Consider the following 55,741-nt stretch of genomic DNA (forward strand, 5'->3'; position numbering starts at 1 on the left):
CGGGACGAGCTGCTGCTGATGGGGAAGCCCTGGAACAAACCGGCGGCGAGGTTCGCGACGCCGAGGCCCACCATTTCCTGATTCGGGTTGACGTAGGTGCGGGTCCGCGCCGCATAAACGCGGGAGAGCACGCTGGTGTCGGCGAACGAGACGAGGGCGACAGCGCAACCGCCAATCAGCACCGGGACGATGTCGGCGCGGGTGATCCAGGGGATGGCGAACCCGGGCAAGCCTTGCGGAAGTGAGCCGAGGACCGACACACCGGCGCGTGTCGCCAGGTCGAGCACGCCCACGGCGACGGTTGCGCCAACCACGGCGATCAGGATGCCCGGCAGTCGCGGCCAGCGTTTGAGTAGCAGGATGACCGCGAGGGTAAGACCGCCCACCACGAAGGTGGTCCAGTTGGTTTTTCCGTCCATCACCGCTGTAACGATGGCCCAGATGTTTCTCAATGGGCCGTCGGAGTCAATCGAGAAACCGAACATTTTCGGCATTTGGCTGATCAATACGGTCAGCGCGATGCCGTTCATGTAGCCATAGCGGATCGGTTTGGAGAGCAGCTCGGTGATGAATCCCAGACGCGCCAGACCGGCCAGGATGCACACCGCTCCCGAGACCAGCGCCATCATGCCCGCCAACGCGACGGCGCGCTGCGGGTCGCCCCCGGAGAGTGGAATGATGACCGCCAGGATGACCGCCACCAGGGAGGAGTCCGGCCCCATCACCAGAATACGACTGGGCCCGAACAAGGCGTAGGCCAGCAGTGGAACGATGGTCGCGTACAGGCCATAAATGCCGGGCACGCCCGAGGCCACCGCATAGGCAATGCCGACGGGCACCAGCATCGTGGTCAGCACCAGACCGGCCACGATGTCGTAACGCAACCAACTCAATTGGTATTCGCGCAGCATGATCAGCCCCGGCAGCCAACGGCGCCAACCGGTCTGTTCATCCCTGCGGGCTATCCGGCCCGGTTCCGGGAGTGGAGGCGAATCATCTGTCTGGCTCATGGTTTCGCCCTTAATAATCAGTGTGTCATGCCGCAACCGTGCACAGCGGCGGCGAAATGACCTGAGTGTAGCTATTGCCCGGAACGCGCCATAAGCTGATCACTTAAAGGACAAAGAACCCCACCATGAAATTCGACCTCGCCTACTGCCTCAGCCTCAACGACAAGCTGTCGATCTATGACGTACGTGATCTGAATTTTGACGAAACGGTGGCGTTCGACTCGGCCAAGGAACACTTCCAGTGCCCCAATGATACCTGTCGCTCAGCCTTCGATGCGGCGAATACGTTGGGGACGTTCAACGCCAAAAATGTGAATTACGTGCGCACGCCACACTTCAAGAACCTGCCGAGTACGCGGCATGTCGAGGGCTGTCCTTATGTCAGCCTGAAGGCGCCGGCGTCGGGTGTGGAGGCGGAAACGGATGACAGTCGCGAGGAACATTTCCCGTCGGAATTGTTACTGACTCGGCGTGAATATGTACGTAAGCCGTCCAGTCCGGTGGAAGGTGCAGACGCTCAACGGGATAAGCCAGTGGTTCCTTCGGCGATCAGCAACGCCGATCAGCCAAGCCGCGACTCAGCCCCCGACAAGACCAGCGTCTTCGCCCACCCGGTGGAATGCTTCGTGTCGAATTTCGAAGACAAGGAACTGCTCAAGCGCATGCCGCTGAAGATTGGCGAGCACACCGCGCCCTATGCCTCGTTCTTCAAGAAAATCGAGTATCTGCAAGACAACAAGGGCCTGATTTACTGGGGCAAGATCAAGCAGATCAAGGACTACACCCAGAGCTTTCGCATCGATTTCGAGAAGAAGGTCTGGTTCGAGAAGAAGCCCTATTCGGTCAATGTTTACCTGAGCAAGAAGTTGATCGACACCTACCGCAAGCGCAAGGCGTTCCTCGAGGAGATCAAGCACGCGATCGAGAGCGGGCAGGCGTTGTATTGCTTTTTCTATGGGGTGACGCCGGAGTTGAAGCAGGTGCCGAGCAAGAAAAACCCCGAGCAGACGTTCGGGGTGTTCAGCGCCAATATCGAGAATCTGGATCACTTTATCGTGCGGGAGGCGCTGGGGTTGGCGGACAAATAAGCGCCGTGCCGTTTGTCTGACTGAAAAGACAAATCAAAAATTGCATTTGATTCGGGCTCAAAACAACTGTACAAAAACACAGTATATTTTGAATCAACACTCTCGAGCCCGGAGAACACCATGGCCTCTCAAGCGATGAAAATCACCCTGGAACGTATCGCCCTCTTCCAATTCACCCCGGCCCACTGCGCCCAGGCCCGAGCAATGCTGGGCTGGAGCGTGGAAACGTTGTCGCGGGAAGCCGGGGTTTCGGCGGATGCGATTGAGCGTTTCGAGGCGCGTCAGGACGTGCTGGATGTCACGCGGTTGACGCTGGCCTATCGGTTTGAATCGGAGGGTTTGGTGTTCTTCCCGGGGTTTGCACCGGGGCGCGGGATGAATGTGAGAGGGTCTACGCCGAACCCGGTTGGGCGGGCGGATTTTGCGATGGTGGAGTAAAAAAAGCATCGATTGACGATTATTCCTATTTGGGTATATTTTCGCATGAGTACAAGGAAGCCACTCCTGTGGGTTAGCAGCAGCAAAAAAGACCTCAAGCAGATGCCCGCAGATGTACAGGACGTTTTTGGCCACGCTCTCGATCTGGCGCAAAGCGGTAAAAAGCACCCGGATGCCAAGCCTCTGAAGGGCTTTGGCGGTGCCGGAGTCCTGGAATTGATTGAGGACTTCGATACCAATACTTACCGCGCCGTTTACACCGTCAGTATTGGTAGCTCCATTTATGTTCTGCACTGTTTTCAGAAGAAGTCGACAGCAGGTATCAAGACTGCACAGTGCGATATCGATCTGATCAGGAAAAGACTGCAAGCCGCGCAGGACCACGCGAAAGGATCAGGAAATGGTTGAAATCGAAGAAAGCAGCGGGAACGTCTACCACGACCTCGGGACACCCGATGCCAATGAGATGCGGGTCAAATCCCAATTGGCTGCAAAAATTGGAGAAATCATCAAGGCTCGCCATTTGACCCAGGTTCAGGCATCAGAAATTTTGGGCCTGTCGCAGCCCAAACTTTCTGAGATGTTGCGAGGAAAGTTTCGCGGGATCAGTGAAGCCAAGATGATGGAATGTCTTTTGTTGCTCGGGCGCGACGTGCAGATCGTAGTCAAACCGGCCCCGCGCTCACGCAAAGCGGGCCGAATTGAAGTGGTTTTTTGCTGAGGCAAACAATTCACCTAACCCTTTACGTGTTCTGCACCACCACCCGTTCACTCTCCTCTTCCATCGCTAACCACCAAGCCTCACCACGCTTTGGATGCATCAGGTTGAACGCCTCGCCCATCTGCGGTGTGGTGATTGATACGTTGCGTTCCCAGGCCAAAGCCAGGATGCGGTCGAAGGGTTCGTACCAGGCGTGGGTCGACAGGTCGAACGTGCCGTTGTGGATCGGAAACAGCCAGCGGCCCTTGAGGTCGAGGTGGGCTTGCAGGGTTTGTTCGGGTTGCATGTGCACGTGCGGCCAGTCGACGTTGTAGGCGCCGGTTTCCATCAGGGTCAGGTCGAACGGGCCGTACTGTTCGCCGATGCGTTTGAAGCCATCGAAATAGCCGCTGTCGCCGCTGAAGAAAATACGCGTGTCGTCGTCGATCATTACCCACGACGCCCAGAGGGTGCTGTTGCCATCGAACAGGCCACGGCCGGAAAAGTGTTGTGACGGCGTGGCGATGAATTGGATGCCATCGATTTCTGTGCCTTGCCACCAATCGAATTGACGGACTTTGCTGGCGTCGATGCCCCATTTGATCAAGGTGTCGCCCACGCCCAGCGGTGTCAGGAAGTGTTGGGTCTTGTCCGCCAGTTTCAACACGGCCGCATGATCCAGGTGATCGTAGTGGTCGTGGGACAGGATCACCGCTTCGATCGGTGGTAAGTCTTCCAGGCTGATGGGCGGCTGGTGGAAACGCTTGGGGCCGGCCCATTGAATCGGTGAGGCGCGCTCAGCGAAGACCGGGTCGGTGATCCAGAACTTGTCGCGCAACTTGAGCAATACCGTGGAATGGCCGAGTCGGTAGACGCTGTGGTTTGGCGCAGCGATCAGTGCCGCTTGAGTCAGGGGTTGTACCGGCACCGGCGCGCTCGGGCGAGTGTTGCGCGGTTTATTGAAAATGGCGTTCCACAGGATGTTGATGGTTTTGCCGAAACTCAAACGCCGAATCGGCGTGTGGTTTTGGTACTGCCCTTGAGCCTGTCGAGAGGCTTCTGGTGGGGAGGCGTTTTCCGCCGGGGACGTTGAATTGGCCATGACTGAATGACTCCAGAAAAACCGCACGCAACACGATTTTCCGTTTGGGACGATAAATGGCCAAAGCACGCACGCATCAGCCGAACACTCTATTTTTGCTGGGCTGGATTAACAAAACATTACACTGCCCAGTGTAGTTTCAAGGTTGCATCAAAGCCGATGCCAAGTAAACTTCCGAGTGTAATTTTCATGTTCCTCCTGCCGAAGCGTATTTATGACAGCTCCACAGCGCCTCACTGACCGAAAACGCGAAGCCATCATTCAGGCGGCGATTGTCGAGTTCCGCGACAACGGTTTCGAAACCACCAGCATGGACAAGATTGCTGCCACGGCCGGTGTGTCGAAGCGCACGGTGTACAACCATTTCCCCAGCAAGGAAGAATTGTTCGCCGAAATTCTCAATCAGTTATGGACGCGGGTGACAGCAAAACAGGAGACGTCCTACCGCCCGGACGTGCCACTGCGCGACCAGTTACGCCAACGGCTGATGGAAAAGTTGCAGATGTTGAGCGACGACAACTTTCTCGATCTGGCACGGGTAGCGATCGCGGCGACGATCCATTCCCCTGAACGTGCCCAGAACATGGTGGCGCGCATGGGCGAGCGGGAAGAAGGCCTGACCGTATGGATTCGCGCCGCCCAAGCCGATGGGCGCTTGAAAGCGATTGCCCCCGAATTTGCTGCGCAGCAAGTTCAGGGGCTGCTCAAATCCTTTGCATTCTGGCCACAGATTTCTATGGGCATGCCCAGCTTGTCGGCTGAGATGCAAAGCACGGTGGTGGAGTCGGCGCTGGATATGTTTCTGGCCTGTTACCAGCAGTGATAAATGACAAGTTCGGCTGCTGAATAAAGCGGCCGTGACTCTCAAGTTTACCGTTGCAATGTATTTCAGAGCGGGCCGCCATCGCTCGCAAGTAGCTTCCACTGGGGATTTATGAGCGCCACAGATCCAGTGTGGGAGCTAGCCTGCTAGCGATGAGGCCCGTCCAATCACCACAAAACCTCAGCCCCGCACCAAACTCCGCACCGCTGAAATCTCCGGCACATCCCGACGATTCATGTACACGCGCAACGGTTCGGTGATGTTGATCCGGTCATCGATGTTCTGGTCCAGCAGCAGTTGAATCAAATCGCGTTTGAGGGTCATCGACTGCGACGGGCCGGCAGCCCAGACAAATTCGCTGGTGGGGATGATGCCGTCATCCGCCACGTCCATGCCGAACGAATCTTCGCTGAAGCGCACGATGTAATGGCCGGTCTTGCGGTTGAGGCCGACGAAACCTTTGAGCTCGTCGGCAGCCTGGCAGATGAGCTGGGAAGTGATGCGCATGGTAAACCTCACTGGGGTGATCGTTGGTTTACACGCAGAGCAGGCATGGCGATGTCCCTCTGCCGGGGACGTTGCGCACAAGCGTACTGCAAACAAGCACACAAAAGCGCTGACGAAAATCAGCTTTAAGCACGTTTATGTCGGTCTCGCGATAGCGCCCGCAACACTCAGTTGTTAAAAGGGACGTCTTTGAAAATCATCGCGAAAGGATCTCGACCATGTCTGCAACCTTCACTAAAAGCGCCCTGCTCCTGGGTTTGCTGCTTGGCCTCAGTCAGGCTCAGGCGGCCAGCGAACCAAGCCCTACGGCTCTGGCCTCTGGTTTGGGCATCCCGCACCCGGCGGTGATCGCCCACCGTGGCGCGTCTTTCGATGCACCGGAATCCACCGCCGCCGCATACAAACTCGCCCGCGACCTGGGTGCCGATTACCTGGAACTGGACCTGCAACGCAGCAAGGACGGCGTGCTGTTCGCCCTGCACGATAACAACCTGCAGCGCACCACCGACGTTGCCAGCAAATTCCCCGAGCGCAAGGACAGCCCGGCCAACGCGTTTACCATGGCCGAGCTGAAAACCCTCGATGCCGGCAGCTGGTTCAACACCGCGCACCCGGATCGCGCTCGCCCGTCCTACGCCGGCCTGAAAATTCTGACCCTCGATGAAATTATCGACATCGCCCAAGGCAACTCGCAGCACAAGCCCGGCCTGTACATCGAAACCAAGGAGCCCAAGCAATTTCCCGGCATCGAACATGATCTGAAACAGAAACTGCAAACCCGTGGCTGGCTCAGCCCGGCAGGTTCGAAGCTGGCGAAAAGCGAGCTCGCAGTCGGTCAAGGCAAAGGCAAGGTGATCCTGCAAACCTTCGAGAAAAACAGCCTCGAACTGCTGCAAAAGGAAATGCCGCAAGTGCCGAAAATCCTGTTGTTGTGGGTCGGCGAAGGCAGCATCGAACCGCAATCGACGGTCTCGTTTGCCCAGTCCGGCGAGAAAGACAAAGCCGCCTACTACGCCAAACAGCAACCCAAGGACAAAGCCGAGTTCCAGCGTTGGGTCGACTACGCCAAGACCCAGGGCGCTATCGGCACCGGCCCGTCCGCTGCGCTCACCCAAGGTGGCGATCAGAGTTACTCGGACCTGGTGCAACCGTGGATGAACCAGTACACCCACGATCAGGGCCTGCTGGTGCACGTCTACACCATCGACGAGGTGGTTGATTATCAGAAAGTCATGGACGCTGGTGTCGACGGCATCTTCACCAACCGCGCCAGCGAACTGCTGAAGTTCTACAAACGCCCGGCCCCCGCCAGCGTGGCGCAAGTCCTGCAGAACAACGGCTATTAAAAGGACGACGCAAAACCTGTAGGAGCGTGGCTTGCCCGCGATAGCGCAATGTCAGTCAACATTGATGTTGGAGCTGACGGCCTCTTTGCGGGCAGCCACGTTCCCACAGAAGTTGATGCAAGACATGTAGAAGAATTTAAGGGTGGATTAAGTTACACCGGCTAACCTGATTTCACTTAAACAGCTCAACAAGGAAAGACATCATGAAGACTCTGACTGCCCTGTTCACCGCCGCTGCCCTGACCCTCACCGCTGGTTTGGCCCAGGCCGATGTTCCTGTCGACCAGATTCCTCAGTTGGTCAAGGACGGCAAGATCAAGCCGCTGGAAGAGCTGAACCAGATCGTCCTGAAGCTGCACCCGGGCGCCACCATTGCCGACAGCGACCTGGACAACCACTTCAACGGTTTCGAGTACGAAGTCGAACTCAAAGACGCCAAAGGCGTTGAATGGGACGTTGATCTGAACGCCGCGACCGGCGAAGTTCTGAAGAACAAAAAAGACGACTGATGCACACCGCTTTGTAGGAGCCGGCTTGCTGGCGATGAACGATGACGCGATCAACTTGATGACCGCGTTGCCTGGATCGCCAGCAAGCCGGCTCCTACAAGGCCCGGGAAGATGTGATTTTGTCACACAACAAAAAGCCGCACGATTTTCGGATCTTGCGGCTTTTTTGCGCCTGCGTGATCGTTCAAGTCATCACGCGCTCAGTCGTGCCGTCACTTCATTCAACTGCCCCGACAAGCCATGCAGTGCGCTGCACGTTGTCCAGGTTGGTGCTGGCGATGCTGCCAAAGCGGTTCTTGAGGAAAAGCGACAGTCCCTACCGCAACCGTTCGCAGTTATTTTTCAGTCACAAAAACGTCATCCTCGCTTGCGATGATGCCGCTCACGTGAACCTGTAAATCCTGCGACAGGCGTTTCCCTTTGCGAGCTCTCATGAACCACAGCATCGATCAAAGCCATCGCGACCCGGATCTGTTCGGCCTGCTTTACGGGTTCAGTTTTCGCCCCGGCGAACGCGGCCGGGAGATCGATTCGGCCGAGGCGTTGCGATGCCTGCAACATCCGGAAGACGACGAGCAATTTCTGTGGCTGCACCTGAACCTCGCCCACGCCGCGTGCGAGCGCTGGATGAAAAGTCATCTGGAGTTACCCAATGAGTTTTTCGAAGCGCTGCATGAGGGCTCGCGTTCGACGCGCATCGAGCACGTCGACTCGACGCTGCTGGCGGTGGTCAACGACGTGGTGTTCAACCTCAGCAGCATGGTCTCCTCCGACGTCTCGACGTTGTGGGTGTGCGCCCGTCGTCGGCTGATCATCAGCGCCCGCCTGCAACCGCTGCACTCGGTGGACAAATTGCGCTCGTCGGTGAAGGCAGGTGAACGCTTTCGTTCGCCGCTGGAATTGCTGGTGCATCTGCTGCGCGACCAGGGCGAGGTGCTGACCCAGATCGTGCGCAAGACCAGCCTGAGCGTGGATCAGATCGAAGACGAATTGCTGTCCTCGCGACTGTCGAACAACCGCGCAGAGCTAGGCGCCAATCGACGGGTGTTGGTGCGCCTGCAACGCCTGCTGGCGCTGGAGCCGGGCTCGTTGCTGCGCCTGCTCAACCGTCCACCGCAATGGCTGCAAAAAGAGGACGTGAAGGAGTTGCGCAAATCTACCGAGGAGTTTGCGCTGATCATCAACGACCTCACGGCGCTGGGTGAGCGGATCAAGCTGTTGCAGGAAGAAATCGCCGCCAACCTCAACGAACAAAGTAACCGCACACTGTTTACCCTGACAGTGGTGACGGTGCTGGCCTTGCCGATTAACATCATCGCCGGTTTCTTCGGCATGAACGTCGGCGGCGTACCGCTTTCCCAGGATCCGGAAGGCTTCTGGATTCTGGTGGCGCTGGTGGCGACGTTCACCGTGATTGCCGGACGCTGGGCATTTCGCAAGCGACAGGATTACTAAACGCCGGAGTATTCTGTAGGAGCGAGCTTGCTCCCATAGGGCTCCATGTCACACGGCAGATCTAATCACCTCCCCCAACCAAACCATGAACACCCTTACCCGCAGCGGCAAATGCCGTTGCCGGGCATAAAGCAACGACACCCCCAATGACGGTGCGTTGAACTGCGGCAACACCTCCACCAACTCACCGCGGCGCAAATACTTTTGCATGCCCATCCTCGGCGCCTGGATCAAACCGAATCCCCCCAGACACGCTGACTCATAGGCATCGGTGCTGTTGACCGTGACGCTGCCAATCATCGGCACTCGCTGCACCTGGCTTTCGTCCACGTAGACAAAACCTTCCGAGCGCGAGCCCAGCACGCCGACGTAATGCACCAGTCGATGCTGCGCCAGGTCTTCAAGTCGTTGCGGCATGCCATGACGCCGCAAGTATTCCGGGCTGGCGCAATTGATCATGCCCAAGTCACACAGATGCCGCGCCACCACCGATTGATCCTGTTGCGCACCGATCCGCAGCACGCAATCAAACCCTTCGGCGAGCAAGTCGACCCGGCGATCGGTGCTGCTGATTTCCAGCTCAAGCAGCGGATGACGCTCCATGAATTCCGGCAGGCGCGGCATCACCAAACGACGGGCCAGAATATTCGGCAGGTCGATACGAATCCGACCAACCAGCGACGCCTCGTCCTGACGAAACAGGCCCTCGATTTCATCCATGTGCGACAGCAGATCCTTGCTGCGCTCGTACAACACCAGACCATCCTGCGTCGCCTGGACCTTGCGCGTGGTGCGTTGCAGCAGACGGGCACCGAGCAACGCTTCCAGCGCCTGCACATGCTCTGAGACCGTTGACCGGGGCAAGCCAAGACTTTCTCCAGCCAACGTGAAACTCGACATTTCGCTGACCCGGACAAAGGTGCGCAACAGTTCCAGTTTGTTCATGGTTCGCCCTGCAATTGTTCGGATTATCCGACCAGTGATTCCGATTTCACCCTGTTTATCACCCCTCAGCGGATAAATAAACTTCCTCACATCAACCGCCCACTGCAAAAGAGGAAGCCCCATGAACCGTAAAATCGCACTGATCACCGGCGCCAGCCGCGGCCTCGGCAAGAATGCCGCCCTGCACCTGGTCACCCAGGGCATCGACATCATCGGCACCTACAACAGCCGTGCCGATGAAGCACGGGCGCTGGTGGCGGAAGTTGAAAGCCTTGGTGGTCGCGCCGTGATGCTGCAACTGGATGTCGGCCAGAGTGAAAGCTTCGCGGCCTTCAGCAGCGAGGTCGCGCAGGTCTTGCGCAATCATTTCGACCGCGAGCACTTCGATTTCCTGATCAACAACGCCGGGATCGGACTGCATGCGAACTTCGTCGACACCACCGTCGAACAGTTCGATTTGCTGGTGAACATCCAATTCAAGGGACCGTTCTTCCTCACGCAAAATTTGTTGCCATTGATCAATGACGGTGGACGCATCATCAACATTTCCAGCGGCCTCGCCCGTTTCAGCCTGCCGGGTCATAGCGCCTATGCAGCGATGAAGGGTGCGATGGAAGTGCTGACGCGTTACCAGGCCAAGGAACTGGGTGCCCGCAACATCACGGCGAACATCCTGGCACCCGGTGCGATCGAAACGGATTTCGGTGGTGGAGCGGTTCGGGACAACTCCGCGCTGAACACCCTCGTGGCGAACAACACCGCGCTGGGTCGCGCCGGTTTGCCGGATGACATTGGTGCCGCGATTGCGCTGCTGTTGGCGCCGGGAAGCCAGTGGATCAATGGGCAGCGCGTGGAAGCGTCAGGCGGGATGTTTTTGTAAACATGAACACTGCATAAAACCCTGTGGCGAGGGAGCTTGCTCCCGCTGGAGCGCAAAGCGGTCCCTTTTTCCGATTACTTTGCAATCGAACGGGAGCAAGCTCCCTCGCCACAAACATACAACTCAGCAAACTTCGCGAACCACCAACATCCGCTCCCGCACCACGTCATACACCCAGTGATAGATGTAGGTGTACGGCAGGAAGAACAGCAACACGCCGATGTCCAGCAAAAATGCCTGCCACAGGCTGACACTCAGCCACCAGGCAATCAGCGGCACACCCATCGCCACCAAGCCGCCTTCAAACAGCAACGCATGCACAACGCGGGTCCAGGCGTTATGGGCAATGGCAAAGCGTTTGAGCGCACGGTCGAACATCCCGTTGAACACCACGTTCCAGCCCAGGGCCAGGGCGGCAATGAGGACGGTCACCATGCCCATTTCCAGCATGGGTTTGTCCATGATCCACGCCAGCAACGGCGTACAAATGAGGATGGCCAGCAGTTCGAAGCCGATGGCCTGGAAAATTCGTTCGGTGATGGATTTGTTGGCGCTCATGGCCTGACTCCTTGAACAACTTGATGACTGACTGTGGTTGTCATGATCCGTCATCACACCGATACTTCATAACCAATAACCATCGATCAAGGCGATAGTTCATGGCCTCCCACGAAGTACTGATGGCGTTTGTCGAAGCCGCGACCCAAGGCTCGTTCTCCGCTGCGGCGCGCAAACTGGGCCGCAGTCAGTCGACCATCAGCGCGGCAGTTGCCAGCCTGGAGATCGATCTGAACCTGACCCTGTTCGACCGCAGCAGCCGCAAGCCCAGCCTGACACCGGCCGGGCACGTCATGTTGCAACGGGCCGAAGAGATTCTTGCGGCCACCAGCCGGCTGGAAATGACCGCCAGCCAACTGTCCCAAGGGGTCGAGCCCAAATTGACCGTGGCACTTTCCGACACCTATCAGTCGGACCGCTTCGAAGACGCGCTCAGTGCTTTCGAGCAGCGTTACCCGGACCTTGAACTCGAATGCCTGATCGCTGAATGCGAGGACCTTGTGGCCCTTGTGCAAAGCGGCCGGGCGCACGTGGCATTCGCCGAAATGCAGGACAGTTATCCACCGGACCTGGTCAGCTCGACGGTAGACGAGCGCACTGAATTTGCCTTGTTCGCGTCTCCCCGGCACCCGCTGGCGACGCAGAAAAACATCAATCAGGACCTGCTGTATCAGCACCGCGAGTTGCGTCTGGCGACCATCGTCAATCCGTATGAAAGTCGGGCGAAGGGCCGCGTCTGGTCGGCGCCAAGTTATCTGATGCTGCTGGAAATGGCCCAGGGCGGGTTCGGCTGGGCGCCATTGCCGCGCTGGCTGGTGGAGCGCTTCGGCCCGGGCACGTTGCAGGAACTGGACGTCCGCGGCTGGCCGAAAACGGTGTCGGTGGGGGCGCTGTGGTCGCGCTTGAACCCGCCAGGCCCGGCGGGGAGCTGGTTGCTCGGCAAGATGCTGGAATAACGCTGCAGCCAATCGCGGGTTATCATGCCCGCCTCCGTCCCGCCGCGATTCCAGACCATGACTTACAGCGTTTCCCCCATCGGCTTCGTGCACTCCTGCTTCAAGGAAAAGTTTGCGATTCCGCGCCAGCCGCAACTGGCACCGGCCGCACGTGGCGTCCTGGAATTGGTGGCGCCTTTTGATCAGGGGGATGCAGTGCAGGGGCTGGAACAGGTCAGCCATGTCTGGCTGTTGTTTCTGTTCCATCAGGCCCTGGAAGAAAAGCCACGTTTGAAGGTGCGCCCGCCTCGCCTCGGCGGCAACAAATCCATGGGTGTGTTCGCCACGCGCGCGACGCATCGCCCCAATGGCATCGGGCAGTCTGTGGTCAAACTGGACAAAGTCGAAGCCAATCGTCTGTGGATTTCCGGGATCGACCTGTTGGACGGCACTCCCGTGCTCGACATCAAACCCTACGTGCCCTACGCCGACATCATCGATTCGGCCTCCAACAGCATCGCCAGCGCGGCACCGCAGTTGATTACCGTGCATTGGGCAGACTCAGCGCTGCAACAGGCTCACGGACACGCTCAGCGTCTTGGTGAACCATTGGTTGAGCTGATTGAACAATGCCTGGCGCAAGACCCGCGGCCGGCGTACCAGACACCCGCACCGGAAAGAGAATACGGCGCGCAGTTCTGGGACGTGGATGTGCGGTGGCATTACCCGACACCGGAATTGATTCGGGTGCTTGAGGTCATCCCCGCAAACGCATAATCCGCAAAAACGAAAAAGCCCGCGCTGCCTTCTCAGGCTGCGCGGGCTTTCTTGTTGTGTCCTGTAGGAGCGCGATAACGGTCTGATTTCAGCACCGATGTCGACGGAACGAACGCCATCGCTGGCAAGCCAGCGCCTACAGGTGACCTTCGGTCACTTCTCGACGAACGCACGCTCGATCAGGTAATCACCCGGCTCGCGCATCCGCGGCGAGACTTTCAGACCGAAGCTGTTCAGTACTTCGCTGGTCTCGTCGAGCATGCTCGGGCTGCCGCACAACATGGCGCGGTCGTCCTGCGGGTTGATCGGCGGCAGGCCGATGTCGCTGAACAGCTTGCCACTGCGCATCAGGTCGGTCAGGCGACCTTCGTTCTCGAACGGCTCGCGGGTAACGGTCGGGTAGTAGATCAACTTGTCACGCAGCGCATCACCGAAGAACTCGTTCTGCGGCAGGTGCTCGGTGATGAACTCGCGGTAGGCGACTTCGTTGACGTAACGCACGCCGTGGCACAGGATCACTTTTTCGAAACGCTCGTAGGTTTCCGGATCCTGGATGACGCTCATGAACGGCGCCAGACCGGTACCGGTGCTGAGCAGGTACAAGTGTTTGCCAGGCTTCAAGTCATCCAGCACCAGCGTGCCGGTAGGCTTCTTGCTGATGATGATCTCGTCGCCTTCCTTCAGGTGCTGCAACTGGGAAGTCAGCGGACCATCCGGCACCTTGATGCTGAAGAATTCGAGATGCTCTTCCCAGTTCGGGCTGGCAATCGAATAAGCGCGCATAAGCGGGCGGCCGTTGGGCTGTTGCAGGCCGATCATCACGAACTGACCGTTCTCGAAGCGCAGGCCCGGATCGCGGGTGCACTTGAAGCTGAACAGAGTGTCGTTCCAGTGATGAACACTGAGGACACGCTCGTGGTTCATGTTGCTCATGTACGTGGGACTCCTGGAGATTAGGTCTGCGCTAGCTCATTCGGACGAGCGCTGCGGCGCGCAATTGCATCGCATTCTAATAGCGACGACAATATCTGTTAACTGGATTATTAAGATAAGGGTTATCGGTTATATCGATATGCGATTTACTCTTCGTCAACTACAAGTCTTCGTCGCCGTCGCCCAGCAGGAGAGCGTATCCCGTGCTGCGGGCCTGCTCAACCTCTCGCAATCGGCGGCGAGCACCTCGATCACCGAACTGGAGCGCCAATGCAGCTGCCAGTTGTTCGACCGTGCCGGCAAACGACTGAGCCTCAACGCGCTGGGCAGGCAATTGCTGCCGCAAGCTGTCGCCCTGCTGGACCAGGCCAAGGAAATCGAGGACCTGCTCAATGGCAAATCGGGTTTCGGCTCACTGGCGGTGGGCGCGACGCTGACCATCGGCAACTACCTGGCGACCCTGCTGATCGGCAGCTTCATGCAGCGCCATCCGGAAAGCCAGGTAAAGCTGCACGTGCAGAACACTGCCAATATCGTGCAACAAGTGGCTCACTATGAAATTGATCTGGGTCTAATCGAAGGCGATTGCAGCCACCCGGACATCGAAGTACAGAGCTGGGTCGAAGACGAATTGGTGGTGTTTTGCGCCCCGCAGCATCCGCTGGCCAAGCGTGGCACGGCGACCATGGACGAACTGAGCCACGAAGCATGGATTTTGCGAGAGCAAGGTTCGGGCACGCGGCTGACTTTCGACCAAGCCATGCGCCACCATCGCAGCGCGTTGAATGTCCGCCTGGAGCTGGAGCACACCGAAGCGATCAAGCGCGCGGTGGAGTCTGGTTTGGGGATTGGCTGTATTTCGCGGCTGGCGTTACGCGATGCATTCCGCCGCGGCAGTCTCGTCGCGGTGGAAACGCCGGATCTGGACCTGTCGCGGCAGTTCTACTTCATCTGGCACAAACAGAAATACCAGACTTCGGCGATGCGCGAGTTCCTCGATCTGTGCCGCGCCTTCACCGCCGGGGTCCAGCGCAGCGACGAGATCGTGTTGCCGACCATCGCTTAAAGCAGAATAACGGCCCACACCAGCGCGATCATGCTCAACGCCACGAATTGGGCGGCACTGCCCATGTCCTTGGCATTCTTGGACAGCGGGTGCAATTCAAGGGAAATACGGTCGATGGCCGCTTCCACTGCCGAATTAAGCAACTCGACGATCAACGCCAGCAGACAGACAGCAATCAGCAACGCCTGCTCCACTCGACTGACGTTCAGGAAGAACGACAACGGAATCAGGATGGCATTGAGCAACACCAGTTGCCGAAAAGCGGCTTCACCGGTGAAAGCTGCGCGCAGGCCGTCCAGCGAGTAGCCGGAAGCGTTGAGAATACGTTTAAGGCCGGTCTGGCCTTTGAAAGGTGACATAGAGTAGGCAACTGACTTAGAGAAGTGGGAAAGCTAGATTAACCAAAGTCAAAAAAGCGTGAAGCCGCCAACCATCAATGGCTGGAAATTGACTCAAGTTGTTGCAAGAGCAGCGCGGCCTGGGTACGGGTCCGCACATTCAGCTTACGGAAAATCGCAGTCACGTGCGCCTTGATGGTCGCCTCGGAAACACTCAATTCATAAGCAATCTGTTTGTTCAGCAAGCCTTCGCAAACCATGGTCAGCACCCGGAATTGCTGGGGTGTCAGGCTGGCAAGCCCTTCACTGGCAGCCTTGGCTTCATCGGAAACGCTGACCGCTTCGAACGCCTGCGGAGGCCAGAAAACGTCGCCGTCGAGTACGGCACGCACGGCTTTCTGAATGACCCCAAGATCGCTGGATTTTGGAATAAAGCCGCTGGCGCCGAACTCACGGGATTTGACCATGATGGTCGCCTCTTCCTGAGCCGAGACCATGACCACCGGAATCTGTGGGTACTGACCACGCAACAGGACCAGCCCGGAAAAACCGTAGGCGCCCGGCATGTTCAGGTCCAGCAGCACCAGATCCCAATCGGCTTTTTCGGTGAGGCGGGTTTCCAGTTCGGCAATGCTCGCCACTTCCACCAGACGGACATCCGGCCCAAGGCCCAACGTCAGCGCTTGATGCAAGGCACTTCGAAAAAGTGGGTGGTCATCGGCAATCAGGATTTCGTATGTGGCCATTATTCAAATGATCCTGTTTTTCATGGAAAGCCCGATGCATTCGGGCCTCGCCAAAGCAACGCCAGGCACAGCCACGCAGCTGCACTGACAAGGCACGCTCAACGCCAAAAACGGCGTTGAAAACTCTGGTCGTACCTAATCGGCGCCAAGCATGCCCAGCGAAGCCGGGGTGGTCAAGCAGCATGGCCACTACACTTTATTGCAGTATGCGCGACAATCAGTCCAGCACTGGGGTTGTCGACTGAACATAGGGCATCAACTCGGCATGGGCCGGGGTCGAGACGTTCATTTCAAGCTGATGCTTGGCATCGAGATAATGCTGGCTGAACACGTCGAAATAGGCGTCCAGCGCTGAAGCCGCGTCCGTATCGCCGGCAAGATCAAGGCACAACGCCGCGACTTCCGCCGTACACAGGTGCTCGCTTCGCGTGGACCGGCGCAACCGGTAGCGGGACAGTTTTTCGGGCAGCAGACTGAGTATCGGCAATCCATCGAAATACGGACTTTTTCGGAAAATCTTCCGTGCTTCAGTCCAGGTCGCATCCAACAGGATGAAGAGCGGGCGTTTATCACTGTCGACATCGACGCTGTTGGTCACGCGCTCCGGCGCAACATACTCACCCGGGAACACCAGATAAGGCTGCCATTGCGGATCGGACAACAACGCCAGCAATTGCGGATCGATTTCGGTGCGAGACCAGATGAACGCATGGTTGTCAGCGACCACATCAGCGATCAGCCAACCGGTATTGCTCGGCTTGAACACTTCCTTGTTGGTCATGATCAGGCAAACCCCGGAGCGAGACTGGACCTTGGGGCGCCAGGCACACAAGCAGTGGCTCTGAATGACCCGACAGTCGTGGCAACGCGGTGCCCGCCAGCCACGGGCCTGAATCGGCTTGATCCCTTCTTCTTCGCGCTGGTCACGCAGGCGGGCTACGGCGTTGGGGGCATGACTCATCGCAGGCAACACCGGCGGGGAAGGAAAATCGACACGAAAAACACTCGGCAGGGCAAATAGAGTGGGCAGTTTACCAGACCGTTTAGCGCAAGCCTGTACCGTCCGGGCCTGCTCTCCTATAATTCGCCGCCACTGAACGCACAGTCACGTGATAGGTCAAACCACCCATCACCGCCCCAGGAGAGTTTCATGCTGCGCCTTATCGTTCCCACCGCTGCCATTCTGCTGGCGTCGTCCTTCAACGCTCAGGCCGCATCCTTGAGTGAGCAGAATCTGAACAGAGAGCTGCGAAACGTTGCCGCACAAAGCAGCGTCGGCACTCCACGGGCCATCAATGAAGACATTCTCGATCAGGGCTACACCGTCGAAGGCAACACATTGATCAACCACTTGAGCGTACAAAGCAGCCACGCCGACAAGATGCGCGCCGACCCGAAGGCCGTGTACTTCCAGCTTGGCGCTTCTGTCTGCAACAACCCGTCCTACCGCAAGTTGATGGCCAAGGGCGCGGTTATGCGTTACGACTTCACCGAGGTCAAGACCAACCGTGCGATCGGCTCGGCCAGCTACCAGGAATCGGATTGCCCGAAAGCGGCGCCGAAGAAAAAGTAGTCAATTGGAATTGGCGCGTCGCTGTTCATCCTCGGCGCGCAGTTCTGCCAGCAATGCCTGCAAGTAATGCGATCGATGCTCACTGCGCTGCAAACGTCGGCAGCACTCCTCTTCGAGGCTCAAATGATGGGTCTCGGCTGATGACTTCAGCAATTGATACAGCTGTGTATCAATTTCCAGAATGACTCTGGTCATGGCTTCCCGCCTCCCTGCACGTTCACTCGTATCGAGCGATAAATCCTTGAACCACTTGTGTCGTGCGCCCTGCCGTTGACGCAAAGTTGTCGCGTGCCCCTTGTAACTTAGTAAACCAGAGTCGCCGACACTCGGCGCGGGTTCAGACGAGCGGTGAAACCACGTTGCAAATGGTCATTAAGCGGTTGCCAGGAAAGACTTTGTGGCGCAATGATCAAGGCAGCGAAAATCACTGCAAGGGTCTAGATTTCAGAGTGTCCCGTTCACTTTTCGAGACCGGAAAGAGTCCCCCTAACGCAACATGTTGTGCGAACGTTTCTTTCATTCCAGGGAATAACAGAGCCTGTATGGATGACCCGACGTGCCATTCGGGTCGAGTGGATCGCCCAGGCATGGGCCTGGGCAGACAGCGACACATGAAGTGTCGTGGCATCGACGCAGCTTGTCGGGGCCAAAGGTTCTGTGCAGAAGGAGAAGTTGAATGCCTTACCAACCAAATGACCTCCTGAGCCGTCATTTCGAAGAAAGCGGCCACGACCTCATCAGCAAGGTTGAAGAGCAACTCAACCTTGTTTCACCCAACAGCCCGAACATTCCGATTTACCGCGACATGATCCTGACCGTGCTGCGCATGGCCCAGGAAGACCATAACCGCTGGAACGCCAAGATCACCCTGCAAGCCCTGCGCGAACTGGAGCATGCGTTTCGTGTACTCGAACAGTTCAGGGGGCGACGCAAAGTGACTGTTTTCGGTTCGGCCCGCACCCCGGTCGAACATCCGTTGTACGCGATGGCCCGAGAGCTTGGCGCCGCCCTGGCACGCTCCGATCTGATGGTCATTACCGGTGCCGGTGGCGGCATCATGGCCGCAGCACATGAAGGGGCCGGCCTGACCCACAGTTTGGGATTCAACATCACCCTGCCGTTCGAACAACACGCCAACCCGACCGTCAACGGCACGACCAACCTGCTGCCCTTCCACTTCTTCTTTACCCGCAAGCTGTTCTTCGTCAAGGAAGCCGATGCGCTGGTGCTGTGCCCCGGAGGTTTCGGTACGCTGGATGAAGCGCTGGAAGTGCTGACACTGATCCAGACCGGCAAGAGCCCGCTGGTGCCGGTGGTTTTGCTGGACGCACCCGGCGGCAAATTCTGGCAAGGGGCGCTGGACTTCATTCACCAGCAACTGGAGGAAAACAGTTACATCCTGCCAACCGACATGAAGCTGGTCAGACTGGTCTACAGCGTGGAAGAAGCGGTTGATCACATCAATCAGTTCTACAGTAACTTCCACTCCAGCCGCTGGCTCAAGCATCAGTACTTGATTCGCATGAACCATACACTCAGCGAGCGCGCACTCGAACACATGCAGGAAGCGTTTGCCGACCTGTGCCTGAGCGAGCATTTCCATCAGCATGCCTACAACGGCGAAGAACACGACGAAGCGCAGTTCAGTCACCTGGTGCGCCTGGCCTTCAACTTCAATGCTCGTAACCATGGTCGACTGCGTGAACTGGTGGACTACATCAACCTGCCGGAAAACTGGGCACAAACCAAACCCCAGGGGCAAGAACGTACACGGGAGTCATCGAAAGTTACGTGAAGGCATAAAAAAACGGCCCGCTATCAAGTAGCGAGCCGTTTCATTCAATCGTCCATCCCTCGGCCGCTGAGTAGGCGGCTGATCATTTCCATGGAATATCCCCGATACGCCAGGAACCTGCCTTGCTTGGCGCGTTCTCGCACGTCTACCGGTATTTCACCGGAAAACTTGCGTCGCCAGGTATCCGCCAGTTGCGCCTGCCAGTCGATTCCGCTTTCGCGCAAGGCGAGTTCGATGTCGCTACGTTGCAGGCCGCGCTGGCTCAACTCTTCACGAATACGCAAAGGGCCGTAACCAGAACGGGCGCGGTAGGAAACGAAGCTTTCGAGATAACGGGTTTCGGACAACAGGCCCTCTTCCGTCAAGCGGTCGAGTGCTGTTTCGATCATTTCAGGGAGGGCGCCGCGCTGACGCAGTTTACGCGTCAGCTCGACTCGACCGTGCTCGCGTCGCGCGAGCAGGTCCATTGCGGTTCGCCGCACCGCGACGAGTGTATCCAGTACGGCGGTCATCGCTTCGATCAGATATCAGCGTCAGCCAGATCGACTTCGGTCTCTTTGACCGCAGAGGCTTTAGCGTCTGCTACCGACGAAGGGGACAGCAGCTTGTCACGCAGTTGCTTCTCGAGGGTGGCCGCGATATCCGGGTTATCCGCCAGGTACTTGGCCGAGTTGGCCTTGCCCTGACCGATCTTGGTGCCGTTGTAGGCATACCAGGCACCGGACTTCTCGACGAAACCGTGCAGAACACCCAGGTCGATCATCTCACCGTTGAGATAGATACCCTTGCCGTAAAGAATCTGGAACTCGGCCTGACGGAACGGCGAAGCCACCTTGTTCTTAACGACTTTGACGCGGGTTTCACTACCGACGACTTCATCACCTTCTTTCACCGCGCCAGTGCGGCGGATGTCCAGACGAACCGATGCGTAGAACTTCAGCGCGTTACCACCGGTGGTGGTTTCCGGGCTGCCGAACATCACGCCGATTTTCATACGGATCTGGTTGATGAAGATCACCAGGCAGTTGGCGTTCTTGATGTTACCGGTGATTTTACGCAGCGCCTGGGACATCAGACGGGCTTGCAGGCCCACGTGCATGTCACCCATTTCGCCTTCGATTTCAGCCTTTGGCACCAGGGCGGCCACGGAGTCGACGATGATCACGTCGACCGCGTTGGAACGCACCAGCATGTCGGTGATTTCGAGGGCCTGTTCGCCGGTGTCCGGCTGGGACACCAGCAGGTCGTCGACGTTGACGCCCAGCTTGCCGGCGTATTCAGGGTCGAGGGCGTGTTCGGCGTCGACGAATGCGCAAGTCGCGCCGGCTTTTTGAGCCTGGGCGATCACGGACAAGGTCAGTGTGGTTTTACCGGAAGATTCAGGACCGTAGATTTCAACAATACGGCCTTTTGGCAGACCGCCGATGCCGAGAGCAATGTCCAGACCCAGAGAGCCAGTGGAAATGGCCGGGATCGCCTGACGGTCCTGATCGCCCATACGCATTACGGCACCCTTGCCGAATTGACGTTCGATCTGACCCAGGGCCGCAGCCAAGGCTTTCTTCTTGTTGTCGTCCATTAAAGTCCTCACGTAATCAATAAGGCCTTACGGCCAACACCTGTATAAGTAGCCAGTATTATTCCACAGCGATTCGGTATCGCCTACCCCTGATTTGAGATTTCTGCCGCGGCATAGCGAAGCAACCCCTCTAGCGCGGCCTTCACCGTTTGTCGGCGGACATCATCACGGTTACCGGGGAAGTGCTGTCTCTCGCTGAACACCTCATCCCCCACGCCCCAGGCCAGCCACACCGTGCCGACCGGCTTGTTCGCCGTTCCACCATCCGGCCCGGCGATGCCACTGACGGCCACGGAAAAATACGCGCTGTTTTTTTTCTGCGCGCCCCGGACCATGGCCTCGACCACTTCACGACTGACCGCCCCGACCGTGGTGAACAATTCCACCGGGACATCGAGTTGCAGGGTTTTCTGTCGGTTGGAGTAGGTGACATAACCGGCCTCGAACCATGCCGAACTCCCCGGTATACGGGTGATTGCCTCAGCAATGCCGCCACCGGTGCAAGACTCGGCCGTGGTGACGTGAGCATTGAGAACCTGCAGGTGTCGGCCGAGTTCAGCGGCCAGTTGGGTGATCTCTTTCACAGTCATCTCCTGATCGGGCGGAATGAGGTTAACCGTACACGAGCAAACCGCACTTGCAAGCTGCAGGGTCAATCAAAATGTGAGGAATCGGAGGCTCTGGCAAAAGGTCTCGCGGGGGATCAATCCGCCGTGTCACGGGATGAACGATCAGGAACACCTATACGCTTGGCGGTCCAACGCTCATAAAGCCCGATAACGACGTCCGTTCCGGCCATCGCGGTCAGACAGCCGCCCGCACAAACGGCCCAGATCGAGACATTCGCGGCGTGCAGCAACATGATCGCAGACACGCCGCAAATCATGCTGGAGCCCGACCGCAAGGTCAGGCGACGGACAAGGGGCCAACCCCTCACACCGTCTTTATCGGCACGCCACATTTCACCGGCGACGCCACCAAGAAGTGGCAGAGTGATGACCAGCCAAAGAGGCATATCCAACAACGCATACTGCTCTGCGGTCATTTCGAGCCTCCCTGGATAACCGGTGAAAAATCAGATCTGTCGTCGCCAACTCTCGCCAGACAGACGACAAGAGTATGCATTGATGCATATTCAGTCAATGCACAAGCGCATACAACCGATAAGCCAATGTTTTCCCCAGACGAAAAAAAACCGCACAAGCGGCGGTTTTATCCAAGCATCTGCACAGGCTAGCGGGCGTACATACCCCACCAGAAAACGTGGCCGAGGATGACGATTGGCTCCTCCTGGATATCCTGAAACGTGTAATCCTCGTCGGGATGCTCATCCCGATTGAAGCTGCGCAGTCGAATCCCGGTCGGCAGGCGGTACAGCTGTTTCACCCGCAATTGACCATTGTGATTGATCGCATACAGGTCGCCGTCAACGATATCGCCAATGCCACACTTGCCGGCATTCACACCGACCGTGGCGCCATCGCGCAGGACAGGCAGCATGCTGTTACCGCGCACCGTCACGCATTTGGCCTGATCGAACTGCACACCGTTATGACGCAGGCTGCGCTTGCCGAAACGCAGACTAGAGCGCTCGCTCTCTTCAATGACGAAGCGTCCGGACCCTGCGGCCAATTCAACCTCACGAAGAAAGGGCACCGATACCTCGTCGTCATCGACCGGGGTGTCGTCGTCCCACAGGCTTATGTCCTTGAGCTCCGAGTGCAACTGACCGCGCCCGGCAGTGTTGGCCGCCGTGATATCCACCCGCCCCCGCAATTGGTCGGTGCTCACACAAAAATACTCGGCGATCTTCGAGATGTGTTTATCCGACGGATCGACAATCTTCCCGCCGAGAATCCGCGAGAGCGTGGATTGAGGCACGCCGGTGCGACGGTGAAGCTCCGTGGGGGAGATCCCGTGCTGATCGAGCAGCGCTCTCAGGACAGTAGAAACATTGCGTTTTTGCATAAACGAATAGTGCGTGTTCTCTTCAGAGAAGACAAATGCTCAATTGCATAACAATGCATAAAGCCGTTGAAACACACCACAGGGCGTTCGCGCCTGCGTCCGGCAGACTGCCCATGGTAATCTTGCGTCCATTGCGCAAAAGCCGGGCCGATGTCCCTCCTTTGCCCTACACCTTTCAACGAGTTTTCCAGATTACCAATGAATAAAGCCCTCTCCGACCTGTCCAGCCACACCCCGATGATGCAGCAGTACTGGCGCCTGAAGAACCAGCACCCGGACCAGCTGATGTTCTACCGCATGGGTGACTTCTACGAGATCTTCTACGAGGACGCGAAGAAGGCCGCCAAGTTGCTGGACATCACCCTGACCGCCCGTGGGCAGTCGGCAGGTCAGGCGATTCCGATGTGCGGGATTCCTTATCACGCCGCCGAAGGCTACCTGGCGAAACTGGTGAAGCTCGGTGAGTCGGTGGTGATCTGCGAACAAGTCGGCGACCCGGCCACCAGTAAAGGGCCGGTCGAGCGGCAGGTCGTGCGGATCATCACACCGGGGACAGTGAGTGACGAAGCGCTGCTGGATGAACGCCGGGACAACCTGATCGCCGCGGTACTGGGCGATGAGCGCCTGTTCGGTCTGGCAGTGCTGGACATCACCAGCGGCAACTTCAGCGTGCTGGAAATCAAGGGCTGGGAAAACCTGCTGGCAGAGCTGGAGCGGGTCAACCCGGTTGAGTTGTTGATCCCGGACGATTGGCCGAAGGATCTACCAGCGGAAAAACGCCGTGGGGTTCGTCGCCGTGCGCCGTGGGATTTTGAGCGCGATTCGGCGCTGAAAAGTCTTTGTCAGCAATTCTCCACCCAGGACCTCAAAGGTTTTGGCTGCGAAAACCTGACCCTGGCCATCGGTGCCGCCGGTTGCCTGCTGGCTTATGCGAAGGAAACCCAGCGCACCGCCCTGCCGCACTTGCGCAGCCTGCGCCATGAGCGCCTGGACGATACGGTGGTGCTGGACGGCGCCAGCCGTCGTAACCTGGAACTCGATACCAACCTGGCGGGCGGTCGCGACAACACGCTGCAATCGGTGGTTGATCGTTGCCAGACGGCCATGGGCAGCCGCCTGCTGACCCGCTGGTTGAATCGCCCACTGCGAGACTTGACCGTTCTGCTGGCACGTCAGACCTCAATCACCTGTCTGCTCGACCGCTATCGCTTCGAGCAACTGCAACCCCAGCTCAAGGAAATCGGCGATATCGAGCGGATTCTCGCGCGAATCGGCCTGCGCAATGCACGTCCGCGCGACCTTGCACGCCTGCGCGATGCCCTCGGCGCCCTGCCACAACTGCAAGTGGCAATGACCGAGCTCGAGGCGCCACACCTCCAGCAATTGGCAACCACCACCAGCACCTACCCGGAACTGGCGGCGCTGCTGGAAAAAGCCATCGTCGACAATCCACCGGCGGTCATCCGTGACGGCGGCGTGCTGAAGACCGGTTACGACAGCGAACTCGATGAACTGCAATCGCTCAGCGAAAACGCCGGGCAATTCCTGATCGACCTCGAAGCACGGGAGAAGGCCCGCACTGGCCTGTCCCATCTGAAGGTCGGTTACAACCGCATCCACGGTTACTTCATCGAATTGCCAAGCAAGCAGGCCGAATCAGCACCGGCCGACTATATCCGCCGTCAGACCCTCAAGGGTGCCGAGCGCTTTATCACCCCGGAACTCAAGGCGTTCGAAGACAAGGCGCTGTCCGCCAAGAGCCGTGCCCTGGCCCGCGAAAAGATGCTATACGAGGCATTGCTCGAAGACTTGATCAGCCAACTGCCACCGCTGCAAGACACGGCTGGCGCGCTGGCTGAGCTGGACGTGCTGAGCAACCTGGCCGAACGCGCGCTGAACCTCGACCTGAACTGCCCGCGCTTCGTCAGCGAGCCGTGCATGCGCATCAGTCAAGGTCGTCACCCAGTGGTTGAGCAGGTATTGACCACGCCGTTCGTGGCCAACGACCTGAGCCTGGACGACAACACGCGCATGCTGGTCATTACCGGTCCGAACATGGGCGGTAAATCCACCTACATGCGCCAGACTGCGCTGATCGTGTTGTTGGCACATATCGGCAGCTTTGTACCGGCCGCCAGTTGCGAACTGTCGCTGGTCGACCGGATCTTCACCCGCATCGGCTCCAGCGATGACCTGGCCGGTGGGCGATCGACCTTCATGGTCGAGATGAGCGAAACCGCGAACATTCTGCACAACGCCACCGAGCGCAGCCTGGTGCTGATGGACGAAGTCGGTCGCGGCACCAGCACCTTCGACGGCCTCTCCCTGGCGTGGGCTGCCGCCGAACGCCTGGCGTATCTGCGCGCTTACACGCTGTTCGCCACCCACTACTTCGAACTGACCGTGTTGCCTGAGGCTCAACCGCTGGTGGCCAACGTGCATCTCAATGCCACCGAGCACAACGAACGCATCGTGTTCCTCCACCACGTATTGCCGGGGCCGGCCAGTCAGAGCTACGGCCTGGCCGTTGCCCAGCTGGCTGGCGTGCCAACTGAAGTGATTGCGCGCGCCCGTGAGCATTTGAGCCGCCTGGAAGATACCGCCCTGCCCCACGAAGCGCCCCAGCCAGCCAAAGGCAAACCGGCCGCGCCGCAGCAAAGCGATCTGTTCGCCAGCCTGCCGCATCCGGTGCTGGACGATCTCGCCAAGCTGGATCTGGACGATATGACACCCCGTCGTGCTCTCGAAATGCTCTATACACTAAAGACACGGATCTAACGCACACGCTTGCAAGCTGTTAGAATCTCGCGCGGTTTGGGATGCTGTGGGCTATTAGCCTGACCTGCAGACTATCGCTCCCAAACCTGGCGACCCCTACGTGAAGGGGCGCAGCAAGCCGCGCCTGAGGAGAAAATTAGAAATGACCTTCGTCGTCACCGACAACTGCATCAAGTGCAAGTACACCGACTGCGTAGAAGTGTGTCCGGTGGACTGCTTTTACGAAGGCCCGAATTTCCTGGTGATTCACCCGGATGAGTGCATCGACTGCGCACTGTGCGAACCTGAATGCCCGGCTGTGGCCATCTTCTCCGAAGATGAAGTGCCTGCTGGAATGGAACACTTCATTGCGTTGAACACGGAGTTGGCCGAGATCTGGCCGAACATCACTGAACGCAAAGATCCACTGCCAGACTCCGAAGAGTGGGATGGCAAGAAAGACAAGCTCGAACACCTCGAACGCTGATTACCCCCGCGTTCTCTGAAAAGGCCCCACAAGGGCCTTTTTGCTTTTCTGCAGGCAAAAAAAGGGGCGGTTTGACCCGCCCACATTTTTTCCCTATTCCCTGTGTTCCTTTTCATCGTCCTGATGAATCGCATCCTGCGATATCCCTTTCCCTCATCCTTGAAGGACGTGCCTGTCCGTCGGCACACGCTGAATACTAGAGCTTTCTTCACCTGGATCAATCGACCCACTAATGGCGGCGACGACTGTTACATGCAGTTAGCTTTTATTTTTATTCTTATAAATCAAGCAGATAAAAATACAACCTACTCAAAATAGTCGCCTGACCAGGTTAAAAAATACGAACACTTACGCAAGAGTAAGCCAGGGCTTACAACGCAAAACAAAAAACCGAAATCAGACTTCGTCAAAAAGCGGGCAATAAAAACCCCGAGCCAGTCGGGGTTTTTTAACGCCATCGCAACGAATGCCTTATTGAAACAGCGATTCGCTCGACAGGCCGTTTTTCTCCAGGATTTCGCGTAGTCGCTTCAATCCTTCCACCTGAATCTGTCTGACCCGTTCCCGGGTCAGGCCAATTTCCAGGCCTACGTCTTCGAGGGTACTGCTTTCATGACCGCGCAGGCCGAAGCGGCGAATGACCACCTCGCGTTGCTTGTCGGTCAGCTCCGAGAGCCATTGATCGATGCTTTGCGACAGGTCATCGTCCTGCAGCAGCTCGCATGGATCGGTAGGTCGGTCGTCGGTAAGGGTGTCCAGCAGGGTTTTATCCGAATCCGGCCCCAGCGAGACATCGACTGAAGATACCCGCTCGTTCAGGCCGAGCATGCGCTTGACCTCTCCCACCGGTTTTTCCAGCAGGTTGGCGATTTCTTCGGGTGAGGGTTCGTGGTCGAGTTTTTGCGTCAGCTCCCGTGCGGCCCTCAGGTACACGTTCAGCTCTTTGACCACATGAATCGGCAACCGGATGGTGCGGGTCTGATTCATGATTGCGCGTTCGATGGTCTGACGAATCCACCAGGTCGCGTAGGTCGAAAAGCGGAAACCGCGCTCGGGGTCGAACTTCTCCACTGCCCGGATCAAGCCGAGGTTGCCCTCTTCAATCAGATCGAGCAGCGACAAGCCACGATTGACATAGCGCCGGGCGATTTTCACCACCAGCCGCAGGTTGCTTTCAATCATGCGTTTGCGCCCGGCCGGATCGCCACTTTGCGACAAGCGCGCAAAATGAACTTCTTCTTCGGGGGATAACAGGGGGGAAAAGCCGATTTCATTGAGATACAGCTGCGTGGCATCAAGCGCCCGCGTGTAGTCAATGTACTTGTGTTGCTTCAACGAAGCGGAGTGTTTGGATTTCGCGCGAACGGAAGGTGGAGCCGCCCCTTCATCATTCGACATCGAATCCGTATCGATAACGGCCTCCATAAGGAGAACCTCATCGTCGATGTCAAACTCCGGCACTTCTTTACTGAGAGCCATTGTTATAGTCCTTTGGTGAGTTCGACCTCAAGCTCAAGCGACGCCTTTATCCTTGGCAACGCTGGAGCCTGTCCCCTCTACGCGACGGAACAGGCTGGTAGCGATCAACGGCGTGGCAGGAATTGCAGCGGATCTACTGGTTTACCTTGGCGGCGAATCTCAAAATGCAGTTTCACCCGGTCTGTCCCCGTTGACCCCATTTCCGCAATTGTCTGTCCGACCTTGACCTGCTGCCCCTCCCGGACCAACAGCCTGCGGTTATGTCCGTAGGCACTGACGTAGGTTTCGCTGTGTTTGATGATGACTAATTCGCCGTAGCCCCTTAAGCCACTCCCGGCGTATACCACCGTCCCATCAGACGCAGCTAAAACAGGCTGTCCCAAATCTCCGGCGATATCAATTCCTTTATTCAAACTGCCGTTTGAAGAGAATTTTCCAATAAGAATGCCATTAGAAGGCCATCCCCAGCCGGTCGGGGCTGGGCCTGCTGGAGGCATCGGCGCGGGGGCTGGTTTGCTCGCGACGGACGGTACAGCCGTCGTTGTGGTCGTGGTCGAACCGTTTGCCGCTCGACGTACAACCGTGGTTTTGCTCGACGACGAAGGCGATGAACCGGACGAAGTTGCCACGTTTGTCGATGTTGAACCGGTGCGCCCATCGAAGCGAATCGTCTGACCCGGCCGGATCGTGTAAGGCGCTGGAATGTTGTTTCGTGCCGCGAGGGCCTTGTAGTCCCAGCCGTAGCGAAAAGCGATGGAGAACAGGGTGTCTTTTGGCCGAACGACGTATTGCCCCGTTGTCACTGCCGGGCGCTGCGCGGCGGCATTTCGGTCAACAACACGTGCGTCGCTGGATTTGTTGCTGGAGCAACCGACCAGCAAGGTGCTCAAGACAAGGCCAGTCACCAGGCGCTGAAAGCTCGTTTTACCCATACGCTGCGCAATGACTGTGAGACTCACCCGCCGCTCCCTCTGTGGTGGCTGAAAATGTGAAATACCGGATTCCGGCGCGAAATGTCGCAAGTATAACGGGCCGTGCAGGCTTTACCCTTAATGAAGCGAAATAGCTTGGCGCACACGTTTGCGGTCTGGCAAAACAACCCGTTTAACCATTCGATGCCGCTGTAAGACAGAGGCAATCGAAGAGAATTCAGCGGACTGAAACAAATGCTCAGGCCAGTGGCCCATTGAGCAGTGGAACGAAGCGCACATTGCCCAGAACACGCCGGGAAAACCCTTGCTCTTCACGGATGATCAACATCAATTGCTGGACTTCACCGGCGCCGACCGGAATCACCAGACGCCCGCCTGGCGCCAGCTGATCCAGCAATGCCTGTGGCACATCTGTCGCCACGGCGGTCACGATGATGCCGTTGTACGGAGCCAGTGCAGGCCAGCCTTCCCAGCCATCACCCCAGCGGAACACCACGTTGCGCAGGTTGAGTTCGACCAGGCGTTCCTTGGCCCGATCCTGCAAGACCTTGATGCGCTCGACCGAAAATACCCGCTCGACCAGTTGCGACAGCACCGCCGTTTGATAGCCCGAGCCGGTGCCGATCTCCATCACTTTGTCCAGCGGCCCTGCTTCCAGCAGCAACTCGCTCATGCGAGCCACCATATACGGCTGGGAGATGGTCTGGTTGTTCCCGATCGGCAACGCGGTGTCTTCGTAGGCACGGTGTGCCAGCGCCTCATCGACAAACAGGTGTCGCGGTGTACGGCGAATGACTTCCAGCACCTTGGCGTTGGAGATGCCTTCTTCATACAGGCGCTGAATGAGGCGTTCGCGGGTGCGTTGAGAAGTCATTCCGATGCCGCGACGCAGCATATCGTCTTGTTCACGCCCCATTAGCGCAGACCCTCCAGCCAGCCATCGAGACTTGCGAAGGCATCGTTGAAGGTACGATCCAGTTGCAACGGAGTGATCGAAACATAACCTTGCATCACCGCATGAAAATCGGTGCCCGGGCCGCCGTCCTCGGCATCCCCCGCCGCCGCAATCCAGTATCCGGACTTGCCTCGTGGATCTACCACCTTCACCGGCGCAGCCGCGCGGGCGCGATGACCGAGACGGGTCAGTTGGATACCGCGGATGCGGTCAAGCGGCAGATTGGGAATGTTCACGTTCAGCACCGTACGCGGTGGCAAGTCGAGACCGGCGTGCGCCTCGACCAGCTTGCGTGCGAAATAGGCTGCTGTAGGAAGATTCTCGACCTGTCGAGAGACCAACGAAAAAGCAAACGAAGGACACTTCAGGAAACGCCCTTCAAGGGCTGCCGCCACCGTGCCGGAATACAAAACATCGTCCCCCAGGTTCGCGCCCAGGTTGATGCCGGAAACCACCATGTCCACTTCATGCTCCAGCAAGCCGTTAAGGCCCAGGTGCACGCAATCGGTGGGCGTGCCATTGATGCTGATAAAGCCATTGGCAAGGGTTTGCGGGTGCAACGGACGGTCGAGCGTCAGCGAACTGCTGGCGCCGCTTTTGTCCTGGTCCGGGGCGATAACCACGCATTCGGTGTAATCCGCCAGCGCAGCATAAAGCGCGGCAAGACCGGGTGCGGTTACCCCATCATCGTTCGAAATCAGAATACGCATGGGCTGTCCGTCTGCCCCACCGGCACCAGATCAACAAGCTCGCGCACTAATACAGTGGCAAAGCATCCGGCCGGCAGGACGAATTCCAGTTGCAGAATGTCAGGCTCGGGATAATGCCACGTCAACCCGCCAATGGGCAGCCGCAGGATGCGACGTTCGTGGCTCATTCCGGCGTTAATCAACCAATCGCGCAAATCTGCTTCGCGCGCGGCGATTGCCTGCTCCAGTTCATGGACTGCGCCCGCGGTCGGCGAGTCACCTTCGCCCCACTGCGGCCCGGTCGGGTGCAGATCAAGAATCGCCAGACGCGGGTCGCTGCACTCGGCCTCACCGGCTGGAAAGAAACTGCGGCTGTCAGTGAACGCGAGCAAATCACCGACCTGGGCACGTTGCCAGGTGCCATCGGCAACCCGCGATGCCAGCACCTGGTTGAACAGAAAACTGCGGGCCGTGGAAAGCAGGCGCGAACGCACGTTGCGCTGCTCCGGCAGAGCCTTGCGTGCGGCCCAGGCGCGGGCGTCGATCACGTTGCCGCCGTCATGCCCGAAACGCTGGGTACCGAAGTAATTCGGAATGCCTTGTTTAACGATCCGCTGCAGGCGTTCGTCGATGGCGGCCTTGTCACCCGCGAATTGCGTCAGGCGCAAAGTGAACCCGTTGGCCGAGTGGGCACCGCGTTGCAGCTTGCGCTTGTGACGGCTGGTCTTGAGGATTTTCAGCGTGTCGTTTTCTGCGGCCGACAGATCCGGATCGGCCTTGCCCGGCAGTTGCACGCTGAACCACTGACGCGTCAACGCCTGACGGTCCTTGAGCCCGGCATAACTGACGGTACGCAAGGGGACGCCTGCCGCTTTGGCGATTCGCCGTGCCGCTTCTTCCGTGTTCAAGCCACGCTTTTCCACCCAGATCCACAGGTGCTCGCCGTCGCCACTGAGGGGAATATCCAGGACTTCATCGACCTGAAAATCTTCCGCGATGGCTTTCAGTACCGCGCAGCCCAGGGGCTCGCCGTATGCACGGGGGCCAAGCAATTGCAGTTCGTTCATGCGCGCAACAACAAGGCAACGGAATGCACGGCGATGCCTTCTTCGCGACCGACAAAGCCAAGCTTTTCGGTGGTGGTAGCTTTAACGTTCACTTGATCCAACTCAACTTGAAGATCCGCGGCAATCAGCGCGCGCATCGATTCGATATGCGGGGCCATTTTCGGCGCCTGGGCGACGATGGTGTTGTCGACGTTGCCGACCTTCCAGCCTTTGGCATGGATCAGGGCAACGACATGACGCAACAGCACACGGCTGTCGGCGCCTTTGAATTGTGGATCGGTATCCGGAAAATGCTTGCCGATATCACCCAGCGCAGCAGCGCCGAGCAAGGCATCGCTCAAGGCGTGCAGCAGGACGTCACCGTCGGAATGAGCGAGCAGCCCGAAGCTGTGTGCGATACGCACGCCGCCCAGAGTAATGAAATCGCCTTCAGCGAAACGGTGCACATCATAGCCGTGGCCAATACGCATAAAAAAACGCCCCGATTTTTGTCAGGGCGTGATTCTACCTGCATTAGGCACCTAGAGCATGCGCGTGATGCCGCAAGTGGTCCTCGATGAAACTGGCGATGAAGAAATAGCTGTGGTCGTAGCCCGGTTGCAGGCGCAACGTCAGCGGATGACCGGCCAGTTTGCTGGCCTGTTGCAAGGCTTGCGGTTTGAGCTGGGTGGCAAGGAAGTCATCGCGATCGCCTTGATCGACCAGTAACGGCAACTTCTCGTCAGCCTCTGCGATCAACGCACAGGCATCCCATTCACGCCATTTCGAACGGTCTTCTCCCAGGTAACGAGAGAAAGCCTTATGCCCCCATGGGCAATCCATCGGATTGTTGATCGGCGAGAACGCCGACACCGAGCGATAACGCCCCGGATTGCGCAGCGCACAGACCAATGCACCGTGACCGCCCATGGAATGTCCGCTGATGCCGCGCTTGTCCGATGCGGGGAAATGGGCTTCGACCAATGCCGGCAATTCCTGCACGACATAGTCATGCATCCGATAATGCCGCGACCAGGGTTCCTGAGTGGCATTCAAATAGAAACCGGCGCCGAGACCGAAGTCCCAGGCACCCTCCGGATCACCCGGCACATCAGGACCGCGCGGGCTGGTGTCCGGCGCGACGATGATCAGCCCCAGTTCGGCGGCCATGCGCAGGGCACCGGCCTTGTGCATGAAGTTCTCGTCGGTGCAGGTCAGGCCGGACAGCCAGTACAGCACCGGCAACGTGCCACCCTGCTCCGCTTGCGGCGGCAGGTACACGGCGAACACCATGTCGCAGCCGAGCACTTCGGACCGATGACGGTAGCGTTTGTGCCAGCCGCCGAAGCTTTTCTGGCAGGAGATGTTTTCCAGGCTCATGGCGGACCTCAGAAATGGATGACGGAGCGGATGCTTTTTCCTTCGTGCATCAGGTCAAACGCCTTGTTGATATCTTCCAGGCCCATGGTGTGGGTGATGAAAGTATCCAGCGGGATTTCGCCGGTCTCGGCCATTTCCACATAGCTTGGCAACTCGGTACGGCCGCGCACGCCACCGAACGCCGAACCGCGCCAGACGCGACCGGTGACCAGCTGGAACGGACGGGTCGAGATTTCCTGGCCGGCACCGGCAACGCCGATAATGACCGACTCGCCCCAACCCTTGTGGCAGCATTCCAGCGCCGCGCGCATCAGTTGCACGTTACCGATGCACTCGAAGGAAAAGTCGACGCCGCCATCGGTCATGTCGACGATGACTTCCTGGATCGGGCGATCGAAGTCTTTCGGGTTCACACAATCGGTTGCACCCAGTTGCTTGGCGATCTCGAATTTGGCCGGGTTGATGTCGATGGCAATGATGCGCGCAGCCTTGGCTTTCACCGCGCCGATGACCGCGGACAAACCGATGCCGCCGAGGCCGAAAATGGCCACGGTGTCACCCGGTTTTACCTTGGCAGTGTTAAGCACCGCACCGATGCCGGTGGTGACACCGCAGCCCAGCAGGCAGACTTTTTCCAGCGGTGCTTCTTTGGCAATTTTGGCGACGGAGATTTCCGGCAACACGGTGTACTCGGAGAACGTCGAGGTCCCCATGTAGTGGAAAATCGGTTGGCCTTTGTAGGAAAAACGCGAAGTGCCGTCAGGCATCAGGCCTTTACCCTGGGTCGCACGAATCGCCTGACACAGGTTGGTCTTGCCCGACAGGCAGAATTTGCACTGGCGGCATTCCGGGGTGTACAGCGGGATTACATGATCACCGACCGCAACAGACGTCACGCCCTCGCCAATTGCCTCGACAATCGCCCCGCCTTCGTGACCGAGAATCGACGGGAAGATGCCTTCCGGGTCGGCGCCCGACAGGGTGTAGGCATCGGTATGGCAGACACCGGAAGCCACCACGCGCAACAACACTTCACCGGCCTTGGGCATGGCGACATCGACTTCAACGATCTCCAGAGGCTTCTTGGCCTCGAAGGCAACGGCGGCGCGCGACTTGATCATGGTGACTCTCCAGTGAATTAAAACGAGACCGTGAGTGTAATACAGCGCCACACAGTGAATAATCCGGACAAAAGCAAAACATTATTGCCATGCAGGGATAATCATCGATGTCCGACAATCGCTGGGAAGGCATTGACGAGTTCGTCGCCGTTGCCGAATGCAGCCAGTTCACCGCGGCGGCGGAGCGACTGGGGGTTTCTTCCTCCCATGTCAGTCGACAAATCGTACGCCTTGAAGAACGTTTGCAGACTCGTCTGCTCTACCGCAGTACCCGCCGGGTCACGCTGACCGAAGCCGGGCAAACCTTCCTGCAACATTGCCAGCGCTTGCAGGATGGCCGGGAAGAAGCGCTGCGTGCAGTCGGCGACTTGACCAGCGAACCCAAGGGCATGCTGCGCATGACCTGCGCCGTGGCCTACGGCGAGCGCTTCATCGTGCCGCTGGTGACCCGTTTCATGGGGCTGTATCCGCAACTGCGCATCGACATCGAACTGACCAATCGCCAACTCGACCTGGTGCACGAGGGCCTGGACCTGGCGATCCGCCTCGGCCGTTTGCAGGACTCGAGACTGGTCGCCACACGCCTCGCGCCGCGTCGGATGTTTCTCTGCGCATCCCCTTCCTACATAGAACGCTATGGCCGGCCACACAGTCTGTCGGAACTCAATCGACACAATTGCCTGATCGGCAGCTCGGACGTCTGGCAGCTGGAACAGAACGGGCGGGAGTTTTCGCAACGGGTGCAGGGAAACTGGCGCTGCAACAGTGGGCAAGCGGTGCTGGACGCGGCGCTGCAAGGTGTCGGGCTGTGTCAGTTGCCGGATTATTACGTACTGGAGCATTTGAACAGCGGCGCGTTGATTTCACTGCTGGAGGCGCATCAACCACCGAATACCGCCGTGTGGGCGCTGTATCCGCAGCAGCGGCATTTGTCACCCAAGGTGCGCAAGTTGGTGGATTACTTGAAGGAGGGATTGGCTGAAAGGCCGGAGTACAGGATTTAAGATCAAAAGATCGCAGCCTGCGGCAGCTCCTACAGGACCTCAGGTGATACGCAATCGATCTTTTAGCGGCGATTAGCCCAACGCTGTCTCAACCATTCAAGATCCTCAGGACGCGTCACCTTGAGGTTATCGGATCGCCCTTCGATCAGGCGTGGCGCCAAGCCGGCCCACTCCATCGCCGAGGCTTCATCGGTGACCACGGCATCTGCCACCAGGCTGTCAGCCAATGCCCGATGCAATGCGCCAAGGCGAAACATCTGCGGCGTGTAGGCCTGCCAGATCACACTACGATCAACGGTTTCGACCACACGACCGTGCTTGTCGACCCGCTTGAGGGTATCCCGCGCCGGAACCGCCAGCAGTCCACCGACAGGATCGTCAGCCAGCTCAGCCAGCAGTTTGTCCAGATCGTCACGACTGAGGTTCGGCCTTGCGGCATCGTGGACCAGTACCCAATCCTCATCGTCGGCACCCTGCGCATGCAGATGCAACAACGCATTGAGCACCGAGCCGGACCGCTCGGAGCCGCCCTCGACCCGCGCAATACGTGTATCGCCGGCACACGCCAGGTTCGGCCAATAAGGATCATCAACGGCAAGACTGACCACCAGGCCTTTCAGGCAAGGATGATCAAGGAAACAGCCGAGGCTGTGTTCGAGAATTGTGCGCCCGCCCAGTTGCAAGTATTGCTTGGGACGGTCCGCGGCCATACGGGCACCGACGCCCGCGGCAGGAATCACGGCCCAGAAGGCCGGTAACGTCTGGTTCATTGCGCTAACTGGTAAAGGGTTTCACCGTCCTTGACCATGCCCAACTCGTGGCGAGCCCGTTCTTCGACGGTCTCCATGCCCTTCTTCAACTCGCTGACTTCAGCGTCCATCACCCGATTGCGTTCCAGCAAGATCTGGTTCTCGGCTTGCTGATCGGCAATCTGCTGAGTCAACTCGGCCACTTGCGCCAGACTGCCATTTCCCACCCACAGGCGGTACTGCAGGCCAGCCAGCAGCAGGAGCAAGACGAGGAACAACCAATTGGGACTGCGCATCGAATATCAGGTATCCAGTGAAAAAAAACAGCCACACCAAAACATGAAGCTACTGATAGCACGAAGCCTGGAAGAACCAGGCTTGTGCTCATAAGGCATCAGATTAGTGGCAAAAACGTCGCTGTAGCGATTTTTCCGACACAATCCGGTGTCTTTTTTACCACGTACTGCTTAGCCGCGGAATTCGCTGCGGCCGTTGTACTTGGCTTTGCCATTCAACTGCTCTTCGATACGCAGCAGTTGGTTGTACTTGGACACGCGGTCGGAACGGCACAGGGAGCCGGTCTTGATCTGGCCAGCCGCAGTACCCACAGCCAGGTCGGCAATGGTCGAATCTTCGGTTTCGCCGGAGCGGTGCGAGATCACGGCGGTGTAACCGGCAGCCTTGGCCATCTGGATAGCTTCCAGGGTTTCGGTCAGGGTGCCGATCTGGTTGAACTTGATCAGGATCGAGTTGGCGATCTTTTTATCGATGCCTTCTTTCAGAATCTTGGTGTTGGTCACGAACAGGTCGTCGCCTACCAGTTGGGTCTTCTCGCCGATCTTGTCGGTGAGGATTTTCCAGCCAGCCCAGTCGGACTCGTCCAGGCCATCTTCAATGGAGATGATCGGGTAACGCTCGGTCAGACCCTTCAGGTAATCGGCGAAACCTTCAGCGGTGAACACCTGGCCTTCGCCGGACAGGTTGTACTTGCCGTCTTCGTAGAATTCGCTAGCGGCGCAGTCCAGTGCCAGGGTCACGTCGGTGCCCAGCTTGTAGCCAGCGTTGGCCACGGCTTCGGAGATCACTTTCAGTGCATCTTCGTTGGACGCCAGGTTCGGTGCGAAACCACCTTCGTCACCCACGGCAGTGCTCAGGCCACGGGCCTTCAACACAGCTTTGAGGTGATGGAAAATCTCGGTGCCCATGCGCAGACCTTCCGAGAAAGACTTAGCGCCAACCGGCTGAACCATGAATTCCTGGATGTCGACGTTGTTATCGGCGTGCTCGCCACCGTTGATGATGTTCATCATCGGAACCGGCATCGAGTAAACACCCGGGGTGCCGTTCAGGTTGGCGATGTGAGCGTACAGCGGCAGGTCCTGGTCCTGTGCTGCTGCCTTGGCCGCGGCCAGGGAAACGGCGAGGATCGCGTTGGCGCCCAGGGAACCTTTGTTTTCAGTACCGTCGAGCTTGATCATTGCCAGATCGAGCGCTTTCTGGTCGCTTGGGTCCATGCCTTTCAACAGGTCGCGGATCGGACCGTTGATGTTGGCGACGGCCTTCAGAACACCTTTGCCCAGGTAACGGCTCTTGTCGCCATCACGCAGCTCGAGCGCTTCACGCGAGCCAGTGGAAGCACCGGACGGCGCGCAGGCACTGCCGATGATGCCGTTGTCGAGAAGCACATCCGCTTCCACGGTGGGATTGCCCCGGGAGTCGAGAACTTCACGACCTTTGATGTCGACGATTTTAGCCATTGCTGTAAACACTCCAAAGTTGACGAAAAAGCTTTGTACCGCTCGATTTATAACTTGTAGGTCACATCTGCAGGAGCCGGCTTGCTGGCGATAGCACCCTCAGGGCACCCATCGCCAGCAAGCCGGCTCCTACAACCGGATTCAAATGTTACGCGGTTTCTACCGTCGGAAAACTCTTCACCAGATCGTCCAGAGCTTTGAGCTGGGCCAGGAATGGCTCGAGCTTGTCCAGACGCAAGGCGCAAGGACCATCGCACTTGGCATTGTCCGGATCCGGGTGAGCTTCGAGGAACAAGCCCGCCAAGGACTGGCTCATGCCAGCTTTTGCCAGGTCGAGGACCTGGGCGCGACGACCGCCCGCGGAATCGGAGCGACCGCCAGGCATTTGCAGCGCATGGGTCACGTCGAAGAACACCGGGTATTCGAACTGCTTCATGATGCCGAAGCCGAGCATGTCCACAACCAGGTTGTTGTAGCCGAAGCTCGAACCGCGCTCGCAGAGGATCAACTGATCGTTACCCGCTTCCACGCACTTGTTCAGGATGTGTTTCATTTCCTGAGGCGCGAGGAACTGGGCTTTCTTGATGTTGATCACCGCGCCGGTCTTGGCCATCGCGACCACGAGGTCGGTCTGGCGCGACAGGAAGGCCGGCAACTGGATGATGTCGCAGACTTCAGCAACGACCACGGCCTGATCCGGCTCGTGGACGTCGGTGATGATCGGCACGCCGAAGGCTTGCTTGATGTCCTGGAAAATCCGCATGCCTTCTTCCAGGCCCGGGCCACGGTAAGAGGTCACGGAGGAGCGGTTGGCCTTGTCGAAGCTGGCCTTGAACACATAAGGGATACCGAGTTTCTCGGTAACCTTGACGTACTCTTCGCAGACCTGCATCGCCATGTCACGGCTTTCCAGCACGTTCATGCCACCAAACAGCACCATTGGCTTGTCGTTGGCAATCTCGATATCGCCGACGCGGATAATCTTCTGGGCCATCAGGTTTTATGCCTTCTTCTGGTGTTGAGCCAAAGCCGCTTTAACAAAACCGCTGAACAACGGGTGACCGTCGCGAGGCGTCGAGGTGAACTCCGGGTGGAACTGGCAAGCCACGAACCATGGATGATCCGGCGCTTCAACCACTTCAACCAGCGCGCCATCACCGGAACGACCGGAGATCTTCAGGCCGGCTTCCATGATTTGCGGCAGCAGGTTGTTGTTCACTTCATAGCGATGACGGTGACGCTCGACGATCACGTCCTTGCCGTAGCAGCCATGAACCAGGGAACCCGGCTCCAGCAGGCAATCCTGCGCGCCGAGGCGCATGGTGCCGCCCAGGTCGGAGGTTTCGGTACGGGTTTCGACGGCGCCGGTGGCATCTTCCCACTCGGTGATCAGACCCACGACCGGGTGACCGCTTGCACGATCGAACTCGGTGGAGTTGGCGTCTTTCCAGCCCAGCACGTTACGAGCGAACTCGATCACGGCCACTTGCATGCCCAGGCAGATGCCCAGGTATGGAACCTTGTTTTCACGAGCGAATTGAACGGCAGTGATCTTGCCTTCCACGCCGCGCAGACCGAAACCACCAGGAACCAGAATCGCGTCCACACCTTCCAGCAGCGCGGTGCCCTGGTTTTCGATGTCTTCGGAATCGATGTAGCGCAGGTTGACCTTGGTGCGGTTGCTGATGCCGGCGTGACTCATCGCTTCGATCAGCGACTTGTAGGCGTCCAGCAGTTCCATGTACTTGCCGACCATGGCGATGGTGACTTCGTGCTCAGGGTTGAGCTTGGCGTCGACAACGGCTTCCCACTCGGACAGGTCGGCACCGCCGCACTGCAAGCCGAAGCGCTCGACCACAAAATCGTCCAGACCCTGGGAGTGCAGGATGCCCGGGATCTTGTAGATGGTGTCGGCGTCTTCCAGCGCGATCACCGCACGTTCTTCAACGTTGGTGAACTGGGCGATCTTGCGACGCGAGGAAATATCGATCGGGTGATCGGAGCGGCACACCAGCACGTCAGGTTGCAGACCGATGGAACGCAGTTCCTTCACCGAATGCTGGGTTGGCTTGGTTTTGGTTTCACCGGCAGTGGCGATGTACGGCACCAGCGTCAGGTGCATCAGCATCGCGCGCTTGGCGCCGACTTCGAAACGCAGCTGGCGGATGGCCTCGAGGAACGGTTGCGATTCGATGTCACCCACGGTGCCACCGATTTCGACCATCGCCACGTCGGCATCGCCTGCACCCTTGATGATGCGGCGCTTGATTTCGTCGGTGATGTGCGGGATCACCTGGATGGTTGCACCCAGGTAGTCACCACGGCGCTCTTTGCGCAGCACGTGCTCGTAGACACGCCCCGTGGTGAAGTTGTTGTTCTGGGTCATGGTCGTGCGGATGAACCGCTCGTAGTGGCCCAGGTCCAGGTCGGTCTCGGCGCCGTCATGGGTGACGAACACCTCACCGTGCTGGAACGGGCTCATGGTGCCCGGGTCGACGTTGATGTACGGGTCCAGCTTCAGCATGGTGACCTTAAGTCCCCGCGCCTCCAGGATGGCCGCCAATGATGCCGATGCAATGCCTTTCCCCAAAGAAGAAACAACACCGCCCGTGACGAATATGTAGCGCGTCATGAAAAACCCTAGAAGTCTGCGTTAAAGCGGTCCGAGCCGCCGGGGGAAGCGAAGGAAGGCCGAAGCCCCCGATCACCTGCATTAATCACAGTGCACCTTTCAAAAAAACCGCCGCGTTGGGACAGACCGGGAGATGAAACACCGGTACGTTGCTCGCTACACATTTTTTGGAATCGCCCAGCAAAGACTGCTTGGTAATCGGCAACTCCTGCAATTCAGGCGAATCCACAGAAGTTGTATCAAGAAGGGAGCGTAGTCTACCGGAAAGCCCCTTTCAGCTCAAACCTTGATCTTCGATCGATGGCTGCCAATGCAAATGCCAGCCGCCGATCTCATCGCCGTCCAGCCCCCGAAGGTTCGCCACCGCCAGCAATTGCCCGTCTTTGTAGAGCAGCGGCAATCTGCCGCGCACGAATGACGGTACCCCGCGCTCATTAAGCAAACGCTTCAGGTCCCGATGGCCACGCCCCGGCAACGTCATCACCTCTCCCCCTTCACGATAGCGGATCTGCAACGGGCCATCGGGGATTTGTCCATCGAAGGTGAGCACACCGTTGTTCGCCAGAACCAGCGGCGCAGCAGGATTCAACCAGGCTCCAGCGGCAGGCACGGCGCGCAGCCAGCAACCGGACAGCCACCAGATGCGCCCGCCCGCCCGATGCAATTCGCCATCAGCCAACCGCCACACCGGGGAGGCATCACTGGTGGCATCACGTAAATTCGTCCAACCCGACCAATGGTCAGTGTCCGGCAGGCGGGTCAGCGGTTCGAGCCAGTGACTCAAGGCATTTCGCTGCCGGGCAGCGGAGAGTGCCGCGAGGGGAGCCAATGCCAGCGAGGGCAATCGCAACCAATCGAATTCACTCGCCGAACCGGCGCAAGCCAGATCGATTTGCGCCAACTCATCGAGCAGTTCCTGCGCTTCACGCAGATGCGCAGCACTGCGGGCCATGGTCGTCACCGCTTGGGGCCAACGCGCAGTCAGTAGCGGAAACACCTGATGACGCAGATAGTTGCGCGAGTGTTGTCGGTCCTGATTCGAAGGATCTTCGATCCAGCTCAAACCCTGCTCGGTGGCGTAGGCCTCCAGTTCGGCCCGGGTGATGTCGAGTAATGGCCTTGAAAGGTGTCCCTGCCCCAACACACGCTGATGCGGCATCCCCGACATCCCGCGCACGCCGGCACCCCGCAACAGTCGAAACAACAGGGTTTCTGCCTGATCGTCACGGTGCTGGGCAGTCAACAGCACTTCGTTGCACTGAAGGGCTTCTGTGAAGGCCTGATAACGCGCCTCCCGGGCCGCCCGCTCAAGACTGGCGCCCGACTGGACCTGCACCCGCACGACTTGCAGCGGCACACCCAACGCCGCACACACCGAATGGCAATGTTCAGGCCACGCATCCGCAGCGGCTTGAAGGCCGTGATGGACATGGATGGCGTTGAGCGCCGGCAGGGATTCGGTTTTGCAGAGTGTTGCCAGAAGGTGCAGCAGGACGGTGGAGTCGAGGCCACCGGAGAAGGCGATGTGCCAGGCTGTGGCGTTGCGCCAAGGCTCAAGGTTCAACAAAAGCCGGGAACACAGATCACTCTTCGAAGGAGTCATAGAGATTGATCGTCCCTCATAAACCACTGCAGGCGCTGCTGCAGACTGCGGCAGCGCCTACAAGGGTATTGCGTGCAGTCGACTTACAGACCGTAGCTCATCAGTCGATCGTAACGGCGCTTGAGCAACGCTTCGTTGTCGAACTTCTTTAGCATCTTCAGTTGCGAGCTCAGCTCGGCACGAATCGACGCTGCGGCTGCGGCCGGATCACGGTGTGCGCCACCCAGTGGCTCGCCGATCACTTTATCCACGATACCCAGGCCTTTGAGGCGCTCGGCGGTGATACCCATGGCTTCAGCGGCATCCGGCGCTTTCTCGGCGGTTTTCCACAGAATCGAAGCGCAACCTTCCGGCGAAATCACCGCGTAGGTCGAGTACTCCAGCATGTTCAGCTGATCGCAAACGCCAATGGCCAACGCACCACCGGAACCACCCTCACCGATCACGGTGGCGATGATTGGGGTTTTCAGGCGGGCCATGACACGCAGGTTCCAGGCAATCGCTTCGCTTTGGTTACGCTCTTCAGCGTCGATGCCAGGGTAGGCGCCCGGGGTATCGATGAAGGTCAGGATCGGCATCTTGAAGCGTTCGGCCATTTCCATCAGGCGGCACGCCTTGCGGTAGCCTTCCGGACGCGGCATGCCGAAGTTGCGGCGAACTTTTTCGCGCACTTCACGGCCTTTCTGGTGACCGATGATCATCACCGGCTGGTTGTCCAGGCGGGCAATACCGCCGACGATGGCAGCGTCGTCGGAGAAGTGACGGTCACCGTGCAATTCATCGAACTCGGTGAAGATGTGTTCGATGTAGTCCAGGGTGTACGGACGCTTCGGGTGGCGCGCCAGACGTGCGATCTGCCAGCTGGTCAGCTTGCCGAAAATGTCTTCGGTCAGCGTCTTGCTCTTGTCCTGCAGGCGGGAGATCTCATCGCCGATATTCAGCGAATTGTCATTACCGACCAAGCGCAACTCTTCGATCTTGGCTTGCAGGTCGGCGATCGGCTGTTCGAAATCTAGAAAATTCGGGTTCATAGGCGTCCGTCTTGGGTCGAGTCCCAAGTGATCTTGGGCCGGCCGGTTGTCTATTCGCGCCCTACCTTAAGGGAGAGGCGCGTTGAGGTCGAGATTAAAAATTCTGGTCATGCTCAGGATGCGTGATGGCACCCTGACCGTTAACGGTATTGGAGGAAGACGTTGTCTCGCCCGAACTGGTCACGCAAGGCTTGAATCAACGCATCCGCCGGATCGATTCTCCAGCCTTCGCCGAACTGCAGCATGGCCTTCGCATCGGGGCTGGTGTAGTCCATGGTGATCGGACAGGCACCGCGATGACGCTTCAACAAATCACCCAGCCAGCGAAGCTGATCGCCCTTGAGGTCCTTGGCGTGCAGCTTCAAACGCAGACTCTCGGCCAGGTTGGTGCGCGCATCCTCCATGCTCATCACTCGCTTGACTCGAAGGCGCAGCCCACCGGAGAAGTCGTCATTACTGACCTCGCCTTCGACCACCACCATCGCATCGGTCTGCAAGAGTGACTGCGCGGAGTGGAACGCATCGGCAAACAGCGACGCCTCGATCCGGCCAGAGCGGTCGTCAAGGGTGATGAACCCCATCTTGTCGCCTTTTTTATTCTTCATGACCCGCAGGGCGATGATCATGCCCGCAACGGTCTGCGTATCGCGGGCCGGTTTCAGGTCGATGATGCGCTGGCGGGCGAAACGGCGGATTTCGCCTTCATATTCGTCGATCGGGTGACCGGTCAGATACAGGCCAAGCGTGTCTTTCTCGCCCTTGAGCCGTTCCTTCAGCGTCAGCTCCTTGGCTTTGCGATGGTTGCCGTAGACATCGGCGTCTTCCTCAACGAACAGGCCACCAAACAGGTCGGCGTGGCCGCTGTCGTGGGTGCGGGCGGTTTGTTCGGCGGCCTTGATCGCTTCTTCCATCGCGGTCAGCAGGACGGCGCGGTTGCGGTCGATGTTGGCCTGATAGGCTTTTTGTTCATCGTGGAAGTAAGGGCCGAGACGGTCCAGCGCGCCGCTGCGAATCAAGCCGTCGAGGGTGCGCTTGTTGATGCGCTTGAGGTCGACCCGGGCGCAGAAGTCGAACAGATCCTTGAACGGACCGTCCTGACGCGCCTCGGTGATCGCCTCGACCGGCCCCTCGCCGACGCCCTTGATGGCACCCAGACCGTAAATGATCCGGCCTTCGTCGTTCACCGTGAACTTGAACTCCGAGGTGTTCACGTCCGGCGCATCGAGGCGCAGCTTCATGGTGCGAATTTCTTCGATCAAGGTCACGACCTTGTCGGTGTTGTGCATGTCCGCCGACAGTACCGCAGCCATGAATGGCGCCGGGTAATGGGTTTTCAACCAGGCGGTCTGGTAGGAAACCAGACCGTAAGCGGCGGAGTGAGACTTGTTAAAGCCGTAACCGGCGAATTTTTCTACCAGGTCGAAAATGTTACCGGCAAGGTCGGCGTCGATATTGTTGGTCTTGCAACCGTCAATGAAACCGCCGCGTTGCTTGGCCATTTCTTCGGGTTTTTTCTTACCCATGGCTCGACGCAACATGTCCGCGCCGCCGAGGGTGTAACCGGCCATCACCTGGGCAATCTGCATCACCTGTTCCTGATACAGGATGATGCCGTAAGTCGGCGCCAATACAGGTTTCAAGCCTTCGTACTGGTAGTCCGAGTGCGGGTACGCCAACTCGGCGCGACCATGCTTACGGTTGATAAAGTCGTCAACCATGCCGGACTGCAGCGGGCCCGGGCGGAACAGAGCTACCAGTGCGATCAAGTCTTCCAGGCAGTCGGGCTTGAGCTTTTTGATCAGCTCTTTCATGCCGCGCGATTCAAGCTGGAACACCGCCGTGGTTTCAGCTTTTTGCAGCAACGTGTACGTCGGTTTGTCGTCGAGCGGGATGAACGCGATGTCCAGCGGTGGCTCGTCGACCTTGGCGCGGTCGCGATTGATGGTCTTCAGCGCCCAGTCGATCACCGTCAACGTCCGCAGACCGAGGAAGTCGAACTTCACCAGACCGGCCGCTTCAACGTCATCCTTGTCGAACTGGGTTACCAGACCGTCACCGGCTTCGTCGCAATAAATCGGCGAGAAGTCGGTCAATTTGGTCGGCGCGATGACCACACCACCGGCGTGCTTGCCGACGTTACGCACAACACCTTCGAGCTTGCGGGCCATCTCCCAGATTTCCGCAGCCTCTTCATCGACCTTGATGAAGTCGCGCAGGATCTCTTCCTGCTCGTAGGCTTTTTCCAGGGTCATGCCGACTTCGAACGGAATCATCTTCGACAGACGATCCGCCAGTCCATAGGACTTGCCCTGCACCCGCGCCACGTCACGCACCACGGCTTTGGCCGCCATGGAACCGAAGGTGATGATCTGGCTTACCGCGTTGCGGCCATACTTCTCGGCCACGTAGTCGATCACCCGGTCACGACCATCCATGCAGAAGTCGACGTCGAAGTCGGGCATCGATACCCGTTCCGGGTTGAGGAAACGTTCGAACAGCAGGTCATATTCCAGCGGGTCGAGGTCGGTGATCTTCTGTACGTAGGCCACCAGCGATCCGGCACCCGACCCCCGGCCAGGACCAACCGGCACGCCGTTGCTCTTGGCCCACTGGATGAAGTCCATCACGATCAGGAAGTAACCCGGGAAGCCCATCTGGATGATGATATCCAGCTCGAAATTCAGCCGGTCGACATAGACCTGACGCTTGGCTTCGTAGTCTTCGGTGGTGTCCTTGGGCAGCAGAACGCTAAGCCGCTCCTCCAGACCATCAAAGGACACCTTGCGGAAATACTCGTCGATGGTCATGCCATCGGGGATCGGGAAGTTGGGCAGGAAGTGCGTACCCAGCTTCACTTCGATATTGCAGCGCTTGGCGATCTCGACGGTGTTTTCCAGCGCTTCGGGAATATCGCTGAACAGCTCAGCCATTTCATCGGCGCTTTTGAGGTACTGCTGATCGCTGTAGTTCTTCGAGCGTCGCGGATCGTCGAGGGCGCGGCCCTCACCGATGCACACGCGGGTTTCGTGGGCGGCGAAGTCTTCCTGCTTGATGAAGCGCACATCGTTGGTGGCCACGAGCGGCGCACCGAGCTTCTCGGCCAGGGCCACGGCGCCGTGCAGTTGCTCTTCATCGTTAGGGCGGTTGGTGCGCTGGATTTCCAGATAAAAACGATCCGGGAACACGGCCATCCACTCGCGAGCCAGGGTTTCGGCTTCGTCCGGATTGCCGCTGAGCATGGCCTGGCCGATTTCGCCCTCTTTGGCCGCCGACAGCATGATCAAGCCTGCGCTGGCTTCGGCCACCCACTCGCGCTCGATGATGACCGCGCCGTTGCGCTGACCGTCGATGAAACCACGGGAAATCAATTCGGTGAGGTTGCGATAGCCTTCGGCGTTCATCACCAGCAGGCTGATCCGGCTCAGTGCGTTGTCCGGATCCTTGTTCGACAGCCACAGGTCGGCGCCGCAGATCGGCTTGATCCCGGCACCCATGGCGTTTTTATAGAATTTGACCAGGGAACACATGTTGTTCTGATCGGTGACCGCTACGGCAGGCATGTTCATGCCGACCAGGGTCTTGACCAGCGGTTTGATCCGCACCAGACCGTCGACCAGGGAGTATTCAGTGTGCAGGCGTAGATGAACGAATGAAGCCGGCATAGTGATCCTGTCTGTGAACGTGAAGACAACAAGGCCCGGATTGTACCGGGCCTTGGTAGAAAAAATCAGCCTTGCAACTAACTCTCGATGAGACCTTCTCGCGCTTCATACGCCAGCCGCACCGGGGCAAACGAACGCCGGTGAATCGGGGTTGGGCCGAGACGGGCGAGCGCTTCCAGATGAACGGGTGTCGGATAGCCTTTGTGACCGCCAATGCCGTAACCCGGGTAGATCAATTCGAACGCGGCCATTTCCCGGTCTCGACTGACCTTGGCCAGAATCGATGCGGCGGCGATGGCTGGAACCTTGCTATCGCCCTTGACCACGGCCTCGGAGCGCATCGGCAGTTTCGGGCAACGGTTGCCGTCAATCATCGCCAGCTTCGGCTGAATGTGCAGACCGGCGATCGCGCGCTGCATGGCCAGCATGGTGGCGTGCAGGATATTCAGCTCGTCGATTTCTTCGACTTCGGCACGGGCGATACACCAGCTCAGGGCTTTTTCGCAGATTTCGTCGTAGAGCTTTTCGCGACGGGCTTCGGTGAGTTTTTTCGAGTCGTTCAAGCCAAGAATCGGACGGTTCGGATCAAGAATCACCGCCGCCGTGACCACGGCGCCACAGAGTGGGCCCCGCCCCACTTCATCAACACCGGCAACCAACTCTTCGACTTCGGCGACCAAGGTGAAATCCAGCCCCATCTGCATGCTTGTTTTACTCATTGTACTTGGCCGATCAGGTTCAGCACTGCGTCCGCAGCCTGGTTGGAGGCATCCCGACGCAAGGTCCGGTGAATTTCATCAAAGCCGCGGGTCTGCTCTTCACCACCATCAATCAGGGGCGACAGGGTCTGGGCCAACGCTTCAACCGTCGCATCATCCTGTAGCAACTCAGGCACCAGCAGGCGCTGGGCCAACAGGTTCGGCAAGGAGACGTAGGGGCTTTTCACCATGCGCTTGAGAATCCAGAACGTCAGTGGCGCCAGACGGTAGGCAACCACCATCGGCCGCTTGTACAGCAATGCCTCAAGCGTTGCGGTTCCGGAGGCAATCAGCACGGCATCGCAAGCGGCCAGGGCCAGATGGGACTTGCCATCGAGCAAGGTCAGCGGCAGATCACGACCGGCCAACAACTCTTCAAGCTGCGCCCGCCGCTGAGGGCTGGCGCAAGGCATGACGAACCGCACACCGGGGCGCATGGCTCGCAAGCGCTGGGCAGTATCGAGAAACAATGCGCCGAGTCGACTGACTTCGCCGCCACGACTGCCCGGCATTAGCGCCACCAACGGTCCGTCGGGCAAGCCCAGTTCTGCCCGTGCAGCGCAGCGATCAGCTTCGAGCGGTATCGTATCGGCCAACGAGTGCCCGACGAACCGTACCGGCACGCCTTTCTCTTCGTAGAATTTCGCTTCGAACGGCAGCAGCGTCAGCATCAAGTCGCAACCCTCGCGAATCTTCAGCACCCGCTTCTGCCGCCAGGCCCACACAGACGGGCTGACGTAATGCACGGTTTTGATTCCGGCCTGACGCAGCTTGAGTTCGATATTGAGATTGAAGTCTGGCGCGTCGATACCGATGAACACATCGGGTTTCGCGGCGATCAGGTCGGCGACCAGCTTCTTGCGCCGCGCGAGCAGTTCGCGCAACCGGCCCAGCACTTCCACCAGGCCCATGACGGACAGACGCTCCATCGGAAAATAAGAAGTCAGGCCCTCGGCCTGCATCAACGGACCACCGACACCGATAAATTCGACAGCCGGGTGGCGAGCCTTGAGCGCGCGCATGAGGCCCGCGCCAAGGATGTCGCCGGAAGCCTCGCCCGCTACCAGCGCTATACGCAGACTGGCCATGATTAGCGGGTGATGCCGCGGGTCGAAGACAGGATGGAGTCGCGGAATACGGCCACTTCCGGAAACTGCGCAGAAGGTTCGGCCAGTTCGTTGAGCGCCTGCTCGACGGTCAGACCCTGGCGGTAAACCACCTTGTAGGCTCGACGCAACGCATGGATGGCGTCCTCACTGAAACCACGACGACGCATGCCTTCGAAGTTCATGCTGCGGGCTTCGGCAGGGTTTCCGAACACCGTGACATACGCAGGGACGTCCTTGCCAATGGCCGTGCCCATGCCGGAAAAGCTGTGGGCGCCAATGTTGCAGTACTGGTGAACCAGGGTAAAACCGGACAGGATCGCCCAGTCTTCCACGTGCACATGGCCAGCCAGCGCAGTGTTGTTGACCAGAATGCAATGGTTGCCAATGACGCTGTCGTGACCGATATGGGCATAGGCCATGATCAGGTTGTGATCGCCAAGGGTAGTTTCCGAGCGATCCTGAACGGTGCCACGGTGGATGGTCACGCCTTCGCGGATGACGTTGTGATCACCAATGACCAGGCGGGTTTCTTCGCCTTTGTATTTCAAGTCAGGTGTGTCTTCGCCCACCGAGGAAAACTGGTAGATGCGATTGTGCTTACCGATTCGGGTCGGGCCTTTGAGGATCACGTGCGGCCCGATGACTGTACCCTCGCCGATTTCCACACCTGCGCCGATGATCGACCAAGGGCCGACCTCGACGCCGTCGGCCAGAACGGCCGTCGGATCGATGATTGCGCGAGAGTCAATCAAACTCATAGCTTGCGTTCCGCACAGATGATTTCAGCCGAGCAGACCGGTTTGCCATCGACCGAAGCCTGGCATTCGAACTTCCAGATCTGGCGCTTGCAGCTCAGGAACTTGGCTTCGAGAATCAACTGATCACCCGGCAGTACCGGCTGACGGAAGCGCAGCTTGTCGGAGCCTACGAAGTAGTAGAGCGTGCCATCGGCCGGCTTTACGTCGAGCATTTTGAATCCAAGGATCCCGGCAGCCTGAGCCATCGCCTCGATGATCAACACGCCCGGCATGATTGGATGCGCAGGGAAGTGACCATTGAAGAATGGTTCGTTGATGCTGACATTCTTGTAGGCGCGAATGCGCTTGCCTTCCACATCCAGATCCACGACCCGGTCCACCAGCAGGAACGGGTAACGGTGAGGCAGGTATTCGCGAATCTCGTTGATGTCCATCATTTCGGGGGGAAGCCTATGTAAAGATTGGGAGCGCGCGACTGATGCGCACTCCTCTAGCAAATCAAGGGAGGCAGTCTAGCGGCTGTGCACACTTGATATGGAAATGGTATCAGCCATCTGATGAAGCATTACCGTCAGGGGTCACTTCCCCTACTTGCTTTTCCAGCTGTCGCAGACGTCGCGCGATATCATCGAGCTGACGAAGGCGGGCCGCGCTTTTGCGCCACTCGGCTGCCGGCTGCATGGCCGTACCGGATGAGTAAGCGCCCGCCTCGGTAATCGAATGGGTCACCATGGTCATGCCGGTGATGAAAACGTTGTCGCAAACTTCGATGTGCCCTACCAGCCCGACACCACCGGCCAGCATGCAGTGCTTGCCGATTTTGGTACTGCCGGAGATGCCCACGCACGCCGCCATGGCAGTGTGGTCACCCACCTGAACGTTGTGGGCAATCTGGATCTGGTTGTCGAGCTTCACGCCATTGCCAATGATGGTATCGGCCAATGCACCGCGGTCAATGGCGGTGTTCACGCCAATTTCCACATCATCGCCAATCAATACACCACCGATCTGGGCGATTTTCTGCCAGATACCTTTCTCGTTGGCAAAACCGAAACCTTCGCCACCGAGTACTGCACCCGACTGAATCACCACACGCTTGCCGACACGAACGTCGTGATACAGCGTGACACGCGGCGCAAGCCAACCACCTTCACCGATTTCACTCCGTGCGCCGATAAAGCAGTGCGCGCCTACAGTGACACCGGCTGCAATACGCGCCGAACCTTCAATGACCGCAAAGGCCCCGACGCTCGCCGTTGGGTCAACCACCGCATCCGCCGCAATCACCGCTGACGGGTGAATACCCGCAGCTGCCTTGGGCTTGGGATCGAACAGATGAGAAACACGGGCGTAGGCTGCGTACGGATCAGGCACCACCAGCGCATTACCGGCAAATCCTTCGGCATCAGCGGCTTTCAGCAACAAAGCTGCAGCCTGACTGCCTGCCAGGTATTTACGGTACTGGGGGTTTGCAAGAAAGCTCAACTGAGCTGGGCCAGCCTCCTGCAAGGTGGCTAGCCCAGTGATTTCTTTCTCCGGGTCACCACGCAATGTGGCGCCGAGGAACTCGGCCAACTGGCCGAGTTTAATAGTCGCGGTCATGGATTACTTCAGCTGATTCATGCGCTCGATAACCTGGCGCGTGATGTCGTATTGAGGCTTGACATCAATTACTGCGCCACGCTCGAAGACCAGGTCAAAAGCACCTTTCTTGATGACTTCTTCCACAGCGCTGTCCAGTTTCGGCTTGAGCTGCTTCAGCATTTCACGGTCGGCAACGGCTTTTGCTTCGTTCAATTCTTTGGACTGGAACTGGAAGTCACGGGCCTTTTGCTTGAACTCAAGCTCCAGACGCTCGCGCTCGCCTTGCTGCATTTTGTCACCGCCAGCCATCAGACGATCCTGAATACCCTTGGCGCTGCTTTCCAGCGTCTTGAGTTTGGTCAGTTGAGGACCGAACTTCTTCTCGGCATCCACGGCGTACTTCTTGGCTGCGTCGGACTCCAGCAACGCCATCTGATAGTTCAGAACGGCGATTTTCATGTCGGCAAATGCCGGACCTGCTACCAGTACGGAAGCGAGGAGAACCAATTGAGTCAACTTACGCACGATGCACTCCTACAAAATCCATTGTCGTTATCTTGGGTCAGACGCTTAGAACGTCTGGCCGAGGGAGAATTGGAACACTTGAGTTTCAGCGTCATCCGGTTCCTTGACTGGCATTGCCAGGGCGAAACTCAGAGGACCCAGTGCGGTGACCCAGGTCACACCCACACCGACGGAACTGGCCATATTACTCAGGCTGATGTCATTGCATTGGGTGTTGGACTTCGTGCCATCCGCTCTGACGGTATCCGAGCAAGATGAATCGAATACGTTACCCACATCCCAGAACAGCGAGGTACGCAGCGAACGCTGATCCTTGATGAACGGCAGCGGGAACAGAACCTCCACACCACCCTGGATCAGGACATTACCGCCGAACGGCAGCGGATCCTGGTCCGGGTCGAGCTGCGTGCCAGGGTTCTTGCCGGTACTTGGCGTACTGCGCGGCCCCAGGGTGCTGTCCTTGAAGCCACGTACCGAGTTGAAACCACCAGCATAGTAGTTTTCGTAGAATGGCAAGCCATCGGTCGAACCGTAACCGTCGCCATACCCCAGCTCAGTGTGCAGGCGCATGGTGTAGTTCTCGCTCAATGGCTGGAACAACTGGCCACGGTAATCGAGCTTGAAGAATGACAGGTCGCTGCCTGGTGTAGTCGTTTCCAGCACCAGGCTTTGGGAGTGACCGCGCGTTGCGAGCACGCCCTTGTTCAGAGTGGACTCGGACCAACCGGCCGAGGCCTTGAAGTTCAGGTACTTGTCGCCTTCCTGCTCAACGAAGTCGAAGATCTCGTCAACGGTGTACACACCCGTCTTGATCTCGTCCTGCTGCGCGGTCAGACCGAAGGTCAGACGCGAAGTCTCGCTGATCGGGTAACCAACGCTCACACCCGCGCCCAAGCTGTCTACGGAGTAGCTCGCTACGTCGACATCGAGGTCGTCATAGTCGGTGGTGCGGTAGAACACGTTGTAACCCAGGCTCACGCCATCAGCGGTCCAGTAGGGGTCGACATAACCGAAGTTATAGCGGCTCTGGTATTCGCTTTTGGTCAAGCCGACGCTGACCTTGTTACCGGTACCCAGGAAGTTGTTCTGAGTGATCGAACCACCCAGGATCAAACCGGCGCTCTGGGCGAAACCGACGCTCGCGGTGATCGAACCGGAAGCCTGCTCTTCAACGCTGTAGTTAACGTCAACCTGGTCATCGACACCCGGTACGGCCGGGGTTTCGACGTTGACTTCCTTGAAGAAGCCCAGACGCTCCAGACGGGTCTTGGACTGGTCGATCAGGTAGGTCGAAGCCCAGCCGCCTTCCATTTGACGCATTTCACGACGCAGCACTTCGTCTTCGGACTTGGTGTTGCCACGGAAGTTGATGCGATTCACATAAGCACGCTTGCCAGGATCGACTGCAAACGTGATGTCTACCGTATGGTCGTCATCGTGCGGTTGAGGTACACCGTTGACGTTGGCGAAGGTATAGCCCTCGTTACCCAGTCGACGGGTGATCAGCTCGGAGGTCGTGGTCATCAGCTTGCGCGAGAACACCTGACCCTTTTGCACCAGCAGCAAGGACTTGACCTGGTCTTCAGGGACTTTCAGGTCGCCACTCAGCTTCACGTCACGAACGGTGTATTTCTCGCCTTCGTTGACGTTGACGGTGATGTAGACGTGTTTCTTGTCCGGCGTGATGGACACCTGGGTCGAAGCGATATCCATGTTGATATAGCCACGGTCCAGGTAGTAGGAACGCAGACGCTCCAGGTCACCGGACAGCTTTTCACGTGCGTACTTGTCATCGTTCTTGAAGAACGACAACCAGTTGGTGGTCTTGAGTTCGAACAGGTCGATCAGGTCTTCGTCGGGGAAGACGGTGTTGCCCACCACGTTGATGTGCTGGATCGCGGCAACGGTACCTTCGTTGATATTGACCTTCAGCGCGACGCGGTTGCGCGGCTGCGGTACCACTTCGGTATCGACGGTAGCCGAGTAACGGCCCTGAGCGACGTACTGACGTTGCAGTTCGTTACGCACACCTTCAAGCGTCGCGCGCTGGAAGATCTCGCCTTCGGCCAGACCGGATTGCTTGAGGCCTTTCATCAGGTCTTCGGTAGAGATCGCCTTGTTACCTTCGATCTCGATACTGGCGACCGACGGGCGCTCGACTACCGTGATGACAAGGACATTGCCGTCACGGCCCAGCTGGATATCTTGAAAGAAACCGGTTTTGAACAACGCACGAGTGGATTCCACCAGGCGACGATCATCCGCCTGTTCACCGACGTTCAACGGCAAAGCACCAAAGACACTACCCGCGGAGACCCGCTGGAGGCCATTGACGCGAATATCAGAGATAGTGAAGGACTCGGCGTGAACTTCGGCGATCATCAATACGGTGAGAACCGCAGTTAGCAGCAGACGTTTCATGAAGTCCTTTCTTATTCCAACTGGCAATAAACAAACTGCCGCAAAATGCGGCAGATTCGCAATTCAGCGAAGCGTTACAGTCGACCCAGATCATTGACCAGAGCAAGCAACATCACCCCGATCACCAAACTGATACCGATCTGTATCCCCCAACCCTGCACCCGATCTGACAAGGGACGACCACGCGCCCACTCGATCAGATAAAACAACAAATGTCCCCCATCCAGTACCGGAATGGGCAACAGATTCAGAACCCCCAGGCTAATACTCAGATAAGCAAGGAAATTCAGGAAATCAGCAACACCCGACTGGGCCGAAGCGCCCGCCACTTTAGCAATGGTTATCGGTCCACTCAAGTTTTTTACCGAGAGCTCACCGAACAACATTTTCTTGAGCGAATCAAGGGTCAGCACACTCATGGTCCAAGTGCGTCGAGCGCCTTCGCCGATTGCGGCCAATGGGCCGTAGCTGACTTCGCGAATCATCTCCGGCGGCCACTCAACCGCTTTTACTCCAGCCCCCAGATAGCCACTGGGTGCTTTGCTCTGACCACGAGAAGCCAATGTCACCGGGACGTCGATTTGAGCACCGTCACGCTCGACCCGCAGCATGATCTTGCTATCAGGCTGTTTGCGGACGGTATCCACCACCTGCTGCCAATCATCCAGCGAGCGACCATCGAGAGCCAGCAAACGGTCACCGGTTTTCAGCCCGGCAGCCTGAGCAGGGCCCTTTGGATCGAGCTCAGCCAACACGGGCGGCAATGCCGGACGCCATGGGCGGATACCCAACGAATGGATCGGATCAGGCTCATCAGCGCCCTTGAGCCATTTATTCAGCACCAGCTCACGGGGCGTGTCGACCGTAGAACCTTGCTCGCGAACCACAATTTGCAGCGAACCGCTTTCCCCCAGACGGCGGACCAACTGCAAATTCACCGCTCCCCAGCCGGAAGTCGCCTCACCATCGATGGCCACGATTTCCTGGCCCGGGTTCAACCCTGCCTGGGCCGCAATACTGCCAGACTCGACAGCACCAATGACCGGACGCACCTGGTCGCTGCCAAGCATTGCCAACACCCAGAAAAACACCAGGGCCAGCAGGAAGTTGGCAATCGGCCCCGCCGCTACGATAGCGATGCGCTGACGGACGGTTTTGCGGTTGAAGGATTGATCGATCTGATCGAGCGGCACTTCGCCTTCGCGCTCGTCGAGCATCTTCACGTAGCCACCCAGAGGGATGGCTGCCACCACAAACTCGGTGCCTTGCTTGTCATGCCAGCGCAGAAGCGGCATGCCAAAGCCTACGGAGAAACGCAGCACTTTGACCCCACAGCGACGCGCGACCCAAAAATGGCCGAACTCGTGGAAGGTAACCAGCACACCCAGTGCGACCAGGGTGCCGACAATCATATAGAGCGCGCTCATCTACTTTCTCCGCAATCCTATCCGCTGCTGCCTCGCCCAATGCATACGGGCATTTACCGCCCGTGACGGCTCAGCCATTGCCCGGCCAACTGTCGCGCCTTCGCGTCGGCGATGAACACCGCCTCAAGATCGTCGACCGCGACTACGGCTTCCAGATTCAATACTTCCTCGATAATACTCGCGATTTCCGGGTAACGAACCCGTCCATCGAGAAATGCTGTCACCGCCACTTCATTCGCTGCATTGAGCATGGCGGGAGCACTATTACTGGCTTCAGCCGCTTGTCGCGCCAATCGCAGGCACGGGAAGCGCTCTTCGTCGGGCGTCTGGAAATCCAGGCGCGCAATGGCAAACAGGTCCAGCGGCGCAACCCCCGAATCAATTCGTTCGGGCCAGGCCAGCGCGTTGGCAATGGGTGTACGCATGTCCGGATTGCCCAACTGCGCCAATACCGAACCGTCGATATAGTCGACCAGCGAGTGAATCACGCTCTGCGGATGAATCACCACTTCTACCTGCGACGGCTTGGCATCGAACAACCAGCAGGCCTCGATCAACTCAAGGCCCTTGTTCATCATGCTGGCCGAATCGACGGAAATCTTGCGACCCATGGACCAGTTCGGGTGCGCACACGCCTGCTCAGGGGAAACATGCGCCAACTCGGCCAGGGGTGTCTGTCGGAACGGACCACCGGAGGCTGTCAGCAAAATCCGACGCACGCCCACATTGCTTAGACCACGAGAAAAATCCAGCGGCATGCACTGGAAAATCGCGTTGTGCTCACTGTCGATCGGCAGCAACACC

58 protein-coding genes (2 of these 58 only partly in view) are annotated in these 55,741 nt (G+C 58.2%); 18 read left to right on the forward strand and 40 right to left on the reverse strand.

From position 1 onward, the window contains the following. On the reverse strand, positions 1-1,010 hold the 5' portion of the coding sequence (locus CKW19_RS16915) for a SulP family inorganic anion transporter (protein WP_095058869.1). Its footprint begins 769 nt before the window's first position; the window shows 1,010 of its 1,779 coding nt (coding positions 1-1,010); it begins with the start codon at positions 1,008-1,010; the stop codon falls past the left edge of the window. Between the two features lie 125 nt (positions 1,011-1,135). Between CKW19_RS16915 and CKW19_RS16920 the strand changes: the two genes are divergently transcribed. The 4 genes from CKW19_RS16920 (at position 1,136) to CKW19_RS16935 (ending at position 3,257) form a co-directional block, all read left to right on the forward strand. After that, entirely contained in the window at positions 1,136-2,098 is a 963-nt protein-coding gene (locus tag CKW19_RS16920) for a hypothetical protein (RefSeq protein WP_095058870.1), read from the forward strand. A 120-nt stretch (positions 2,099-2,218) separates the two neighbouring features. Then, complete coding sequence (locus CKW19_RS16925) at positions 2,219-2,536, forward strand: hypothetical protein (RefSeq protein ID WP_095058871.1); 318 nt, start codon at positions 2,219-2,221, stop codon at positions 2,534-2,536. Between the two features lie 45 nt (positions 2,537-2,581). Next, on the forward strand, positions 2,582-2,944 hold the full coding sequence (locus CKW19_RS16930; RefSeq protein ID WP_095058872.1) for a type II toxin-antitoxin system RelE/ParE family toxin: 363 nt from the start codon (positions 2,582-2,584) through the stop codon (positions 2,942-2,944). Beyond that, positions 2,937-3,257, forward strand: coding sequence for a helix-turn-helix domain-containing protein (locus tag CKW19_RS16935; RefSeq protein ID WP_095058873.1), 321 nt, complete (start codon positions 2,937-2,939; stop codon positions 3,255-3,257). The genes CKW19_RS16930 and CKW19_RS16935 overlap by 8 nt, the downstream gene beginning before the upstream one ends. A 22-nt stretch (positions 3,258-3,279) precedes the next feature. On the opposite strand, the gene CKW19_RS16940 is transcribed toward CKW19_RS16935, so the two are convergent. Then, a complete protein-coding gene (locus tag CKW19_RS16940; protein WP_095058874.1) occupies positions 3,280-4,338 on the reverse strand; it encodes an MBL fold metallo-hydrolase in 1,059 nt (352 codons plus the stop codon). Positions 4,339-4,552: 214 nt separating this feature from the next. Between CKW19_RS16940 and CKW19_RS16945 the strand changes: the two genes are divergently transcribed. After that, positions 4,553-5,161: a TetR/AcrR family transcriptional regulator gene (locus CKW19_RS16945; RefSeq protein WP_095058875.1), complete on the forward strand. Its 609-nt coding sequence runs from the start codon at positions 4,553-4,555 to the stop codon at positions 5,159-5,161. A 180-nt stretch (positions 5,162-5,341) separates the two neighbouring features. On the opposite strand, the gene CKW19_RS16950 is transcribed toward CKW19_RS16945, so the two are convergent. Continuing rightward, complete coding sequence (locus CKW19_RS16950) at positions 5,342-5,668, reverse strand: DUF2025 family protein (RefSeq protein ID WP_095058876.1); 327 nt, start codon at positions 5,666-5,668, stop codon at positions 5,342-5,344. Positions 5,669-5,886: 218 nt separating this feature from the next. On the opposite strand from CKW19_RS16950, the gene CKW19_RS16955 reads away from it, so the two are divergent. From CKW19_RS16955 to CKW19_RS16965, 4 genes are all read left to right on the forward strand, one after another. Next, positions 5,887-7,014 carry a glycerophosphodiester phosphodiesterase gene (locus CKW19_RS16955; protein WP_095058877.1) on the forward strand — a complete coding sequence of 376 codons (1,128 nt, stop codon included), beginning with the start codon at positions 5,887-5,889 and terminating at the stop codon, positions 7,012-7,014. A gap of 203 nt (positions 7,015-7,217) precedes the next feature. Further along, positions 7,218-7,523, forward strand: coding sequence for a PepSY domain-containing protein (locus CKW19_RS16960; protein ID WP_095058878.1), 306 nt, complete (start codon positions 7,218-7,220; stop codon positions 7,521-7,523). Positions 7,524-7,548: 25 nt separating this feature from the next. Continuing rightward, positions 7,549-7,899, forward strand: coding sequence for a hypothetical protein (locus CKW19_RS28870; protein WP_177408822.1), 351 nt, complete (start codon positions 7,549-7,551; stop codon positions 7,897-7,899). Positions 7,900-7,955: 56 nt separating this feature from the next. After that, positions 7,956-8,978: a transporter gene (locus tag CKW19_RS16965; RefSeq protein WP_095058879.1), complete on the forward strand. Its 1,023-nt coding sequence runs from the start codon at positions 7,956-7,958 to the stop codon at positions 8,976-8,978. 48 nt (positions 8,979-9,026) lie between these two features. Here CKW19_RS16965 and CKW19_RS16970 read toward each other — a convergent pair whose 3' ends face one another. After that, positions 9,027-9,923 (reverse strand): LysR family transcriptional regulator, encoded by an 897-nt coding sequence (locus CKW19_RS16970; RefSeq protein WP_095058880.1) that lies wholly within the window; start codon positions 9,921-9,923, stop codon positions 9,027-9,029. 121 nt (positions 9,924-10,044) lie between these two features. On the opposite strand from CKW19_RS16970, the gene CKW19_RS16975 reads away from it, so the two are divergent. Next, positions 10,045-10,803 (forward strand): SDR family NAD(P)-dependent oxidoreductase, encoded by a 759-nt coding sequence (locus CKW19_RS16975; RefSeq protein ID WP_095058881.1) that lies wholly within the window; start codon positions 10,045-10,047, stop codon positions 10,801-10,803. Between the two features lie 123 nt (positions 10,804-10,926). Here CKW19_RS16975 and CKW19_RS16980 read toward each other — a convergent pair whose 3' ends face one another. Continuing rightward, positions 10,927-11,361 (reverse strand): multidrug/biocide efflux PACE transporter, encoded by a 435-nt coding sequence (locus tag CKW19_RS16980; protein ID WP_095058882.1) that lies wholly within the window; start codon positions 11,359-11,361, stop codon positions 10,927-10,929. A gap of 101 nt (positions 11,362-11,462) precedes the next feature. Here CKW19_RS16980 and CKW19_RS16985 point away from each other — a divergent pair, with 101 nt between their 5' ends. Together CKW19_RS16985 and tsaA are read left to right on the forward strand one after the other, a co-directional pair. Next, on the forward strand, positions 11,463-12,317 hold the full coding sequence (locus tag CKW19_RS16985; protein ID WP_095058883.1) for a LysR family transcriptional regulator: 855 nt from the start codon (positions 11,463-11,465) through the stop codon (positions 12,315-12,317). A gap of 57 nt (positions 12,318-12,374) precedes the next feature. Then, positions 12,375-13,073, forward strand: coding sequence for a tRNA (N6-threonylcarbamoyladenosine(37)-N6)-methyltransferase TrmO (gene tsaA / locus CKW19_RS16990; protein ID WP_095058940.1), 699 nt, complete (start codon positions 12,375-12,377; stop codon positions 13,071-13,073). Positions 13,074-13,226: 153 nt separating this feature from the next. On the opposite strand, the gene fpr is transcribed toward tsaA, so the two are convergent. Next, positions 13,227-14,006 carry a ferredoxin-NADP reductase gene (gene fpr / locus CKW19_RS16995; protein WP_008054100.1) on the reverse strand — a complete coding sequence of 260 codons (780 nt, stop codon included), beginning with the start codon at positions 14,004-14,006 and terminating at the stop codon, positions 13,227-13,229. 139 nt (positions 14,007-14,145) lie between these two features. Here fpr and CKW19_RS17000 point away from each other — a divergent pair, with 139 nt between their 5' ends. Further along, positions 14,146-15,072: a LysR family transcriptional regulator gene (locus CKW19_RS17000; protein WP_095058884.1), complete on the forward strand. Its 927-nt coding sequence runs from the start codon at positions 14,146-14,148 to the stop codon at positions 15,070-15,072. Here CKW19_RS17000 and CKW19_RS17005 read toward each other — a convergent pair. The 3 genes from CKW19_RS17005 to CKW19_RS17015 all read right to left on the reverse strand — a co-directional run bounded on the left by CKW19_RS17005 (position 15,069) and on the right by CKW19_RS17015 (position 17,117). Then, positions 15,069-15,431 carry a diacylglycerol kinase gene (locus CKW19_RS17005; RefSeq protein WP_007907286.1) on the reverse strand — a complete coding sequence of 121 codons (363 nt, stop codon included), beginning with the start codon at positions 15,429-15,431 and terminating at the stop codon, positions 15,069-15,071. The genes CKW19_RS17000 and CKW19_RS17005 overlap by 4 nt on opposite strands. A gap of 74 nt (positions 15,432-15,505) precedes the next feature. Further along, a complete protein-coding gene (gene erdR / locus CKW19_RS17010) occupies positions 15,506-16,156 on the reverse strand; it encodes a response regulator transcription factor ErdR (RefSeq protein ID WP_095058885.1) in 651 nt (216 codons plus the stop codon). A 217-nt stretch (positions 16,157-16,373) separates the two neighbouring features. Then, entirely contained in the window at positions 16,374-17,117 is a 744-nt protein-coding gene (locus tag CKW19_RS17015) for a tRNA-uridine aminocarboxypropyltransferase (protein ID WP_095058886.1), read from the reverse strand. A gap of 189 nt (positions 17,118-17,306) precedes the next feature. Here CKW19_RS17015 and CKW19_RS17020 point away from each other — a divergent pair, with 189 nt between their 5' ends. Further along, positions 17,307-17,729, forward strand: coding sequence for a PA3611 family quorum-sensing-regulated virulence factor (locus CKW19_RS17020; RefSeq protein ID WP_095058887.1), 423 nt, complete (start codon positions 17,307-17,309; stop codon positions 17,727-17,729). On the opposite strand, the gene CKW19_RS17025 is transcribed toward CKW19_RS17020, so the two are convergent. Beyond that, positions 17,730-17,924 carry a hypothetical protein gene (locus CKW19_RS17025; RefSeq protein ID WP_095058888.1) on the reverse strand — a complete coding sequence of 65 codons (195 nt, stop codon included), beginning with the start codon at positions 17,922-17,924 and terminating at the stop codon, positions 17,730-17,732. A gap of 481 nt (positions 17,925-18,405) precedes the next feature. Between CKW19_RS17025 and CKW19_RS17030 the strand changes: the two genes are divergently transcribed. Then, positions 18,406-19,524 (forward strand): TIGR00730 family Rossman fold protein, encoded by a 1,119-nt coding sequence (locus tag CKW19_RS17030; protein ID WP_095058889.1) that lies wholly within the window; start codon positions 18,406-18,408, stop codon positions 19,522-19,524. 44 nt (positions 19,525-19,568) lie between these two features. On the opposite strand, the gene recX is transcribed toward CKW19_RS17030, so the two are convergent. The 5 genes from recX to CKW19_RS17055 all read right to left on the reverse strand — a co-directional run bounded on the left by recX (position 19,569) and on the right by CKW19_RS17055 (position 23,071). Continuing rightward, positions 19,569-20,036 (reverse strand): recombination regulator RecX, encoded by a 468-nt coding sequence (recX, locus tag CKW19_RS17035; RefSeq protein WP_095058890.1) that lies wholly within the window; start codon positions 20,034-20,036, stop codon positions 19,569-19,571. Between the two features lie 8 nt (positions 20,037-20,044). Further along, positions 20,045-21,103, reverse strand: coding sequence for a recombinase RecA (gene recA / locus CKW19_RS17040; RefSeq protein ID WP_095058891.1), 1,059 nt, complete (start codon positions 21,101-21,103; stop codon positions 20,045-20,047). A gap of 83 nt (positions 21,104-21,186) precedes the next feature. Beyond that, complete coding sequence (locus tag CKW19_RS17045) at positions 21,187-21,687, reverse strand: CinA family protein (RefSeq protein WP_095058892.1); 501 nt, start codon at positions 21,685-21,687, stop codon at positions 21,187-21,189. Between the two features lie 119 nt (positions 21,688-21,806). Next, a complete protein-coding gene (locus CKW19_RS17050; RefSeq protein ID WP_095058893.1) occupies positions 21,807-22,148 on the reverse strand; it encodes a phage holin family protein in 342 nt (113 codons plus the stop codon). 188 nt (positions 22,149-22,336) lie between these two features. Next, on the reverse strand, positions 22,337-23,071 hold the full coding sequence (locus tag CKW19_RS17055; protein ID WP_095058894.1) for an XRE family transcriptional regulator: 735 nt from the start codon (positions 23,069-23,071) through the stop codon (positions 22,337-22,339). A 198-nt stretch (positions 23,072-23,269) separates the two neighbouring features. On the opposite strand from CKW19_RS17055, the gene mutS reads away from it, so the two are divergent. Both mutS and fdxA read left to right on the forward strand, forming a co-directional pair. Continuing rightward, positions 23,270-25,849, forward strand: a complete 2,580-nt coding sequence (mutS, locus tag CKW19_RS17060) for a DNA mismatch repair protein MutS (RefSeq protein WP_095058895.1) — start codon at positions 23,270-23,272, stop codon at positions 25,847-25,849. 142 nt (positions 25,850-25,991) lie between these two features. Beyond that, a complete protein-coding gene (fdxA, locus tag CKW19_RS17065; RefSeq protein ID WP_095058896.1) occupies positions 25,992-26,315 on the forward strand; it encodes a ferredoxin FdxA in 324 nt (107 codons plus the stop codon). A 471-nt stretch (positions 26,316-26,786) separates the two neighbouring features. Here fdxA and rpoS read toward each other — a convergent pair whose 3' ends face one another. The 8 genes from rpoS to CKW19_RS17105 form a co-directional block, all read right to left on the reverse strand. After that, positions 26,787-27,794: an RNA polymerase sigma factor RpoS gene (gene rpoS, locus CKW19_RS17070; RefSeq protein WP_095058897.1), complete on the reverse strand. Its 1,008-nt coding sequence runs from the start codon at positions 27,792-27,794 to the stop codon at positions 26,787-26,789. Between the two features lie 104 nt (positions 27,795-27,898). Beyond that, positions 27,899-28,753, reverse strand: a complete 855-nt coding sequence (locus CKW19_RS17075) for a peptidoglycan DD-metalloendopeptidase family protein (protein WP_095058898.1) — start codon at positions 28,751-28,753, stop codon at positions 27,899-27,901. Positions 28,754-28,964: 211 nt separating this feature from the next. Further along, positions 28,965-29,600, reverse strand: a complete 636-nt coding sequence (locus CKW19_RS17080) for a protein-L-isoaspartate(D-aspartate) O-methyltransferase (RefSeq protein WP_177408824.1) — start codon at positions 29,598-29,600, stop codon at positions 28,965-28,967. A 41-nt stretch (positions 29,601-29,641) separates the two neighbouring features. Next, positions 29,642-30,391: a 5'/3'-nucleotidase SurE gene (gene surE, locus CKW19_RS17085; RefSeq protein ID WP_095058900.1), complete on the reverse strand. Its 750-nt coding sequence runs from the start codon at positions 30,389-30,391 to the stop codon at positions 29,642-29,644. Further along, positions 30,379-31,437 carry a tRNA pseudouridine(13) synthase TruD gene (truD, locus tag CKW19_RS17090; protein WP_095058901.1) on the reverse strand — a complete coding sequence of 353 codons (1,059 nt, stop codon included), beginning with the start codon at positions 31,435-31,437 and terminating at the stop codon, positions 30,379-30,381. The genes surE and truD overlap by 13 nt, the downstream gene beginning before the upstream one ends. Next, a complete protein-coding gene (gene ispF / locus CKW19_RS17095) occupies positions 31,434-31,907 on the reverse strand; it encodes a 2-C-methyl-D-erythritol 2,4-cyclodiphosphate synthase (RefSeq protein ID WP_038979164.1) in 474 nt (157 codons plus the stop codon). Before ispF ends, truD begins: the two co-directional genes overlap by 4 nt. Positions 31,908-31,950: 43 nt before the next feature. Continuing rightward, positions 31,951-32,796 carry an S-formylglutathione hydrolase gene (gene fghA, locus CKW19_RS17100; protein ID WP_095058902.1) on the reverse strand — a complete coding sequence of 282 codons (846 nt, stop codon included), beginning with the start codon at positions 32,794-32,796 and terminating at the stop codon, positions 31,951-31,953. Positions 32,797-32,804: 8 nt separating this feature from the next. Beyond that, entirely contained in the window at positions 32,805-33,917 is a 1,113-nt protein-coding gene (locus CKW19_RS17105; RefSeq protein WP_008054058.1) for an S-(hydroxymethyl)glutathione dehydrogenase/class III alcohol dehydrogenase, read from the reverse strand. 107 nt (positions 33,918-34,024) lie between these two features. On the opposite strand from CKW19_RS17105, the gene CKW19_RS17110 reads away from it, so the two are divergent. Beyond that, positions 34,025-34,921, forward strand: coding sequence for a LysR substrate-binding domain-containing protein (locus tag CKW19_RS17110; protein ID WP_095058903.1), 897 nt, complete (start codon positions 34,025-34,027; stop codon positions 34,919-34,921). Between the two features lie 62 nt (positions 34,922-34,983). Here CKW19_RS17110 and ispD read toward each other — a convergent pair whose 3' ends face one another. The 17 genes from ispD to ispC all read right to left on the reverse strand — a co-directional run. Beyond that, positions 34,984-35,691, reverse strand: a complete 708-nt coding sequence (gene ispD, locus CKW19_RS17115; protein WP_095058904.1) for a 2-C-methyl-D-erythritol 4-phosphate cytidylyltransferase — start codon at positions 35,689-35,691, stop codon at positions 34,984-34,986. Then, positions 35,688-35,966, reverse strand: coding sequence for a cell division protein FtsB (gene ftsB / locus CKW19_RS17120; protein ID WP_095058905.1), 279 nt, complete (start codon positions 35,964-35,966; stop codon positions 35,688-35,690). Before ftsB ends, ispD begins: the two co-directional genes overlap by 4 nt. A gap of 171 nt (positions 35,967-36,137) precedes the next feature. Further along, positions 36,138-37,427 (reverse strand): phosphopyruvate hydratase, encoded by a 1,290-nt coding sequence (gene eno / locus CKW19_RS17125; protein ID WP_095058906.1) that lies wholly within the window; start codon positions 37,425-37,427, stop codon positions 36,138-36,140. Between the two features lie 148 nt (positions 37,428-37,575). Beyond that, the gene (gene kdsA / locus CKW19_RS17130) at positions 37,576-38,421 is read right to left on the reverse strand and encodes a 3-deoxy-8-phosphooctulonate synthase (protein WP_095058907.1); all 846 of its coding nucleotides are present in this window, start codon (positions 38,419-38,421) and stop codon (positions 37,576-37,578) included. A gap of 6 nt (positions 38,422-38,427) precedes the next feature. After that, positions 38,428-40,059 carry a CTP synthase gene (locus CKW19_RS17135; RefSeq protein ID WP_095058908.1) on the reverse strand — a complete coding sequence of 544 codons (1,632 nt, stop codon included), beginning with the start codon at positions 40,057-40,059 and terminating at the stop codon, positions 38,428-38,430. 274 nt (positions 40,060-40,333) lie between these two features. Beyond that, entirely contained in the window at positions 40,334-41,662 is a 1,329-nt protein-coding gene (gene tilS / locus CKW19_RS17140; RefSeq protein ID WP_095058909.1) for a tRNA lysidine(34) synthetase TilS, read from the reverse strand. A gap of 83 nt (positions 41,663-41,745) precedes the next feature. Continuing rightward, a complete protein-coding gene (locus CKW19_RS17145; RefSeq protein WP_095058910.1) occupies positions 41,746-42,693 on the reverse strand; it encodes an acetyl-CoA carboxylase carboxyltransferase subunit alpha in 948 nt (315 codons plus the stop codon). Between the two features lie 140 nt (positions 42,694-42,833). Beyond that, complete coding sequence (gene dnaE / locus CKW19_RS17150; RefSeq protein ID WP_095058911.1) at positions 42,834-46,355, reverse strand: DNA polymerase III subunit alpha; 3,522 nt, start codon at positions 46,353-46,355, stop codon at positions 42,834-42,836. A 77-nt stretch (positions 46,356-46,432) separates the two neighbouring features. After that, the gene (gene rnhB / locus CKW19_RS17155) at positions 46,433-47,059 is read right to left on the reverse strand and encodes a ribonuclease HII (protein ID WP_095058912.1); all 627 of its coding nucleotides are present in this window, start codon (positions 47,057-47,059) and stop codon (positions 46,433-46,435) included. An 11-nt stretch (positions 47,060-47,070) separates the two neighbouring features. Beyond that, on the reverse strand, positions 47,071-48,201 hold the full coding sequence (lpxB, locus tag CKW19_RS17160) for a lipid-A-disaccharide synthase (RefSeq protein ID WP_095058913.1): 1,131 nt from the start codon (positions 48,199-48,201) through the stop codon (positions 47,071-47,073). A gap of 2 nt (positions 48,202-48,203) precedes the next feature. Then, positions 48,204-48,980: an acyl-ACP--UDP-N-acetylglucosamine O-acyltransferase gene (lpxA, locus tag CKW19_RS17165; protein WP_095058914.1), complete on the reverse strand. Its 777-nt coding sequence runs from the start codon at positions 48,978-48,980 to the stop codon at positions 48,204-48,206. Beyond that, positions 48,977-49,417 (reverse strand): 3-hydroxyacyl-ACP dehydratase FabZ, encoded by a 441-nt coding sequence (gene fabZ, locus CKW19_RS17170; protein ID WP_007907157.1) that lies wholly within the window; start codon positions 49,415-49,417, stop codon positions 48,977-48,979. The genes lpxA and fabZ overlap by 4 nt, the downstream gene beginning before the upstream one ends. A 109-nt stretch (positions 49,418-49,526) precedes the next feature. After that, positions 49,527-50,582 (reverse strand): UDP-3-O-(3-hydroxymyristoyl)glucosamine N-acyltransferase, encoded by a 1,056-nt coding sequence (lpxD, locus tag CKW19_RS17175; protein WP_095058915.1) that lies wholly within the window; start codon positions 50,580-50,582, stop codon positions 49,527-49,529. A gap of 3 nt (positions 50,583-50,585) precedes the next feature. Beyond that, the gene (locus tag CKW19_RS17180) at positions 50,586-51,089 is read right to left on the reverse strand and encodes an OmpH family outer membrane protein (protein WP_007990260.1); all 504 of its coding nucleotides are present in this window, start codon (positions 51,087-51,089) and stop codon (positions 50,586-50,588) included. Between the two features lie 45 nt (positions 51,090-51,134). After that, positions 51,135-53,510: an outer membrane protein assembly factor BamA gene (bamA, locus tag CKW19_RS17185; RefSeq protein ID WP_095058916.1), complete on the reverse strand. Its 2,376-nt coding sequence runs from the start codon at positions 53,508-53,510 to the stop codon at positions 51,135-51,137. Positions 53,511-53,584: 74 nt separating this feature from the next. Then, positions 53,585-54,937 (reverse strand): sigma E protease regulator RseP, encoded by a 1,353-nt coding sequence (gene rseP / locus CKW19_RS17190; protein WP_095058917.1) that lies wholly within the window; start codon positions 54,935-54,937, stop codon positions 53,585-53,587. Positions 54,938-54,990: 53 nt separating this feature from the next. Then, positions 54,991-55,741: the 3' portion of a 1-deoxy-D-xylulose-5-phosphate reductoisomerase gene (gene ispC / locus CKW19_RS17195; protein ID WP_095058918.1), read on the reverse strand. Its footprint extends 440 nt past the window's final position; the window shows 751 of its 1,191 coding nt (coding positions 441-1,191); its start codon lies off the right edge, out of view — the gene reads right to left on this strand; the stop codon is at positions 54,991-54,993.

The sequence above is a fragment of the Pseudomonas sp. Irchel s3f7 genome, from assembly GCF_900187615.1.
In the GTDB taxonomy this organism is placed as follows: Bacteria; Pseudomonadota; Gammaproteobacteria; order Pseudomonadales; family Pseudomonadaceae; genus Aquipseudomonas.

What these genes read in the sequence shown, in the direction of transcription:
- CKW19_RS17055 (WP_095058894.1), bottom strand. Translation starts at nt 23,071, where the DNA reads ATGCAAAAACGCAATGTTTCTACTGTCCTGAGAGCGCTGCTCGATCAG.
- CKW19_RS16945 (WP_095058875.1), top strand. Translation starts at nt 4,553, where the DNA reads ATGACAGCTCCACAGCGCCTCACTGACCGAAAACGCGAAGCCATCATT.
- bamA (WP_095058916.1), bottom strand. Translation starts at nt 53,510, where the DNA reads ATGAAACGTCTGCTGCTAACTGCGGTTCTCACCGTATTGATGATCGCC.
- CKW19_RS17110 (WP_095058903.1), top strand. Translation starts at nt 34,025, where the DNA reads ATGTCCGACAATCGCTGGGAAGGCATTGACGAGTTCGTCGCCGTTGCC.
- CKW19_RS17025 (WP_095058888.1), bottom strand. Translation starts at nt 17,924, where the DNA reads ATGACCAGAGTCATTCTGGAAATTGATACACAGCTGTATCAATTGCTG.
- fabZ (WP_007907157.1), bottom strand. Translation starts at nt 49,417, where the DNA reads ATGATGGACATCAACGAGATTCGCGAATACCTGCCTCACCGTTACCCG.
- CKW19_RS17105 (WP_008054058.1), bottom strand. Translation starts at nt 33,917, where the DNA reads ATGATCAAGTCGCGCGCCGCCGTTGCCTTCGAGGCCAAGAAGCCTCTG.
- CKW19_RS16955 (WP_095058877.1), top strand. Translation starts at nt 5,887, where the DNA reads ATGTCTGCAACCTTCACTAAAAGCGCCCTGCTCCTGGGTTTGCTGCTT.
- eno (WP_095058906.1), bottom strand. Translation starts at nt 37,427, where the DNA reads ATGGCTAAAATCGTCGACATCAAAGGTCGTGAAGTTCTCGACTCCCGG.
- ispF (WP_038979164.1), bottom strand. Translation starts at nt 31,907, where the DNA reads ATGCGTATTGGCCACGGCTATGATGTGCACCGTTTCGCTGAAGGCGAT.
- CKW19_RS16965 (WP_095058879.1), top strand. Translation starts at nt 7,956, where the DNA reads ATGAACCACAGCATCGATCAAAGCCATCGCGACCCGGATCTGTTCGGC.
- CKW19_RS17015 (WP_095058886.1), bottom strand. Translation starts at nt 17,117, where the DNA reads ATGAGTCATGCCCCCAACGCCGTAGCCCGCCTGCGTGACCAGCGCGAA.
- fdxA (WP_095058896.1), top strand. Translation starts at nt 25,992, where the DNA reads ATGACCTTCGTCGTCACCGACAACTGCATCAAGTGCAAGTACACCGAC.
- CKW19_RS17005 (WP_007907286.1), bottom strand. Translation starts at nt 15,431, where the DNA reads ATGTCACCTTTCAAAGGCCAGACCGGCCTTAAACGTATTCTCAACGCT.
- CKW19_RS16970 (WP_095058880.1), bottom strand. Translation starts at nt 9,923, where the DNA reads ATGAACAAACTGGAACTGTTGCGCACCTTTGTCCGGGTCAGCGAAATG.
- CKW19_RS17000 (WP_095058884.1), top strand. Translation starts at nt 14,146, where the DNA reads ATGCGATTTACTCTTCGTCAACTACAAGTCTTCGTCGCCGTCGCCCAG.
- CKW19_RS16930 (WP_095058872.1), top strand. Translation starts at nt 2,582, where the DNA reads ATGAGTACAAGGAAGCCACTCCTGTGGGTTAGCAGCAGCAAAAAAGAC.
- erdR (WP_095058885.1), bottom strand. Translation starts at nt 16,156, where the DNA reads ATGGCCACATACGAAATCCTGATTGCCGATGACCACCCACTTTTTCGA.
- CKW19_RS17050 (WP_095058893.1), bottom strand. Translation starts at nt 22,148, where the DNA reads ATGACCGCAGAGCAGTATGCGTTGTTGGATATGCCTCTTTGGCTGGTC.
- CKW19_RS16960 (WP_095058878.1), top strand. Translation starts at nt 7,218, where the DNA reads ATGAAGACTCTGACTGCCCTGTTCACCGCCGCTGCCCTGACCCTCACC.
- CKW19_RS17030 (WP_095058889.1), top strand. Translation starts at nt 18,406, where the DNA reads ATGCCTTACCAACCAAATGACCTCCTGAGCCGTCATTTCGAAGAAAGC.
- truD (WP_095058901.1), bottom strand. Translation starts at nt 31,437, where the DNA reads ATGAACGAACTGCAATTGCTTGGCCCCCGTGCATACGGCGAGCCCCTG.
- CKW19_RS17080 (WP_177408824.1), bottom strand. Translation starts at nt 29,600, where the DNA reads ATGACTTCTCAACGCACCCGCGAACGCCTCATTCAGCGCCTGTATGAA.
- CKW19_RS16920 (WP_095058870.1), top strand. Translation starts at nt 1,136, where the DNA reads ATGAAATTCGACCTCGCCTACTGCCTCAGCCTCAACGACAAGCTGTCG.
- CKW19_RS17145 (WP_095058910.1), bottom strand. Translation starts at nt 42,693, where the DNA reads ATGAACCCGAATTTTCTAGATTTCGAACAGCCGATCGCCGACCTGCAA.
- CKW19_RS16940 (WP_095058874.1), bottom strand. Translation starts at nt 4,338, where the DNA reads ATGGCCAATTCAACGTCCCCGGCGGAAAACGCCTCCCCACCAGAAGCC.
- rnhB (WP_095058912.1), bottom strand. Translation starts at nt 47,059, where the DNA reads ATGCAGATGGGGCTGGATTTCACCTTGGTCGCCGAAGTCGAAGAGTTG.
- recA (WP_095058891.1), bottom strand. Translation starts at nt 21,103, where the DNA reads ATGGACGACAACAAGAAGAAAGCCTTGGCTGCGGCCCTGGGTCAGATC.
- CKW19_RS17020 (WP_095058887.1), top strand. Translation starts at nt 17,307, where the DNA reads ATGCTGCGCCTTATCGTTCCCACCGCTGCCATTCTGCTGGCGTCGTCC.
- rseP (WP_095058917.1), bottom strand. Translation starts at nt 54,937, where the DNA reads ATGAGCGCGCTCTATATGATTGTCGGCACCCTGGTCGCACTGGGTGTG.
- kdsA (WP_095058907.1), bottom strand. Translation starts at nt 38,421, where the DNA reads ATGGCCCAGAAGATTATCCGCGTCGGCGATATCGAGATTGCCAACGAC.
- mutS (WP_095058895.1), top strand. Translation starts at nt 23,270, where the DNA reads ATGAATAAAGCCCTCTCCGACCTGTCCAGCCACACCCCGATGATGCAG.
- tilS (WP_095058909.1), bottom strand. Translation starts at nt 41,662, where the DNA reads ATGACTCCTTCGAAGAGTGATCTGTGTTCCCGGCTTTTGTTGAACCTT.
- lpxA (WP_095058914.1), bottom strand. Translation starts at nt 48,980, where the DNA reads ATGAGTTTGATTGACTCTCGCGCAATCATCGATCCGACGGCCGTTCTG.
- recX (WP_095058890.1), bottom strand. Translation starts at nt 20,036, where the DNA reads ATGACCGCCGTACTGGATACACTCGTCGCGGTGCGGCGAACCGCAATG.
- CKW19_RS16985 (WP_095058883.1), top strand. Translation starts at nt 11,463, where the DNA reads ATGGCCTCCCACGAAGTACTGATGGCGTTTGTCGAAGCCGCGACCCAA.
- dnaE (WP_095058911.1), bottom strand. Translation starts at nt 46,355, where the DNA reads ATGCCGGCTTCATTCGTTCATCTACGCCTGCACACTGAATACTCCCTG.
- CKW19_RS16925 (WP_095058871.1), top strand. Translation starts at nt 2,219, where the DNA reads ATGGCCTCTCAAGCGATGAAAATCACCCTGGAACGTATCGCCCTCTTC.
- surE (WP_095058900.1), bottom strand. Translation starts at nt 30,391, where the DNA reads ATGCGTATTCTGATTTCGAACGATGATGGGGTAACCGCACCCGGTCTT.
- rpoS (WP_095058897.1), bottom strand. Translation starts at nt 27,794, where the DNA reads ATGGCTCTCAGTAAAGAAGTGCCGGAGTTTGACATCGACGATGAGGTT.
- CKW19_RS16935 (WP_095058873.1), top strand. Translation starts at nt 2,937, where the DNA reads ATGGTTGAAATCGAAGAAAGCAGCGGGAACGTCTACCACGACCTCGGG.
- lpxB (WP_095058913.1), bottom strand. Translation starts at nt 48,201, where the DNA reads ATGGCCAGTCTGCGTATAGCGCTGGTAGCGGGCGAGGCTTCCGGCGAC.
- CKW19_RS16980 (WP_095058882.1), bottom strand. Translation starts at nt 11,361, where the DNA reads ATGAGCGCCAACAAATCCATCACCGAACGAATTTTCCAGGCCATCGGC.
- CKW19_RS17135 (WP_095058908.1), bottom strand. Translation starts at nt 40,059, where the DNA reads ATGACGCGCTACATATTCGTCACGGGCGGTGTTGTTTCTTCTTTGGGG.
- lpxD (WP_095058915.1), bottom strand. Translation starts at nt 50,582, where the DNA reads ATGACCGCGACTATTAAACTCGGCCAGTTGGCCGAGTTCCTCGGCGCC.
- tsaA (WP_095058940.1), top strand. Translation starts at nt 12,375, where the DNA reads ATGACTTACAGCGTTTCCCCCATCGGCTTCGTGCACTCCTGCTTCAAG.
- fghA (WP_095058902.1), bottom strand. Translation starts at nt 32,796, where the DNA reads ATGAGCCTGGAAAACATCTCCTGCCAGAAAAGCTTCGGCGGCTGGCAC.
- ftsB (WP_095058905.1), bottom strand. Translation starts at nt 35,966, where the DNA reads ATGCGCAGTCCCAATTGGTTGTTCCTCGTCTTGCTCCTGCTGCTGGCT.
- fpr (WP_008054100.1), bottom strand. Translation starts at nt 14,006, where the DNA reads ATGAGCAACATGAACCACGAGCGTGTCCTCAGTGTTCATCACTGGAAC.
- CKW19_RS16975 (WP_095058881.1), top strand. Translation starts at nt 10,045, where the DNA reads ATGAACCGTAAAATCGCACTGATCACCGGCGCCAGCCGCGGCCTCGGC.
- CKW19_RS16950 (WP_095058876.1), bottom strand. Translation starts at nt 5,668, where the DNA reads ATGCGCATCACTTCCCAGCTCATCTGCCAGGCTGCCGACGAGCTCAAA.
- ispD (WP_095058904.1), bottom strand. Translation starts at nt 35,691, where the DNA reads ATGAACCAGACGTTACCGGCCTTCTGGGCCGTGATTCCTGCCGCGGGC.